Source organism: Lactiplantibacillus mudanjiangensis (assembly GCF_005405385.1).
Taxonomy (GTDB): Bacteria; Bacillota; Bacilli; order Lactobacillales; family Lactobacillaceae; genus Lactiplantibacillus; species Lactiplantibacillus mudanjiangensis.
In genome coordinates, this window is sequence record NZ_BJDY01000001.1 from 115343 (window position 1) to 166410 (window position 51068).

The window sequence follows — 51068 nt, forward strand, 5'->3', positions numbered from 1 at the left end:
AATCAACAACTTATTGAAGTATTACGTGCGTTTCCATAAAGAAGACGTTGATCATCCTGAAATGGACGACGTGGCGCGTGATTGGTTTAAGAAGTTGGAAAATGGCGATGAAGAAGCCATGCATTTGTGGAAATGGTTCCGTTCAGAATCTTTGAAAGCCTTCCAACAAATTTACAAACGTTTGGATATCGACTTTGATTCCTTTAATGGGGAAGCTTTCTACAATGATAAGATGGCCGAAGTCGTTGACATTTTGGAAAGCAAAGGCTTGTTACAAGAAAGCCAAGGCGCCGAAGTGGTTGACTTATCGAAGTATGATTTGAATCCAGCATTGATCAAGAAGTCTGATGGCGCAACGTTGTATATCACTCGGGACTTAGCTGCTGCTATTTACCGTTACCGGACTTATGATTTTGTCCAATCATTATACGTGGTTGGGAACGAACAATCGAACCATTTCAAGCAATTAAAGGCCGTTTTAAAGGAAATGGGCTTTGATTGGTCGGATCAAATTCATCATATTCCATTCGGTTTGATTACCCAAGGTGGTAAGAAATTATCAACGCGGAGTGGTCGTGTGATCTTATTAGATAAGGTCTTAGATGACGCGGTTGCGTTAGCTCATAAGCAAATTGATGAAAAGAACCCTGACTTAGCAAACAAAGATGCCGTGGCCGATGCGGTTGGGATTGGCGCGGTCGTTTTCCATGATTTGAAGAACGAACGGATGAACAACTTTGACTTTAACTTGGAAGAAGTTGTCCGTTTTGAAGGGGAAACTGGGCCTTACGTGCAATATGCACATGCCCGGGCTGAAAGTATCTTACGCAAAGCTGGCAATCCTGACTTAGCCGCAGCTGGTCAAACATTAAGTGATCCAGCTGCCTGGGATACGTTGAAGTTATTGAGCGAATTCCCAGCAACCGTTGTTCGGGCTAGCGAAGCCTACGAACCATCAGTTGTGGCGAAGTATGCCATTCATTTAGCTAAAGCCTTCAACAAGTATTATGGAAACACCAAGATCTTGGTTGAAGATGACGAATTAAACGCACGCTTAGCCCTAGTTAAGAGTGTCAGCATCGTCTTGAAGGAAGCTTTACGTCTCTTGGGCGTTAAAGCTCCTGATGAAATGTAATTAAATCGTATCAAGTGGTCGCTAGTAGAGATGCTGGCGGCTTTTTTTGATCATTTTTCTGTAAATTTGTAGCTTTATTGTAAATAAGAACATATGTTTGTGAAACTATGTTACAGTTTAGCTACTCAGTTATGTGAAGTAGGGGGTAATAATGCGGATATTGCTTAAGCGCATAAGCTTATTTTTAGGGCAATTTTGGTGGTTAATATTGGTCATACAACTACTATTAACGATAGTCATTTTATTTAGATTGTTATTGACTAATGACAATGGTTGGCAGTTGTTACGTGATGGTTTAAATATGATGGTTTCAATCGCAACGATTGGGGGTATTGTGATTGCACTGATTCAATTCCAATGGACGAATCGAAAGTTTCAATTGGAACTTGAAAATAAACGGTTTGATTATAGTAAACAAGCTTTAGATTATTATGTTGAAATGATTGTACCGTTACTAGACTATGATTTGACAGTTTTTGATGATAGAATTACATCACAACTGATCGCAATTAATCGAAATAATAACCATATCAATCAGAGTATCATTGAGTTAACCATTATTAGTGATCTGTTAATCAATGATACTAGTTCTGAGATGCTAGTTTTCAAAAGTAACCAGACTGCACTAATTACTTGTCTAAGTCGGTTTTCCGGTTATTTTTATTATAAAAAGATCAATGATAAACAAGTGTTGAGTATTGTTAGTTATCGCATACTTTGACATATTAATCACCCCGGGATTAAAACGACCCTTTATTTATTGGCAGATGTGTCAAAAATAAATAATTATGTTACGGTTTTGAACACGGCTGAAAACTATGCTGCAAAACGAAAGTAGGAATAAAAATGAAGTTTATAGATGAGATTGATGAAGAAATTGCCCCAGCGTTTGAAGATCCACAAATCATGCAGGCCACGATTCAGGCTATGTTAGAATCAGATGCGATTTCAGAAGCGACGAAGGAACTTTTAAGAACGGAGCCCATTAAAGAGGTTTGGCGACATAATATGCAACCTTTTGTTGAAGAGTATTATCGTCGTTTAGGGGCCTAAGGAGCCAGCAAAAAAGACACCTGCTAAGGGTGTCTTTTTAGTTTACTTGTCGATATTGAAGTGGGGAGACACCAACCTTTTTCCGGAAAACGCGGCTAAAATAGTGGGCGTCTTCATAGCCCACTTTATGAGCAATCTCACCAACTGAATATTGTAAGCTGGGATTTCGCAGGAGTTCTTGGGCTTTAGTCATGCGATAATCGATTAAATATTCTGAAAAAGTTTGTCCGCAGTTTTGTTTCAATTGTTTACTTAAATGGGTTTCACTAACGAATAAACGTTGTGCGGCTTGAGCTAATGATAAATTATGATCAGAGTAATGGGCTTCAATATAAGCTTGCCCGCTTTGTGCCAAATTAGTTGTGCTGGCAGTTCGTACGGTAACCGTTGGCGTTAGTTGCGTTTTAAATGTTTGCATGAGTTTTTGCAAGTCTGATCGTGGGATCGGCTTTAACAAATAATCTAAAACATTTAATTTTACGGCCCGGCGTGCGAAGTCGAAATCATCGTATCCACTAATAATGACGATTAAGGTCTGTGGAGATCGCTGATTGATGAGCTCAATTAAATCCAAGCCGTTCAGGTCACCTAGATTAATATCAATTAACGCGGCGGCAACTGAGTGATGTTCGAAGTAAGCTAATGCTTGTTGACCATTGGCGGCCATATCAATAACGTCAAAAGGGGTAGCCAGTTGACTCAAGTAGTGGGCTAACCCATTGCGTAAAGCTTGTTCATCATCAACGATTAATAAGTTTTGCATATTAGACATCCCCTTTGATTATTGGTAGATCAAGCTGAACAGTAGTTAGGGTTTCGGTGCTAGTAAAGTGAAGGGTAGCTCGTCCATCGTAAAATAAATGAAGGCGTTGCCGGAGATTATAAATGCCATAACCATTTTGACCACCTTGATAAGTGCCGGCGTTCAATGCTGCTAAAGTGGTTTCAGGGATGGGTGCGCCATCATTACTAACGGTTAGTCGTAAAGTGGTATGATTCAACACTTGTCCTTGAATAAACAGTTGTCCATGTCCATGATTAGCCGGTCGTAAGCCATGATTGATCGCATTTTCAACTAACGGTTGTAAGCTGAAATGCAGTAGCGGTTGGTTCAATAGATCAGCGGGCACGTTGTAATCCCAGCGCGCCAGTTGTGGATGACGAACGGCTTGAATATTGAGGTAGCTTTTTACATGAGTTAATTCATCAGCTAATGTGATGGTGTCTTGCCCATGATTGAGTCCTTTGCGGAAAAACAAACTCAGGTTTTCCAACATGGTGACCGCTGCATCCGGGTCATCGCCCAGAATTTGCCACTGAATGGTGTCTAATGTGTTATATAAAAAGTGCGGTTGAATTTGAGCTTGCAACACTTGAATTGCAGCATCGCGAGATTTCGTTTCATTGAGATATACTTCAGCTAGCATCTGATTAAATGTGGTGGCTAAACTTTTGATTTCGGTTGGCCCCGCTTCAACGGCGCGAACCTGGCGATTGCCGTTTTGAACTTGAGTCATGGTGGTCGTTAGGGACACCATTGGTTGAATGATCTGTCGTAATAATAAAATTAATAATAGTCCTAAAAGGCCAATGACCACTAAAGCAATGACAATTAGTAAACGTAAGAGTTGTTGGGTGTTTTCACCGAGTCGTTTTTTAGGCACGATGTAATTAACTTTCCATTGAGGTAATAGGCTTAGTGAGGCTGTTAGTAGTAATTCGGTTTTGGGATTAACTTGTGGTGAGTCATTGTCGGCGCTTAAAATGACACCCTTGCCATCATAGATCGTCAAGTTTTTCGCTAGGGCTTCGACCTTAGTTAGTGGGACTGCCGCGGCTAAATAAGTTGTGTCATCAGTTAAGGGTCGTGCTAATCGGTATAAAATAATCACGATGGATCGATGATCTTCTCGTGAGGTTAGTAAATTACTGACGGCATAGTGGCGTTTGGGATGTGCGACTAGTTCTTGGTAATATTGTCGGTTTCGAACTGAAAAATCGGGATAATCAGGTGAATGTGAAATACCATCCTTAGAAACCAACCGGATGGAGCCGTAATTATGGTGATCAAAATTTTCTACGGCGTTGGTTTCTTGGAAGAGCGCGTCCCGTGAATAAGACTGTCGGGCTGGTAAATCAGCTAGTAATCGCAGTTCAGCCAGACGTTCGCCAAACCAGCTGTTGATTTGATCGGTCCGATTATCGACCACGCGCTGCGTCACTGATGTATTCAACGGTAAAATATTGCGGCTCATTTCTAGTTTCATTGTCAGATAGATTAAGCCAATGAGACTTAATGAGGTAATGAGAAATAATCCCACAGTTTGTTTTTTGAGTGAGTGCATGTTGGTGTCCCCCCGAACGCCTTTTTGTACATTATTTCACGAATAGACCAGAAAAGTCCACCTAATCTCTAAAAAGTCCAACGAAAACGCTCAGTATTATTGATATCCTAACCTTATCAATAAATAGCGGAGGGGATTTTGAGATGAAAAAACAATTATGTGCTATTTTGACAGCGGTCACAACTGGCCTGTTACTAACGGCTTGTTCAATGGCAAGCAAAACGCAAACGGTTGAAGGCACTGGAACGGGGAAACATGGTGAGATTAAAGTTGCGGTGACGTTTAAAGGCAATAAGATTGAAAAGATCAAGGTCTTAAGTCAAAACGAAAATAAAGTCTTGGCGAAACCAGTCTATAGCCAGCTAAAGGATACGATTGTCGCTAAAAATTCAACGGATGTTGATGTGATTAGTGGGTCAACGTATACGAGCAAAGGGTATATCGCGGCGATCAATGCAGCAGTTAAAAAGGCCGGGATTACCTTAAAAACAACGAAGACAAAGTCGAAGTCAACGGAACCAAAAGTTGGCAAAACTAATCATTTTGATGTTGTGGTGGTCGGTTCCGGTGGTGGTGGCTTTAGTGCCGCAATCGAAGCTAAAAAAGCCGGTAAAAAGGTGGCTATCATTGAAAAGATGCCAACCGTTGGGGGCAATACGTTGATTTCCGGTGGTGAAATGAATGCCCCTGGTAACTGGGTCCAAAAGAAGCTCGGTATCAAAGGAGACTCCGTAAAGAGCTACTACAAAGACACCATGAAAGGTGGCGACTACCTCGGTGATCCGAAGATGGTGCACATTTTAGCCAATAATGCGCTAGGTTCAGCGAAGTGGTTGCGTAATGATATTCATGTGAAATTCATCAATGATCAACTGTTCCAATTTGGGGGACATAGCTATAAACGGGCGCTGATCCCAGTAGGACATACGGGACAAGAGTTGGTCACCAAGTTGGACAAGAAAGCTAAATCATTGAAGATTCCAATTTATACCAATATGAAGGCCAAAAGTTTAATTAAACGTAATGACCGAATTGTCGGCGTTAAAGCTCGGTATCAAGATAAAAAGAATGTGACGTTCAATGCTAAAAAGGCCGTGATTTTAACGACTGGTGGTTTTGGATCGAACGTAAAAATGCGGACCAAATATAACAAAGAATATGACAAACGCTACAAGTCAACGGATACAGCCGGTACGATGGGTGATGGAATCGTGATGGCACAAAACGTTGGGGCCAAGTTAACGAATATGAAATATATTCAAACGTACCCAATTGCTAATCCGAAGACGGGGATGATTTCCTTGTTGGCTGATACGCGTTTTGATGGCGCAATTTTAGTCAACCAAGAAGGCAATCGCTTTGTTGAAGAATTGGAACGGCGTGATGTCATTTCTAAGGCGATCTTAAAACAAACCGGTGGCTACACGTATCAAATCTGGAATGATAAGATTGATGGGATTTCTAAGACGAAAGCTGCTCATAAAGCGGAATACAACGAATTGATCAAACAAGGATTACTTTATAAAGCTGATACGATCGATGAATTGGCCAAGGACTTCAAGATTGATCCGGCCGCTTTAAAAGCCACAATCAAAAAAGTCAATCGTTACGCCAAAACGGGTAAAGATAAAGACTTCCATCATCGGGCTGGGTTAGTCTCTTTAGCTAAAGGGCCTTACTATATTGAAAAAGCGGTGCCATCTGTGCATCATACGATGGGTGGTCTGGTGATCAATGAAAAGACCGAAGTGCTCAATAAAAAGGGTAAAGCCATTCCAGGTTTATATGCCGCTGGTGAATTAACGGGTGTTATCCAGGGGTCTAACCGCTTAGGTGGTAACGCGATCGCCGATATCATCACGTTTGGTCGGATTGCGGGTAAGACAGCAGGAAAACTTTAAATTGCTAATTTCTCAAACGGCGAACCGAAACTGGGTCGCCGTTTTTTTTAAAACAAAAAACCTGTTATTCATATAACCGAGTTTTGCTCGACTATCAATAACAGGCTTGATGCTTTTAGAAAATTTGTTTCGCACGTTTTAGCAAATCTTTAACGATTTTTGGTTGAAGATGGCCAATTATTTTTCCGTGACGACCTTCAAAGTCAAAATTTGGCATTTGATAGGTCACAATGCTGCCGTGGATACCACTGGCGATATCGGCAATTGGAACATACATTGGCCCATTTCTTAGTTTTGAAGTAATTGGCATGCCAATAATCATGCCGGTATAAGCGTTATACTGAGTCTTTGAGATCACAACAAATGGTCTTCTGATATTCCCAACGGCCGGATCATGTCCGCCTTCTTCGTGACCAACATGGGGTTCAGCATCAATCATAATTAAGTCACCTTGTTTTGGACTTACCATTCGACGCCTTCCTTACCAACGGAGGATATTAAACCGTAGTTGCCATCAAGTTCTAGATTTTTTTGAAAATCAACGGTAGCATACTCACCATTAGTCCAGGGGTTATCATCTCGACTGACTGGCTGGTATTCGAGCGTACCATCAGCTTTTTTTCGTAGAATAAATTTAGTGTTATCAGTTACGCCGGCCGAAACTGGCACAGTTAACATTAATGAGTTACCGACTTTTCGAGTGGCATATTCACCGATAATACGGCTTTTTGAACTAGCTTTTTTCATTGTCAGCCCTCCTTTTGTATAAACTAGTATATACACAGGATGAGCTGATTTCAAGTGAATAAGCTTAATGAGTAGCTAAAAATAACTTATTCTGTAAACAGAAAATGACTACGGATTTTTAGATGTGTGGCAGTTGTTCCACCTTCTTTATGAGATGGCGACTTAAAAGTAGCTTACACCAACCTGGTTGCGCTAAAATAAGATGAACGAATTCGGAACCTTTAACTTGTCCAGTACCTTACTACAGGTTGTAAGCTGATTTCATCACCAAATTATTGGACGAGGAGTTGTTTAAATGTTAGCCATTTTAATTGGATTAACGATCGGAATCGGGCTACCGATTCAAACGAGTATTAATTCGCGTTTGCGTGATTCCGTGGGATCGCCATTTTTAGCGTCATTGGTGTCATTTACGATTGGGACCGTGTTTTTAGCAATTGTCACATTGACGCTAGATCATACGCTTTTATTTTCGGCGGGATTATTTGCGTCGCAACCGTGGTGGCTATGGCTCGGTGGCCTGTTTGGGGTTATTTATCTAACGGGAAATATTTTACTGTTTCCGAAATTAGGTAGCGTACAAACGGTTATCATGCCTGTTTTAGGTCAGATTTTGATGGGGTTGTTGATTGATAATTATGGCTGGTTTGACTCAAAAGTGACGGCGTTAACGGTCACACGCGGGTTAGGGGCGTTGTTGGTCTTACTCGGTGTGATTTGTACGGTTGCACTGAGCAACTACCTAGCTAATCGGCATCAAGTTGCAGAAACTAAACCGGCGCCAGGATTGTGGCTTTGGCGATTAACTGGGGTGTTAACTGGGATGCTAAGTGCTTCACAAACGGCGGTTAACGGGCATTTGGGTGTCGTTTTAGGTTCATCATTAGAGGCCGCACTTGTGTCATTTTTTGTGGGTGCTGTTGCTTTATTATTGATCGTGCTAGTGACACGGACACCTGTCCAATTGGCAACGCCAGCCTCAGCCACGCATAATCCATGGTGGATGTGGGTTGGTGGATTAATTGGTGCGCTATATGTGCTTGGCAACGTGGTCCTCGTACCAATTGTCGGCACTGGTCTAGCTGTCGTGATTGTGCTAGTTGGTCTAATGGCAGGGAGCTTACTCATTGATCAGTTCGGCTGGTTAGGTGCAAAACGACATCCAATTACGATGGTACAAGTTGTGGGACTCGTGATCATGATTGTGGGTGTGGTTTTGATTCGGTTAGTTTAAAAGGAATATAGAATTTAATTCTAGCAAAAAGGAGCCAGCGTGTGATTACGTTGGCTTCTTTTTATAACCAATCATTTTGTCATTAAAATATAATCAAAATAATCTTTATTGATAGCGTTTAACTATAATAATCTGAAAGTGAATAAAATCACAATGTGTTAGTAGAAGAACGGTGCTTATTGTCTTGCCAGGAGTAATTGCAGTTAACGGTACATTGGCAGTTACTGGTACCGCAGTGATGACTAAAGGAATAAATGACTTAGTTAATGGTGTGACAACAACTCAGTTTAATAATGGTGATCGACCGGAAAGTCGCACCTTTGCAAAAGGGATTGAGGGAAAATACAATGGAAAAAAAGTACATTATCGAGTGGATGCAGAACCACAAGGTAAAAAGCTACAAATCCAGTGTAATGAAAATAAAGTTCCTGATTTTAGATTGAAATATGAAAAAATAAATTCAATTAAAGATGCCATTGAACAAATTCCAAAAGCTGTGAAAAAAAATTTAACTCAAGGAAAATTACAGGATATGGCAAAAGCTGTATATCGAGCTGCTCAGTCATTAAAATAGAGGAGAAGTATATGATTGCATTTGTTAAAATTGAGGATAGTAGTGTTGATGTTAATATCGGTTATACAGAAATTGCAGAAAAAATTTGGGGTTTTCAGTATAGTCAGACACCGATTTTCGTCAACCATGATAGTTACGGTATTGATTCTAATAATGGTTTCTTTTTGAGCTTTTCATTATTTTTATCAGATTATACAAAAAGATGGATACCGGTAGAAGGTAGTTGGGACTCGACAAATTTAATGGTACGTCAGGTTAAAAAGAATCCAGATCAGATTGTCATTATGACTGGATTTGAACAAGAACTCTTGATTAATCAAAAAGGTTTTTATAATTTAGTCGCTTATATTGCTAAACATATTGGCGGCAAAATTATGGTTGGTGAAAATGGTGATTGGATCGATCTAGCTACTTTTTCTAATAAATATCACGAAATTATGACAACTCCATTTGCCGAAGCAGTTGATAAAAGCATTGAGTATGGTAGCCAATTTGCACCAGGTAAAGAAGAACCAGGAATGGATCGGTATTTTTATTGATCAGATTATTGACTAGTTGGACTGGAGGAAGCTAATGATTGCCTTTGTTAAGTTTGACTCTAGTGAAGCAAATGTAAGTATTGATTATATCAAGCTAGCTGAGAAAGTCTGGGGATTTGAATATAGTGAAATGCCGATATTTGTGAATCACGGTGGTATTAAGCTAGATTCACATGACGGATTTTATCTTGATTTTTCCCTATTTTTGTCAGATTATACGGAAAAGTGGGTATCGGTAAAAGTTGGCTGGGATTCGACTGAGTTAATGATTAATCTAGTTAAGAATGTTCCAAATCAGATTGCAATCATGACCGCGTTTGAACAAGAACTTTTAATTAATCAAAAGGGATTCTATAATTTAGTGGCTTATATTGCAAAGAATGTTAACGGTGAGATCATGGTTGGCGAAAACAGTGACTGGATTGATTTAACCACTTTCACTAATCAGTATCGTGAAATTATGACGGTACCATTTGCAGAAGCGGTTGATCAAAGTATCAAATTTGGTAGTCAGCATGCACCAGGTAAGAAAGATTCAGGAACTGATCGTTACCTTTATTAGATAAAAAACATTCAAATCAAGAATAACTGGGCGTCTTGTTGGGTGTGATGCGTTTGCTGTCACCACAACAAGGCGCTTTTTAAATTCGAAAAATAGCTTAATTAGATAAATTAAACGGATATTAGTTAAAAATGTATCTCGATAAACCACGATAATAACCAGTATCAACAAGTTAACGAGGTGAAGTGTGATGCGAAAATATTTAGTTTTTGATATTGGTGGTACGGATTTAAAGTACGCGATCATCAATCAAGCTGGAACCTTAATTGTGGTCGGGAAAACACCCACGATTAAAACGTCGCTTCCAGCGTTTATTCAAAGTTTGCAAACAATTATTGATCAATATGCAACCGCTATCAACGGCATTGCGGTTAGCGTACCAGGTAAGGTGCAACATCCTGAAGAAACGATTCAGTTTGGTGGGATGCTCCCATTCTTAAACGGAGTGAAACTAGCCGATTGTTTGAAGACGACCGTCCCAATTGTGGTTGAAAATGATGGCAAAGCGGCAACCTTAGCCGAATTGTGGCGCGGTGACTTGAAAGCGGTTAATAACGGGATGGTCCTTGTGCTTGGTACGGCCGTTGGTGGTGGGTTAGTCATCAATCATCAATTAGTCCGTGGCAGTCATGATCAAGCTGGTGAACTGAGCTTTATGAGTGCCGGGGCAACGTTTGCGCCGACAGATATGTATGGCGCTAAAGGTTCGGCGGTCGGCATGATTAATGCGATTGCGAGTGCTTTAGGACTACCTGATCAAAATGATGGTCCGGCCGTTTTTCAGGCACTAACGACTGGTCAGGCGACGGCCTTAGCGATTTTTAACCGTTACTGTCAACAAATCGCCGGTTTGATTCAGAATGTACAAACGGTTGTGGATGTGGATCGATTCGTCATTGGTGGCGGGATCGCCGCTCAGCCATTAGTTGCAGCAACAATCAATCGGGCATTTGATCAGCTACGAGCAGCCAGTCCGATGATCGAGAACACGTTAACGCGACCAGAGATTGTGACGAGCCGCTATCATGGCCAGGCCAACTTATTTGGGGCACTTTATCAATTATTACTGACTACGGAGGAACGACAATATGCGTAATGATTTTCTATGGGGTGGGGCAGTTGCGGCTCATCAATTAGAAGGGGCTTGGAATATTGACGGCAAAGGGCCTAGTATTGCCGACATGATGACCGCTGCCAAGCATGGCGTTGAACGCCAAATTACTGAGGGTGTTCAACCAGGCCAGTATTATCCAAATCACCATGGCATCGACTTTTATCATCAATATCCAACTGATATTAAGTTAATGGCTGAAATGGGGTTTAAAACCTTTCGGACCTCGGTTGCGTGGTCACGGATTTTTCCAAAGGGTGATGAAACCGAACCAAATGAAGCGGGCCTAGCGTTTTATGATCGACTATTTGCCGAATGCTTAAAATACGGCATTCAACCGATGATCACTTTATCGCATTTTGAAATGCCATATCATTTGATCGAGGCTTATGGTGGTTGGCGAAACCGCAAGCTGATTGACTTTTTCTTGCATTATGCCGAAACGGTGTTTAAACGGTATCAACATCAAGTCAATTATTGGATGACCTTCAATGAAATCAATAATCAAACGGATTATACGAAGGCTTTCTTTATGGCAACCAATTCAGGTTTGCTGCTGAAACCAGATGATCCTGAAGCTGAAGCATTGATGTTGCAAGCTACCCACTATGAATTGGTAGCGAGTGCCTTAGCCGTTAAACTTGGCCATCAGATCAATCCTGAATTTGAAATTGGCAATATGATCAATATGACGCCGATTTATCCGTTAACAGCCAAACCACAAGATATTCTAGCCGCGCAACAAGCGATGCAAACGCGTTACTGGTTTGCCGATGTACAGACGTTGGGTGAATATCCAAGTTATATGGAAGCTTACTTTAAACGGCACAACTATCGACCAGATATCACGACAGCGGATCGTGAAGCTTTAGCGGCCGGTACCGTGGATTACATTGGGCTGAGCTATTATAATTCATTCACGATTCAAGCTGATAAACTACCGACTCATTTTATTGGGGAAGCTGGGATGATTCCAAATCCATATCTTAAAGCTAGTGATTGGGGCTGGCCCGTTGATCCAACCGGCTTACGATACAGCTTGAACTGGTTGAATGCTCATTATCACAAACCGTTGATGATTGTTGAAAATGGATTGGGCGCCGTTGATCAAGTGACAGCAGATAACCAGATTCATGATGAGTATCGTATTGCTTATTTACGGGCCCATATTCAAGCGATGCAAGCAGCTATTGATTTGGACGGTGTCGATGTGATGGGATACACGCCATGGGGTTGCATTGACCTAATTTCAGCTGGGACTGGACAAATGTCCAAGCGCTATGGTTTCATTTACGTGGATCAAGATGACCAAGGTCACGGGAGTTTGCGTCGATTGAAGAAAGATTCCTTTTATTGGTATCAACGGGTTATTGCGACTAATGGGCAGGAGTTGTAGGTGGCCTGATGCAAAAACGATTAATTGGGTCTTTATTGGCGATTTCGTTACTACCGATGACTACTGGAATTGTGGCTAGTGCAACGCCGCAGCTAGCGATGGCGTTTCCAACAGCAAACGCGACCACGCTAAATTTAGTCGTGACGTTACCATCCTTTGCGATGATGGTCTTGGTCTTAGCGAGTCAAGTTTTGGTACAGCGCTGGGGATCAAAGCGTCTTGTGATTATCGGGCTAGGTCTAGTCGCCATTGCGGCCGGATTAGCGATGGTCGCGCCGACTATCAAGTGGCTGTTAGCGGCCCGGTTGTTATTGGGTGTCGGACTAGGATTGTACAATGCGTTAGCGGTTAGTTTGATTAGTCGGCTATTTCAAGGGGCTCAACGGCAACGCTTATTAGGCTATCAAAACGCGGTGCAAGGATTGGGCGCCTTAGTTGGGGCATTAGCGGTTGCTGGGGTGCTTTTGATTAGTTGGCGGGCAGCCTTTGGTTTTTATTTGATCAGTCTACCGATTATGTTGGCTTATCTTAAGAATGTCCCTGAGGTCTCATTCAAGACTCCAGTGCAAGCCGCGCCAACGTTAACATCATCGCAGTGGGTTAAGATTGGTGCGCAAGCAGGGTTGTTATTTGTCTTGATGACGTTTTACATGTTAGCGACCCTCAAATTACCAAGTTTGATGGTCACTAGAAAGTTGGGGACCAGTTCAGCCGGGGCCATGCTGCTAGTTGTCATGTCTTTAGGGACCGTACTAGCGGGGCTAAGCTATCAGTGGGTCAAACAGCATTGTCAAATAGCGACAAGCTTAGTGGGAACCCTAGCCATGTTGGGCGGTTATTTAGCCTTACTGGGTCCGGCTAGTCGGTGGTGGTTAGTCAGCAGTGCTTTACTCATCGGGTTGAGTTTTGGCTGGTTTGTTCCGAATGTTTTTGGGACGGTTACTCAGATTGTTTTACCGGTTCAAGCCAATCTAGTGACGACCATATTGATGACTAGTTCCAACTTAGCTAACTTTAGCGCATCATTTGTGTTGGTCTGGTTGACACCAACGGGAAATCAAACACAATTCATTTGGCACAGTTTATTTATTTTAGGCAGTTTAAGTAGTTTTCTAGTTATTCGCCAATTCATGTTTCGGCGGATAACGTCAATGAATTAAGGGGAGTTTAACTTGCCACCTACCGTTCGCCCACATTGAGCCGGAACGCTGTGGGTGGACCGGTTCAGCCAAAAAGCGGTCTGAACCGTCGTTTTGAACCACAAAAACCGTGTTTCAAAAGCGCCAGGCTCTAAGCGATAAATCGCTAAGAGCTTCCCACGGCTGGGCTCAATGTGGACTCACTCTCGGTTATAGTCAATGGACTAAAAAAACTGGACCAAGCAATGATTGCTTAGTCCAGTTTTTTACCAGAAATTTTAGCTAAATTGTTGCCAAAACGATTGATGGTAGTGCCATAAGAGGCCACCTGAAATTAAACCGACGATCACAAAGGCTAAGATGTTTAGCGCTAATGCCATGGAAGCAAACGCAGTGATGATCAAGCTGTAAGTAATCAGAATCACGGCGCTGATAATCACACTGACCATCATATTGAGGACTAGGCCGACATTTCCCGAACCGCGGTTAAAGAGCTGAGTCACGTTGGTCCAATTAGTAGAACGTAAATGATAATCACGAATAAAGTAGTGTTGTGAGAATAAGTAAGTTCCCCAAGCAACGCCTAACATTAGGGCCAGGTCTAAGGCAAATGGTAACCGTACAACTATCGCCACAATGAGCGCCAGCATGACATTAATCAGAACTTGTAACCAATATCCTAATTGGAACTTTTGATGTAAATATTGCGACATGGGAATCGGCGTGGCCTTGATAAACTCAAAGTTTAGCTTATCAAGTGAGATTAAATTAGCAACTAACGAGGCTTGATTAACAGTGAATGCAGCGACGGCCAGTCCACCAACAAATAAAACGCCTAACCAATTTAAGGAAAGGTGACTCAAATTAGTGGTTGATCCCGAAAAAAGAAACGTCATGACAAACACTAACGGCAGGAGCACCGAGTTACTAAAGAGTTGCAGGATAAGATTGGGTTCTTTTAACAGCTGAAACTGATAGGCACGTAACCCCTGATTAAGATTACGATGGTGACCGGCCCGATGAGTGGTATGGGTACTGCCTAGCGCGTTGTTGACTTGGGTTAATTGTTCGACCAAGTGAGTTAAGACTAAACGCCAAGTTAGCGTCAACAAGACTAGTAGCAACGCAATCGTACCAGCCCAAGTCATTAAGCTGACGGGACTAGTTGGGGTTGTAAACACTTTAAAAAATGGAAATAAAGGTTTAATGACGGCACGATCCATACTAGTGCCGGTATCATTGGCCGAGCTACGATTGATCAAGTATAGTCCACCAATAATCAAGGTCATGTTGAGTCCGAGCAACAGATTCATGACCATCTTTTGATGTGCTTGGAAGAATTTTAGTTTGGTTAAACCAAAGACTAGTAGTGAACACGCCGCTAAGATAATTCCTAAGAGAAACACGTACATTAGCATAGCCATCAAAATTGCCAAAAGCACGAAAACATGCGCACGAATCGCCGTGAACATAAAAATTAGAAATAACGGGGTGGTAAATGGAATACTATTGAAGACAACGACTAAAAGTTTACTGATAAAAATTTCTTGATTACGAAAAGGGAGTGGTAGATAGTCAACAAGATCATTACCAGAAAAAAAGACATTATAAATCCCAGAAATACTCTGTGACACACCAAGTAGGATGAATAATCCGAGGTAAAAGGTAAACATTCCAGGCATTTTGCTCAAATTAAACATGGCTATTGATAAGCCATAAATCCCTAGAAAAAGAATCGTATTCAAATAGAATTGGTGTGTTAGCTTTCGACTAAGTGTTTTCCCGGAAGCGCCTTTTTTTCGAAGACGATCGGTGATTTGTGGATTAACTAGGCGTAAATTAACCGCCAGTAAGGCTTTTAACTGCCGTTTATTCATGCTAATCACCTTCAATCGTTTCGACTAAGTGATCATTGGTTGGTCGACCAGCCATTTGCAAATAGATAGTTTCTAACGATTCTTGTGGATGCGCAGCCAACAAATCAGCTACTGAGCCATTATAGATGAGCTGTCCCTTTTTGAGAATGGCTAGTTGGTCACAGAGTTGTTGCGCGGTATCGAGATTGTGGGTTGAAAAGATGACCGTCTTCCCCTTGGCGGCATGGGCTTTCATTAAGTTCTTCAAATCAAAAGCGGCTTGCGGGTCTAGTCCCTGCATCGGTTCGTCCAAAATCCAAATATCAGGGTCGGGTAGTAAAGCACCAATTAAAATGGCCTTTTGACGCATCCCATGTGAAAAACTCGCCATGGGTTCATCAGCGTGCGCCGTCATTTCAAAAAGCCCGACTAACTGTTCGCGACGTTGCTGAATATCAGCCTCTGATTGATTATAAGCCGCCGCTAGTAAGTCCCAATATTCACTAGCTGAAAGTTGTAAGAAGATGTCAGGCGTGTCGGGCACATACGAAATCTTTTCTTTGACGGCCTGCCGTTGTTGGTCAAGGTTTAAGCCATCAACCACAATCGAGCCACTAGTTGGGTTGATGATACTAACCAAACTCTTTAACGTGGTCGATTTACCGGCACCGTTGTGTCCTAAAAAGCCAAAAATTTGCCCAGGTTTAATATTTAAAGTCAGGTGATCCAAAGCCGTTTTATTTCCGTAACGTTTTGTTAAATCGTGAATTTCAATCATGAGCCGTTCCCCCAAAAATGGTCATTTATTATTAATTATACTGAAGACAGTGATTGTCAAAAGTAAGTTGATCGTTGGTGGTGACGTTAAGTGTTCAACTTAATCAACAATCGGTAATTTCAATAAACTAACGATAAGTCTATTTTTTATGGATCAGTCTAAGCATAACAAAGAAGCCGATGGTGGACAACGATACATCTATTATTGTGGAAAGTGACTTACAAAATCCGTTGCTGTTGACGAAACTGTGAGGGGGTCATGCCAAGTTGTTTTTTAAAGGCGCGTGTGAGTTCACCTTGATTGGCAAAACCTAACATGTCGGCAAGTTCACCAATTGAGAGATCGGTAAAGACGAGTTGTAAGCGCGCAAATTGGATTTTTTGGGTAATAATGAATTGCATCAATGGCTGCCCAGTGGTTTTTTTGAACAAATGCATCAAATAGGAGTCACTAGTATGGACATGTTCAGCCACGGTGGCGACGGTTTTAATCGTTTGCACGTTATCATAAATATACTCTTGAGCTAGATAAACAATTGAGGGCAGATTTTGGCGTTTGATCCGAGCAACATTTTTTAAGAAGAGTTCACCAATGGTACGCGTATATTCATAGACATTCGTGATGTCAGCCTGATGTTCGGCGGTTTGAATGCATTGGTCACTAAGGGCATAGGCGCCTTCAGCAAAAAGACCACCCCGAATGGCGGCTCGTGTGAATAGGGTGGTGGCCGCAATTGTAATATTTTTCTTGCTACGTAGATCATAAGTGGCAAGTTTACCGAAATTACCAGCGGCCATGAATGGGACATAGTAGTGGTTAAATTCAGTTAAATTGCCATGTTCCACGCCTAATAACATTTGTTGTTCGGCTAGATAACCTTGATAATAAGCATGACGTTGGTCGTCGCGATCAGTTTCGCGGGGGTTACGCGTAGGGACCGCCAATGCTTGAGTCACTTGAGTGAGCTGTGCCTCAGAAAAAGTGGACCAGTGTTTTGTAAGGGTAAAGTAGAGTAAACGCAGTTGGGCTTTAAATTGATCGATACTGGTCATTGGTAATTGATCAGAGTAATTAGGACTGCCTTGAACTGAAACGTTATTATTCCAAACAATAATCCGGTGCTCGTGAATATTAAAAATGCCCATTAAACCAAGTTCAGGTGTGAAGAATAGATTCACCTGAGCGGGCAGTATTGTTGGCAACTTAGTGAGCAACTTGAGTGGGATCTCTGGTGTCACAGGATTCTTAAAGACTGTGACAAGTTGGTTTTCAGCGTTGAATACATAGGTGGGTAAGACGGTTGCTTGATGGAATTGCGTTAAGAGTTGTCGCGTTTGATCAGTCATAAAATCACCTTTTACCTGAAATTTATAAAAAATAACCGAATTAGCTAAATTAATTATCTAAAGTATAGCATAATCAATCTTGTAAGCGATTACTGAAATCGATTTCTAAAACAATAAAGGGTTTAATGAGGTGTCAAAACCATGCGAATCACACAAATTGAAATTAATCATTTACACCAACCATTAGGGTTCCAACTACCAGAATTAGTCATTACTGCCTTGGTGAGTGGGGAAAGTTATCCAAAATTACAACGGCGCCTAACCATTCAAGTTGATGACCGGATTGTTTATCAAACGGCGTGGCAGGCCGCCTCAGATTTAACTTTTCATGTAACGGACTTGACCTTAACACCACGGACGCGTTATCAAGTATTGGTCCAACTAAAGGCGCCAGATCAGCAAACATGGCAACAAACAACTTGGTTTGAAACCGGCCTGCTTGATCAACCGTTAGCTGGTCAATGGATTGGATCGAGCCGGACTGATCTACACGGAATCGAATTAAGCAAGACCATCACGGTACCTAAAGGTGTCCAAAATGGGCGACTATATATGACCGGGTTAGGCTTATATGAAGCGTACTTAGATGGTCACAAAATCGGCGATGAGTATTTAGCACCTGGTTTTACAAATTATAACTACTATGTCCAAGTCGCGACTTATGATGTCACCGCGTTGCTACAAGCTGCTGGTCAACACCAATTGACGATTCGTTTGGCCGATGGTTGGTATCGTGGCAAAATCGGTCTCAGTCAGCATGGCGGTACCGCAGCGGTCTACGGCAATACATTAATGGCCAATGCCGAACTTCACTATCAGGATGCTGGTGGTGTGGATCAACGACTGGTGACTGATACGAGTTGGCACGCACAATTATCACCTGTAACCCACGCTGGTATCTATTATGGTGAAGACTTTGATGCGACCCAACCGGCGACAACAATTCCCACGACGAGCTTTCCGCAACCAAGTAAATACGTTGTTGATCGCTTGAGTTTACCGATTACGGCACATGAACAATTACCAGTAAAACAAGTGATTACCACGCCTCGTGGCGAGACCGTGCTTGACTTTGGACAGAATTTTGCTGGCTGGGTCACGTTTAGAAATCGTTTGCCAAAGGGCGCTAAAGTGAGTCTTGAATTTGGTGAGCTCATGCAACACGGTGAATTTTATCGCGATAACTTACGCTCAGCTCGGGCTAGTTTCACTTATGTTAGTGATGGGCGTGACGGCCTAGTTCGACCACATTTTACTTACTTTGGTTTTCGGTATGTCCGCGTAACGGATTTTCCAAGCATTGATCCGGCTGACTTTACCGGAATAGCGTTGTATTCCGACATGCCGATGACTGGTCAAATTACCACGGATCGTGCCGACGTCAATCAGTTGTTTCGCAATATTCAATGGGGCCAAAAGAGTAATTTCTTAGACGTGCCAACTGACTGTCCACAACGGGATGAGCGGCTTGGTTGGACTGGGGATGCGGCGATTTTTGCAAAAACAGCAAGTTATAACATGGACACCTATCAATTCTTCACAAAGTATAGTTTTGATATGGCGGTGGAGCAAAGTTTACATCAAGGTAAATTAACGTTATATGCGCCAGCCGTTGATCAGCCAGATGGTGGTAAAGCGGTTTGGAGTGACGCGGCGACGATTATTCCGTGGACGATGTATCAACGGACTGGCGATACGACCATCTTGACGCGTCAGTTTGGGGCAATGGCCTCGTGGGTTGATTGGATTCGTCAACGGACTAAAACCCATGGTCAAGAGTTCCTCTGGCTTGATGATGAGCAACTAGGTGATTGGTTAGCGTTAGATACCGAAGATATCATGCATTTGAAAGGACGAACGCCTGATGATTTGATTGCGAGTGCCTATTACTACTATTCAGCTAGTATTGTTGCTCAGGCGGCTCAAGTCCTCCATAAGCAGCCAGAAGCGACTTATTATCAAGACTTAGCGAAGCACATCAAACAAGCTTTCTTAGCAGAATTCTTTACGGCATCTGGTCGATTAATTACGCAAACACAAACTGGATTAGCCTTGTGTTTGACCTTTGATTTAGTACCAGTCGATCAAACAGTGGCGTTGACAAAACAGCTAGCCGCGGCGGTCGCGAAGCATCGCAATCATTTAACGACTGGTTTTGTTGGCACGCCGGCATTGTTACCAGCGTTATCGGCTAATGGACAACATGACTTAGCGGTAGATGTCTTTTTAAATGAAAGTTTTCCAGGTTGGTTGTCTGAAGTGCAACACGGTGCGACGACAATTTGGGAACGTTGGGATTCGATTCAAGCTGATGGCACAATCAATGATAATGGCATGAACTCATTGAATCACTATTCAGCGGGGGCGGTCATGCAATGGGCCTATGAATATTTAGTTGGGATTCAAGCTGGTGTTGACGCACGACATGTCACGATTCGCCCAGGAATCAATGCGCAACTGCGACAAGTTAGCGGGCAAACACGGCTAGCAACGGGGACCGTCAAAGTCGCTTGGCAATTATTGAACGCGACCGGATCGCAAGTACAAGTTAAGTTGACCATTCCATACGGCGCTGCAGCCAAAGCACGGTTACCACGAGCGACAACTTGGACGATTGACGGACAAGTTTATGCCAACGGTAGTGAGTTACCCGCTGGCGACTATCGGCTCACTTATCAGCCGCAACGGTCTTTTTTAAACGAATTCAGTGTGCAAACGCAATTGGTTAAATATAACCAACAAACGGTTTTAACCAAAAAACTAAGTCAAGTCGTGCCATTCTGGGAGTTCTTGACGTTACCAGGAAATATGGCCAACTTCGAACATTATTCGTTAATGCAACTAAGCGCAGAAATGCGGGGCATTGGTTTTACCCCATTTACGGCGGCTCAAATTGATCAAATTAATCAGATTTTTACTGACTTTGCCTTAGCGCAAGCTCAAGAGGAGGAACCTAATCATGCGTAAATTAGCCATGCGATTATCAATTCTATTATTATCTATCTTTACGGTTAGTGGTGGTGCAATCGCCGCAACCATTCCAATGATGATGAAGAGTTTTCCTAATATTAGTCCGACATTAATCGAGTTATTAATGACGGTACCCTCACTTGGAATCATTATTTTCACCCCATTAAGCAACTTTTTTGCGGATCGGTTTGGAGTGAAAAATACGATTCTTACAGGGCTAGTGATTATCCTGATTGCGGGGATTACCCCAGCCTTAACGACTAGCTTTGGATTGATTTTTGCGTCACGTATTGGCATCGGAATTGGGACTGGCTTGCTTGCTTCATTTGCCCAATCATTGATTATTCAATTGTTTGATGGTGCTGAACAACAGCGCATGATGGGGTTATCCAGTGTTTTTCAAGGACTCGGGATGTTTGTGATCACCTACTTTGCTGGGGTTTTGATGAACTTTAGCTGGCAAACCGCCTATTGGGTCTATTTGGTGGCCTTACCAATCGCTTTGTTAGTTGCGTTCTTTGTTCCTAAAGGTGTGGGGCAAGTCGAAGAACCAACGACTAATGTCAGCACAAGTAACAGTAAGCATGTTGATGGTAAGGTTTGGGTTTTAGCAGGTTTTGCTTTCCTATTCAATGTGACCTTTGCGTTTATTACCATTAAATTTGCGAGTCTAGTGGTGAGTCGCCATTATGGTACCGTCATGGATGCCAGCACGTTACTTGGCATGATGTCCTTTGCCATGGCCGCTGGTGGTTTCCTATTCATGTTCATTCAAAAACATTGGCGTGCTTATTCGATGGCGATTGCGTTAGCCTTTGCTACTGCGGCATTCTTAATTTTGACCATGTCACAATCATTGCTTTTAAGTGGCTTAGGCGTCATCTTTGTTGGGATTGCGGTTTCCGTATTCATGGCCTCGATGGTTACGTCAGTCGGGTACTTAACTTCAGCACAACAGGTCCCATTCTCAACCTCGGTTGCGATTACGTGTGCCAATGTGGGGACGTTAGTGTCACCTTATATTGCACAACTATTTAGTCAAACATCTGGTAACACGACACCGGCTTTTACCTTTTTGATGGGTACATTTGTCTTTGCGATTTTATTGATTTTAGCGACATTAGCTGGGTTAAACTACGGTAAATTAGGTTATCACGCAATGATTAAAGGAGTGGCTAAAAATGCTAAGTAAGGCAGCACATCAGGCGATTGACATTGCCAAAACAATTAAGGTTCATCAAAGTGATCCACTGACCCCAGCTAATATTTTAAGCGCACGTCAGGGGGCGGATGCCGGGAATCCATTTGACATGCCAGCCGGCGTCAAATTGGAAGCGGTCACAACGCCTCAAGTTAAAGGCGAGTGGTATCGGTTAGCGAAAAAGTCAACGACAGCCTTGATGTTTTTACATGGCGGGGCCTATATGACTGGAACGGTGAAATCCCGTCGGTGGTTAGCGGTTCAACTCGCGTTAAAGAGTGGTTATGAGACGTTCTCAGTTGATTATCGGCAATATCCCGAAGCCCAACATCCGGCGGCACAAAATGATGTTGAAGCGGCGTATGCCTATATGCGGCAGCATTATTCACATGTCGTTGTGTTTGGTGAATCAGCTGGGGCCAGCTTGGCGTTAACGTTGACATTGAGTCTAAAAGATCAACACAAACCGTTGCCAGATAAGGTGAGTGTCTTTTCACCGGTTATCTCACAACTTAACTTGTTAACCTCTGAATTTACACGACAAGAACGTGATCCGATGTTACTAGGCGCTGGCGATCCGGTGCCTTACTTTAAAGATCCGACTAGCAAGTCACCACTCGTTTCACCCATTTATGGGGATTATACGAATTTTCCACCGTTGATGATTAATTGCGGGACTGAAGAAGTGAAATACGATGATTCAGTGATTTTAAACCAATTGTGTCAAAGTTCTGGCGTGCCAGTTATCTTCAAAGCATGGCAAGATTTATTCCACGTCTTTGTCTTGTTTGATATGCCTGAAACTCAGCTCGTTTTACAACAAATCGGTGATTTTTTACAGGTTGATGTTGCCTAATTAAACATTTAGAACGCTAACTGGTCTGCTATAATCAATAACGGAAATAAAATTATGAGCAGACTTGAAAAAGAGGGTTTCTAAATATGAAAATTGTACTAACGGGTTCACTCGGTCATATCAATCAAACACTAGTGCCATTGTTAGGCCAGGCCGGTCATCAAGTGACGGTGATCAGTCATGATGCACAGCGCAGTACTTTGATTAACGCATTCGGGGCTACGCCTGCCATTGGTAGTCTTGATGATGTGGCGTTTTTGACGAAAACATTTACGGGTGCCGATGTGGTTTATTTAATGCTGACAGGTATTAGATCGGCAGCTGATATCTATGCGGCCGCCCAAAGGCAGGCCGATATTTACGTGCAAGCGGTTAAGGCTGCTGGTGTGAAGCGCGTTGTTAACCTCAGTAGTATCGGGGCTGACCTTGGACCAGAAGTCGGGTCATTGTATATGTATCACTTGATTGAAGAAACATTGACGACGAACTTGCCAGACGTTGATTTGACGTTTATTCGACCTACCGGGATGTATGGCAACTTATTGAGTAACTTGGCATCGGTTAAGCAATCGCATGCAATCTATACCAATGCGGATTTGTCGACGGTCAATGCGTGGGTGGCCCCAATTGATGTCACGCGGGTGTTGATTAAAGCATTGACGGAACCGGTTGCGGGTGTAACGATGCAGTATGTGGCTAGTGATGAAAAAACATATGTTGAAGTGGCAACGGCGTTGGGCCAAGCGTTACAAATGCCAGACTTGAAAGCCGTTCAGATTACGGATGAAGTTATGACCAATAATATGATTACAGCGGGTGTTCCAGCCGAATTTGCCAAGCAATACGTGAAGACGGTTGCCTATCAACGTGATCATAATTTTGCGGCCGACTATCAGGCACATCGTCCCGAATTGGGTGATGTTAAATTAGCTGACTTTGCGCAAATTTTTGCTGAATCTTATCGGAGTGAACTACCAGGGAAACCATCATTTAAATAGTTGTCTAAAGGTTGAAAGTTAAATGTATTGGTCAAAACCTTACCAACATTGACTTAAGTTGGATTAAATTGTCACCTACGCCAGCCAGTGATTCTGCCGGCTGTGGGACCGGCTCCAGCCAAAATGCGGGCTTTCACCTCGCTTTTGAGCCAAGCTAAGACCGCTAGTCTCAAAAGTCGTCCACACCGTAAGTCCGGGAAAATCACCCGGACTAACGCTGCTTTCACGGCCGGCGCCATCACTGGCTGACTTCGGTTAGTTTCTTGTTACTAGTTAAATTCGATTATGCCACTAACATAACCGAGAGTGAGTCCACACTGAGCCCAGCCGTGGGAGTCTCTTAGCGATTTATCGCTTAGAGACTGGCGTTTTTGAAACACGGGTTTAGTGGTTCAAAACGACGGTTCAGACCGCATTTTGGCTGAACCGGTCCGCCCACAGCGTTCCGGCTCAATGTGGGCGAACGGTAGGTGGCAAGTATGACTACTTTTGATCGATGAATGCTTATTATATCAACGATTATTGCTAAAAAGTAAGTTTCAACCTTTAGTAGTTGTCATTAAAAAATGCACCCCGCTAGCAGTTGCCAGTGTGGGTGCATTTTGCTGTTTGAAATTATTTTTTATAACGGTTGAGAAGCATGCCACTGCCACCAATGAGCAATAAAGTAAGGCCTAACCAACTAAAGGTGGCTGCGAATCCAAGTCGTTCAATGACCCCACCGATTAACGGGAACATGATGATCATGACAATGCTAAAACACATGCTACTGATGCTTAGTAAAGTAGCGCGTTGGGCGCTAGGAATCAGTTCGTTGTAATAAGTTGACATTAAAGGCTCGATGACCGCCATTAATAGATTTACGAGTAAATAATCGATAACTAGCATGACAATTTGGCCGAACCCAGTCAATAGGAGGACGCCAATCAATAACCCCATTAATCCGCCTAACAAAGCGCGCGTGGACCAACGAGACTGTAAACGTGGGGTCAACTGAATGCCAATAATGTTTAGTACGGCAACGGCAATTAGGATGCCTGAAATCAAGGTGCCATGAAACCCGTGAGCGGTCATGACGGCTTGAAAATAAAAATAGTACGTTGTCCCAACTGCACTAAATAGTGCATGAAAACTCATGAGCATGGCGAGTCGAGGTTGGCATCGTAACCAAGTCGCCGCCGTTTTTAAGAGTTGCCAAATGGTTAGCTGTTGTGCACTTTTTAAGTGTTCTTTTGGTTCGTGTAGTCCATAGACAACTAACATCGCAACTAAAGCGATAATGAGGTAACTCCAATAAGTGGCGGCTAAATAGCCATGAATGAGCCAGCCGGCAACCAAGACACCTAAAGCATTAGCGCCTTCCATGATCATATTCATATGACTGGTTACTTGCGGGTAGCGCTCGGTTTGCTGACCGTCCACTAGGCTTTCATAGAGTAAGGCTTCTAAGGTTCCAGATTGAAGATTATAGGCCCAAGCTTGAAGGACGAAACCAAGCGCAAACCACCAAAAACTGTGTGCCGTCAACATAATGATGGCGTGTAAAACAGCCGCAACACGGCCACTAATGAGCATGGTACGGTAGCTAAAGCGATCGGCTAAAACGCCGGAAGGCACTTCGGATAAAAAGCTGGTTAAATGAAAAATACTTTCGCATAGGCCGATTTGAACGAGGGATAAGCCGCGTTGTTGTAGAAAAATCACCCATAAACTGGTGATGCCAAAATAGGCGAGGGCGGTATACGTATAACCCCGGTGTAAATTCCGGGTCATGGTTTTGATCATCGTGTAAAACTCCTTTATGGTTAAAAATGGCCATAAAAAAGACGCCTCAGAAGAGCCGCCTTTTTCGGTGCCATCATGAGTTAGGTTAACTTTTAACTTGGAAAAAGGGCAGACTTCACCCCTGAGGCGTTTAAAACGTTAATAATTGCCCGTTGTAGGCTTAACCAAGTTAAGAGATTGCCATGCACGATTGTTCACCACTTTCTGAATTTTAATCATAATTATAGCAGATTATCATTTTAATGCCAATATCATAACAGTTATAATGGGCAGTTTTTACAAGTGTCAAAAGTCTCCGCTCTTGCCGCCTATTGTTCGCCCACATCGAGCCGGAATCACTGGCTGATATAGGTGGTCAAATTAGGATAATTCACATTAGATGATAGAAAAGATAATCGCTTTTACATGAGGAGGGCGTTATGATGGCCGAGATTTTTAGTTTAATTGGTTCTTTATTTGCCGCTTTAGCAAGTGGGCTTTTAGCTATCGGACATAAAATAAGTGATCGAGTTAGAAAATAATGACCTAATCGAATTTGTGATTGCTTGGCGGGCACAAAAAAACGGCCCGCTTTTTTGCGTGGCCGGTTAGACTAATGTTTAAATTTCAAAGTAAGCAAGTAACCGATTAGCGTTAAAACGAGCAACCCGCTACCAATCCAAGCAAAGCTAGCGGCGAAGCCGACGCGTTCAATTAGCCAACCAATGATTGGGAAAGAAAGACTCATGATAATACTGTAAAACATACTGCTAACGCTGAGTAAGGTAGCTCGTTCGCCACTTGAAACTAGCTCGTTATAATAGCTGGACATCAAAGGCGCCATGGCTGCCATTAGCATGTTAACGATAAAGTCACCGATAACCAATACGGGTAAACGATTGACACCAGTTATTAATAGAACAGTCAGTAAAATTAGTGAAAAGGTGCGTAAAATTTTAAAGGCCGACCAGCGTTGCTGTAACTTTGGCGTGAGTTGCACGCTTAACACGTTCAGTAAGGTAATCACCACCAAAATCCCTGTAATCACTGCACTTTTAAACCCATGTGCTGTCATGACTGATTGGAAATAAGAATAATAAGCATAGCCAGTGGCGATAAAAATAGCATTAAATAGCATCAACGTGGTTAATTTAGGCGTTCGTTTTAAACCGATGAAGGCTGCTTTGACAATTTGCCAAAGCGTTAGTTGACGGGCACGTTGTTGATGTTGTTGCGGTTCGTGTAAGAAGATAGCAATGAGTAGGGCGCTGCCGGCACCAACCAAGTAAAGCTGATAAGTTAACATGGCGTGATGCTGGATGAGCCAGCCGGCGATAGTCAGCCCCACCATACCAGCGACTTTCAGGATCGTATTCATTGTGCTTGTCACTTGGGGATAGCGTTTAGTCTGGTCACCGTCAACTAAAGTTTCATAGAGCAACGCCTCTAGGGTGCCGTTTTGTAGATTAGCCGCCCATCCAAGTAAGAAGAAGCCGAATAAAAACCACCAAAAATCATGGGCGGTTAACATGATTAACCCATGTCCTACCGCGGCTAAACGGCTCAAAATAAGCATGGTACGATAACTAAAACGATCCGCTAAAATACCGGCCGGGACTTCAAAGATCCAACCGGTTAAGTGAAAGAGACTTTCACATAAGCCAATTTGAACGAGTGTGAGCCCACGTTGCTGTAAGAACATGACCCACAAGCCACCGATACCAAAATAAGCACAGACCGTGTACAAGTAACCTAGTCGGAGGTTACGGTTCATGAATGTGATCAAAGTACTACTCCTTATGGTGGTCACCGATAATCAAAAAACGACCCGTTCAGAGTCGTTTTTAATTATCGAGTTAATTTTATCGCATTATCTCCACATAACCTAAAATTAACGATGACCAATGATTTAATTTTCGTTATAACAAACCTTTATCATATTAAGCCTAAAAATTTTCGTTAATCAGCTGTGTCAAAATTTTAATGCCTTGTTCAAAGCGTTCGGTTGATTCATAGGAAAAGCTCAATCGAATGTACTGGTTGGGTTGGAAATCGTAAATACTGCCAGGATTGAAGAGAACGTTTTGGGCAGTTGCTAGATCAAATAATTTTTGTACATTAATCCGATCAGCTAGCCGGACCCACAAGTAAAAGCCGCCCGTTGGTGTTTGCCAAGTGGCGATATCATCCCAATAATGATGCAAAATAGCTTCGGCGGCCGCGGCTTTCTTAGCAAGTACGTCGCGGAAATGAGCTTGATAAGTGTCATATTCGGGATCAGCCAAGATTTCAGCTAGCACAAGTTGTGATAATGAACTTGCACCATAATCTGTTTGCATCCGCACGTCGGTTAGACGATCAATCACCGGTTGGCTTGCCACGGTCCAGCCGAGTCGTAAGCCCGGGGCCAGTGACTTAGAGATACTACCGAAGTAAATCACGTTACCAGAGTCATCGCTAGCTTTAAGTGGCTGCGGTGGTTGTTGGTCGAACCAAACGTCTTGATAAGCCGCGTCTTCCAAAATCGGAATACGGTGTTCTTGTGCATATTTTAAAACTTGTTGCCGGCGTTCGGCACTCATCACAATCCCAGTCGGATTATTAAAGGTCGGAATGGTATACATAATCGCGTGCGACTCATCGGTTGGTGGTGTGATTTGCCAATAAGCCATCCCTTGATTATCCATCGGAATGCCAGCCAAATGGGTTTGGGCGGATTGGAAAACCTGTAGCGATTTGACGTAAGTTGGGGCTTCTGTATAAATGGTCGCACCTTTAGGGAACAAAGAGACAGCAACGAGTTGTAACGCTTGGACTGAACCAGCTGTGATTAAAATATTTTCAGGCTTGGTGTGAATACCGACTTTGACCAAGTGGCGGGCAATTTGTTCACGTAACGCTAGAATACCAGCGGGTTCACTATAGTTTAAACTCGTCAAACTGCGGCCAAGATGATCGAATGCTTTTTGAAAGAGGGCCCGTGGAAATTGATCAGGCGCCGGTTCGCCAGTGCTTAATCGAATGACGGCATCGGTTTCAAATTGGTTGATCTTTTGGATAGCATGCGGGTTGGGCTTAAATTGGCCGGCTTTTACATATTGAGACCAATTGACGTGTTCCGCTAATAGACTGGACCAGTGATTACCAGAGACCGTCATTCCAGATCCCGGTGTACTAGTGATGAGCCCGACTGCGATCAGTTCATCTAGGGCGGTAATTAAGGTGCTACGATTGACACCAAATTGTTCCGCTAGTTTGCGTTGGGCAGGCAGTTTAGTTCCAACTGGCCAATCACCGCTAGCAATGGCATGTTGGAAATAATTCGTGATTTGTTGGTAAATTGGCGTACTAGCCGTTTTATCTGGCTGCCAATTAATATGTATGGTACTCATTAAGAATCCCTCCAAAAATGGTTGGTGATAAAAGTTGAAATTGGTTGGCTACAACCATGTTGATTTTTATTATAATCGTTTCATGAATTAAAGCCAGTATTGCTTACAGGAAATATCTTAGGGTGAACTGGTTGGATAGGAGTTGTGAAATTGATGCAAGTATTTTTACAAGGGTTATTATTCGGGTTTGTGTATATCGCGCCGATTGGGATGCAGAACTTATTCGTGGTGTCGACGGCGATTGAACAACCATTGAAACGGGCGATTCGGGTGGCCTTGATTGTGATTTTATTCGATACCTCATTATCATTAGCTTGCTTCTATGGCGTTGGTAAAATTTTACAAAGTACGCCATGGCTTGAATTGACGGTCTTACTGGTTGGGAGCTTATTAGTTTTTTATATTGGCTGGAGTTTGTTAAAGCAAAAAGAAGCCGCCATGGACACGATGGATACGAATTTTTCATATAAAACGGCCATTATTACGGCATTTTCAGTAGCTTGGTTGAATCCACAAGCCTTGATCGATGGTTCGGTGTTATTAGCCGCTTTCCGGGTTTCATTGCCAACTAACTTGACGCATTTCTTTATGATGGGGGTGATCATAGCCTCGATTATTTGGTTTATTGGCCTAACTGGTGTCATTAGTAAGTTTAAACATTTGATGCAACCACGCGTTTTGTTATGGATCAATCGGGTTTGTGGCGCGGTAATTATTTTGTATGGGGTTAAATTATTGGCGACGTTTGTCACTAAAATCTAATTGCACTAGAACGATATAATCGGTATGCTAATCCTATTGGACTTTTTTAGAGGAAGGAACGATTAGGACAATGAAAATTGCCGGTTTTGGCGTTGAAGCGTGGTTGAATGAATATGAGACGACGGCGACGACCGATATTAGTCAAAGCTCGATTGCAGCCCTAACAATGGCTGAAGTAACGGCTTTAGATGGCCATCATGGTCAACAGTTTTATCAACAATTAAATCAAAGTAAATTAAATTATGGTTGGATTGAAGGCTCACCAGCCTTTAAACAGTTAGTGAGTGGGTTATATACGCAAGTACCCGCGGCTAATGTGTTGCAGACGAACGGCGCTACTGGGGCCAATCACTTGGCTATTTACAGTTTAGTGGAACCTAATGATCATGTGATTGCCTTGTATCCAACGTATCAACAATTATATGATATTCCGAAATCGCTTGGCGCAACGGTTGATTATTGGCATCTCCAAGAATCTCAAGACTGGTTGCCGGATATTGCCGAACTTAAACAATTAATCCGACCCGACACTAAAATGATTTTATTGAATAATGCAGCGAACCCCACTGGCTGTTTGTTAGACGAAGCCTTTTTGAAGCAAGTCGTTGCCATCGCTAAGTCAGTCGGGGCCTACGTGTTAGTTGATGAAGTTTATGAACCGCTTGATGGCACGCCGTTCGTGTCGATTGCTGATCTTTATGACAAAGGGATTGCCACGAATAGCTTGTCAAAAACCTATTCAGCGCCTGGCGTCCGGATTGGTTGGGTGGCCACGCCATCACGTGAGTTAGCGGATATTTTCCGTAAGTATCGTGATTACACGATGATTTGTGGTGGGGTCTTTAACGACCAATTGGCGGTGTTGATTTTGCAACACCGTGATCAAATCTTGGCACGAAATCGTCAGATTGTTGCCCGTAATGCTAAGATTTATTTGGACTGGGCGGCACAAGAACCACGCGTGAGCTTGATTGCGCCACAAGGTATTTCAGTTTCTTGTCTGAAACTTGATGTGCCTGTGGATGATGAGACATTTTGTAAGCAATTGTTGGCGAAAACAGGTGTCTTGCTAGTTCCAGGTGTGCGTTTTGATATTCCTGGTCACGTACGGTTAGGCTATTGCACGCAGACGGAAACGTTAGAACGTGGCTTGAAACTGCTGAGCGGATTTTTACGGCAATATGACGAACCAACCCATTAAAGACGCATAGTTATGCAACAGTTAGCATATTTTCCGTCACAACTGACGTGAAAGTGTGCTTTTTTAGGTTGGACCGTAGTTTGAATGATGAATATTTGCTATAATGTATTCATAATTTGAGCGAGGAGGTCGCGCCGATGAAAAAATCAGAGCGTCAGGCGGCCATTGAAGAAATTATCAACCAATCCCCAATCGCCACCCAAGAAGAATTGATGGCCCAACTAAAGGCCAAAGGAATTACGGCAACCCAAGCCACCATCTCACGGGATATTCGCGACATGCAGATTGTGAAGTCACCAGATGAAACCGGTCATGCTCGATACACGATTTTTAAAGCGAATAGTAAAAATGAACAAGATCGTTTATTTGAGAGCTTACACGATGTCGTTACCGGTGTTGATCGTGTGGAATTCATGAACATTATCCATACGCTACCAAGTAATGGGAACTTGTTAGCGGCGATTATTGATGATTTGAATTTACCCGCTGTCAGTGGGACTTTAGCGGGTCATGATACGATTTTTGTGGTGAGCCCTAGTGTCGCTGTTGCCACGGAATTTCATGAGTTATTATTACAACATATTCGTACTGAAGATGATCTTTAAAGTCAAAATGAAAGTCATGCCATGATGGATGACTTTTTTGCATTCAGCCAAGTTTAACGGTATAGTTAAGGGACATAATAATTGAATGAAAAGCAGGTGACTGTGATGAAATATACGAAGAAAAAGACTGATCGTAAAAATCAAGCCAAACGTGATGCGACTTTTGAAAAATTTCGCAAGCAACAAAATGATTTGAATGCTAATCGGCGGGGCGTCCGTCGGAAATAAAGGCTTGAGACCAAATCGTCTCAGGCTTTTTTGATTGTTGCTGAACCGCAGACCGTTCGTTAAATTCGGGCCGGAACGCTGTGGCAGACAGGTTAAGCCAAAAGGCGGTCTTAACCTTCGTTTTGAACCGTAAAAACCACGTTTCAAAAGCGCTGGTCTCTAAGCGGTAAAACCGCTAAGAGACCTCCACGGCTGGGCCCAATTTGAACTCACTTTCGGGGACATTAGTTGTAATTATTTCAGATTTGTTTTAAAAAGATAATTGCTATTTCGAATGGTTATTTAGTCGAAAATCATCAGTGATAAATCTTCTGTGTAAATGGCGTAAAAACGGTCTTTAGGCTTACTCCGGTCTCCGTAGCAGGCAGAATTACTGACCGACGTAGATGACCATTTCACAACCTTCAACCTTTTGTTAAATTGTTGAAGATTTGGTCAAGCTTTGTCCCGTAACTTAAGCAACTTAGCATTTATGATACAATTATCAGAGTTTAACAAGTCATGGCTGATTAGTGGCAACTTGCACGACGGGTTAAGTGACCACGGTTTAATCAGTTCAGAACAAGGGGAAGATTATGCAGAATAACGGTTTTTGGGCCACCATTAAGGATGGTTTGCGGACCATCGGCCACTGGCTCCACCCATATTGGCAACGATTATGGGCAGTCGTGAGCTATCAATGGCACCGCCGTCAGCTGACACGCTGGCTCATCGTGGTGATTTTATCATTGATTTTAGTGGGCAGTGCCTATTTAACATTTGAAGCTAAGACCGCAAAGATCGGTAACTTGCAGGCGGAACTTGAAAAAACGACGGTCATTTATGATGCTAGCAATAAAAAAGCCGGGTCCTTGTATTCACAAAAGGGGACCTATGTTCATTTGAATAAGATCTCAAAGAACTTGCAAAATGCGGTGATTTCCACAGAAGATCGAAATTTTTATAAAGAGCATGGTTTTTCCGTTAAAGGGATTGGCCGGGCTTTCATGTTGCTCGTGATGAATAAGTTATTGGGGCGTGACTACATCAGTGGTGGTGGGAGTACGCTAACACAACAGTTAGTTAAAAATGCTTACTTAACGCAGCAACAGACATTTTCACGGAAGTTACGTGAAATTTTCTTATCCATTGAAACCGAAAATGTTTATTCCAAGCATCAAATTTTGGCAATGTATCTAAATAATGCTTACTTTGGTCATGGTGTTTGGGGCGCAGAAGATGCGGCTGAAAAATATTTTGGGGTGCATGCGTCAGAATTGTCAGTCGATCAAGCGGCCGTATTAGCTGGGATGCTTAGTTCACCGAGTGGCTATAATCCAATTGATCATCCGAAAGCGGCTGTTAAACGACGTAATGTGGTTTTGAACAATATGGTTAACAATAATAAATTAACCAAAAATCAATACACGTTATATTCACAAAAGACAATTACTTTAAATGATAATTATCACTATTATAGTGGCTACAAATATCCGTATTACTTTGATGCGGTGATTGATGAAGCGATTAATAAGTATGGGTTGAGCGAATCTGATATTATGAATCGCGGTTACAAGATTTATACGTCGCTGAACCAAAAGGATCAATCGGCGATGCAAACGTCATTCAAAAATGATAGTTTGTTCCCAGCTAATGCCAGTGATGGTACGAAGGTGCAAGGGGCCTCAATTGCGGTTGATCCCTCGACTGGTGGAGTTGTCGCAGTTGTTGGGGGTCGTGGGAAACACGTTTTCCGTGGCTTCAACCGTGCGAACCAAATTAAACGGCAACCAGGATCTACGATTAAACCGTTAGCCGTTTATACGCCTGCGCTACAAAATGGCTATACGTATGATTCGTTGTTATCCAATAAGAAGCAGACATTTGGGGCGAATAAGTACGCGCCGAAGAACTATGATAGTGTTTATAGCAAATCGGTACCGATGTATGAAGCGTTGGCACAAAGTATTAATATTCCAGCGGTTTGGTTGTTGAATAAGGTTGGCGTGAATAAAGGTTACCAATCGGTTAAAAAGTTTGGACTGCCGGTGACGAAATCTGATGACAACTTGGCGTTGGCCTTGGGAGGGTTAACCACGGGGGTCTCTCCACAACAAATGGCGAGTGCTTATACGGCTTTTGCTAATAACGGGAAGAAAACGACGGCGCATTATATCACCAAAATCGTTGATGCTAGTGGTAAGACGGTTGTCGATAATACGAAAGTTAAGACAAAGAAGATTATGTCGGCTAGTGTCGCAAAACAAATGACCAGTATGATGCTAGGCGTTTACAATAGCGGAACTGGGGCAGCCGCCAAACCATATGGCTACTCGATTGCCGGCAAGACTGGGAGTACGCAGGCCGATTACAAGACCGGTTCAGGAACGAAGGATCAGTGGATGATCGGTTATACCCCAGATATCGTCGTGACCACTTGGATTGGCTTTGACTCAACAAACAGTACGCATTATTTGAAGAGTTTGTCAGAAAATCAATTGTCAGCTTTATATAAGAATGAAATGGAAAATATTTTGCCGAATACAAAGCAGACCAGCTTTGGCACCAAGGATGCTGCGACACTGGCTAATGAAAGTTCCAGCGGTAGTAGCAGTAGTAGTTCTTCTTCGTCGTCAGTTTGGGATAGTGTCCAAAAAGGTGCGAGTGAAGTTGGTAAGTCCGTCAAAGATACGGCTAAGAGTTGGTTCTCACAGGCTAAAAAATTAATTGGTGATTAAGTTAACGGCTATTCAAGCCCTTACAAACATGCTAAAATAATGAGGAACCTACACTTGAGGAGGAACCCAACATGGCTGTCAATATTTATGATACGGCGAACCAATTAGAACAAGAATTACGCGGGACTAAAGAATTTAAAGAATTACAAGCGGCATATACGACAATGAAAGCTAACGAAAGTGCATTTAGCTTATTCAAAGAATTCCAAGAAATTCAAATGCAATTATCACAAAAGCAAATGAATGGCGAAGAATTAACGGATGAAGAAGTTCAAAAAGCGCATGACTTAGCTGACAAAGTTGGTAATGTCGATGAAATTAAGACCTTAATGGGTAAAGAACGGGGCTTAAACCAATTGATGAATGATTTAAACCAAATCATCACCAAGCCTGTTCAAGAATTATACCAAGGCTAGACTAGCCGAAATAAGGCACCAAGCGGCAATGACGAAGTTTTTCGTGATTGCCGCTTTTTTTGGAGATGGGAGTTTTGAAGTGATGAAGTTTCTACATGCGGCAGATTTACATTTGGATACGCCGTTTCAAGGATTGGATGCGTTACCGGAAATGTGGCAGCATCGGCTGACTGCCGCGCCCTTTACGGCGCTACAACGTCTGGTTGACTTAGCAATTACGGAACAAGTGGATTTTGTCTTGTTGGTTGGTGATTTATTTGATCAACAGGCGCAAAGTGTACCTGCTCAGGCGGCCTTAATGGCGGCGTTGGATCAATTAGCCGCTGAACAAATTCCCGTCATTTTATCGTTCGGGAATCATGATTTTCAACCAGATGTCACAACTTGGCATTTTCCGGCTAACGTGCATGTTTTCGATGCTCAAGTAACGACGGTAGAGTTAACGACTAAACAGCAACAACGCGTGGCGATTACCGGGTTTAGCTATGATCAACGTTGGGTGACCACGCCGAAAGTTCAAGACTTTCCGTTAAAGCGGACTGGTGTAGATTATCAAATTGGGATGTTACACGGTCAAGTGGGGACCTCTGGTGATCATTATGCGCCGTTTGCCGTCAGTGACTTGTTGGCGAAACATTATGATTATTGGGCATTGGGGCATATCCACCAGCGCCAAACGTTGAATGCCATGCCACCCGTGATGTACCCGGGAAATCTACAAGGTCGTTATCGCGATGAACTTGGCGCAAAAGGGGCCTTATTGGTGACAAGTCAAGGTGATCAATTGGTTCCCGAATTTAAGCCGTTAGCGCCATTAGTCTGGACGAATTGGACACCTGAATTGAGTGGACAACTAGATCGACCAACGTTACTGACACAGTTAAGTGCGCAATTACAAGCACGACCGGTAACAGTACCAGAACTTGTGGTGATTACGCTACCAGCAACGTTGACGTTAACGCCAACGGCTGAATTAGCCCTGACGCAAGGGGCGTTATTAGCTCAGTTGCAACAACAGGCCCCTGCAACGAGTTGGCCAGTCACGCTACAATTAGCGGCAACCGATACCACGTCGGACTTGTTTGGTATGGATACCGCTATTTGGCAGCAGGCAGGTGAGACCACTGTGACAACTGAAAAGATTGCGGCGCTGGCTGATCATTTGTTGGACGAACCTTTTTTGAATCAAACGTTGCTTGAGGCAACGACGCCTGAACAGTGGCAACAACAGGTTTTACGCTTGTTACAAGATCACTATCATTTGACTTTACAAGGCGGTGACTCCGATGCAAATTAAACGAATTGAGATTGCCGGCTTTGGTAAGTTTCAACAGCAAGTTTGGGAGTTAACCGATGGCTTACAGGTGTTTTATGGGGCTAATGAAAGTGGTAAATCAACGATCAGGGCTTTTGTGCTCGGCATGTTATTTGGGTTTCCAACGAGACGACATTTACTGGATCGTTACGAACCTAAGGCCACGAGTCAGTACGGTGGGTCCTTAGACCTAACTGTGAATGGGGTTGTTTATCGATTAACACGGCTTGGAGATCAGCCGGCTACATTGGTCAATCTAACTACGAATGCGGTTCAACCGCTCAGTTTGTTGGCTCATTGGCTAGAGCCATATGATGAAACCCGCTACAAGCAATTATTTACGTTCAATCAAGCTGAGTTAACCGCGTTAAAAACGATGAGTGCCGCAGATTTGAATACCCAATTGCAGCAACTTGGGACCTTTGATAGTCAACAATGGCGGGCAACTGCGTCCAAACTACGCGAACAAGCCGATGACCTGTATAAGCCGCGTGGGCGTAAACCGGAATTGAATCAGGCCTTGCAACGGTACCAACAGCTAAAAGCGCAAGTGGCGCAGGCCCAAGCACGTTATCCGGAATATCAAGATTTACAAGCTAATTTGGACACTTTGAAGACCCAACAACAGGCTCAACGACAGCAATTAACGCAAGTGACAGCGATGCAACAACAATTGGCCAACTTGCGTAACCAATGGCCAGTCTATCAGCAATTACAACAATTACAGGCTCAAGTTGCAGCAGCCGGTGAGCCATTATCGTCTGCGGTCCAACAACAAGTTGAGCAATTAACAACGCAGCGCACTGAATTACGACATACTTTGGCTGGGGCTCGGGCCCAATTAGCCACGCAACCCGTTGATGATCAATCCAAAACAGTCATCGGTTTTTACGTGGCTCATCAGGCGCGATTTGAGCAACTGGAAGCACAGTTACCAGCGTTACAACAAGCACTGGGTCAGTATCAAACGTTGACGGCTCAAGTTGAGGCGGCTCGCGCAACGTATCAGGCGCAGCAAACTACTTCAACGGCTGTCGCTGCTTTACTAGCACCAAGCAAACAAGCCGCAGTGGCTAATTTAAAAGCCGCGGTCTTAAGCAACACGAGTCGTCGGCAACCGACGCCTGCAACGACTAGTTTTTCAGCTGATTGGCGACTTTATGGTGGTGGGATTAGCCTAGTGTTAGGTGTGATTTTACCATTAGGGGCCTTTAAATGGTTGTTAATCTTAGCGGGATTAGGGTTACTTGGTTGGTTTGGCTGGGAAAAATTAGCCGGACCAGCAACTGCCCATCCTGATCGTACGTTAGCGCCATTGCTAACAGCGGTTGGCTGGCCAACTGATTTAGATCAGGCGACCATTTTACAACGTTTGGATGAGTTAGCGGCTTTACAACGGGCTCAACAAGCGGTGACGACTGCAGAACAGCAAGTTGCGGCGCAAGCAGCTACAGTTTGGCAGCAGTTACAGCATTATCAGTTCGCCAATGATTGGTTGAATTTAGCAGAAACTGATTTGTTAGCGAGTGGACAACGGGTGACTGGTTTTTATCAACAGGTTCATCAGGCGATGCAAAACCAAACGTTAGGCTCAGCGGATTTTGCTTATGTTCAACGGCAAGTTCAACAATTAACTGCACAGTTACAAACGACGACCGATCAATTACAAGCTTTAGCAACCCAACAGGGATTCGCCGATATCGATAGGCTAACCGCGGCTTTAGAAAACCAAGCCAATCAGGCCGCAGCGCAAACGAGCATTGACCAATTACAACAACGGTTAACTGCAACTGAACAAGCAGCTTTGGCTCAATATCCATCGATCAATGCGTTGCAAGCGGCGATTCAAGCTAATCGCGAGCAGGTTAGTCAATTGCAACAGGCGACCACGCAACAGGCCCAAGCAATTGCGGCGACGCAGACTAAATTACAAACGTTAGCTACTGATGGTCGTTATACAGTTTTGCGCCAACAACAAGCGAATGCGCAAACTGAATTGACGACGTTAGCACGACAGTGGATGACCCGACAATTAGGAGCAAACTGGATTGAGCAAGCGCTAACGCAACTAACTCAGCAACAATTGCCAACGATCTTGGCGGCAGCGACAACGAATTTCGCACAACTAACGGGCCAGCGGTATAATGACATTAAGTTAAATGAAACTGACTTGGTGGTACAAGCCACTGACGGCCCACAATTCACGGTGGGCGAGTTGTCAACAGCGACCCGTGAACAGCTGTATTTAGCCTTACGGTTAGCGTTAATTACCCAATTGGGCGATCAGGCCCAGTTGCCGTTAATGATCGATGATGGGTTTGTGAACTTTGATGAAGGCCGCCGCGCCACAGCCTGGCAACTACTGAGTCAAGTCGCACAACACCATCAATTGTTATACTTTACCAATGAGCCCGCGGCGGTAACACAATGGCCAACGGCGACCATTCATCAGCTAAGTTAAATGGGGGCAAGATAATGACTAAAAAATTATTTGATTATCAAGTAGATGAACCAGTTGAAGGCTTTTTCTTATTGAAGGATGCCGAAGTTCGAATCGCTAAAAATGGTAAGAAGTTTTTGGCGATCAATTTCCAAGATACTTCCGGTGAAATCTCAGGGAAGTTTTGGGATGCGAGTGATCAAGATGTTGAAAGTTTTCAAGCGGGTCGTGTGATTCACTTGAAAGGTAAGCGTGAGAATTATCAAGGTAATCCGCAAATTAAAATTTTCCAAATGCGGCTCACCCATGATGGTGAACCAAAAGAAGTGCAACAATTTGTGGAACATGCGCCGATGAATACTGGTGCTATGGAAGAAGAACTCAATAGTTTTGTCTTTGAAATTACAGAACCAAACTGGAATCGGATTGTCCGGCATTTATTGACTCAATATCACGATGCTTTCTTTAGTTATCCAGCCGCCAAAAAGAACCACCATGCATTTGCAGGTGGCTTGGCTTTCCATACATTGTCTATTTTACGGCTAGCCAAAGCGGTCGCCGACGAATATCCGCATGTTAATCGTGCGTTGCTGTATGCTGGGGCGATTTTGCATGATATGGGCAAAACCATTGAAATGTCTGGTCCCGTGGCGACGACATATACATTAGCGGGTAATTTAGTTGGTCATATTGTGTTAATCGATGAACAAATCGTGAAGGCGTGTCAACAATTGAAAATTGACGATCAAGCCGAAGCAGTGTTGGTCTTACGGCACATGATTTTGGCGCACCATGGTTTGTTAGAGTACGGGTCGCCGGTCCGGCCACATGTGATGGAAGCTGAGATTCTCCATGATTTAGATGAATTGGATGCTTCCATTATGATGATGCAAACATCGATTGCCCATGCGGAGCCCGGGACTTATACGGAACGGATCTTTGCCATGGATGGTCGTAATTTCTATCGTCCAGAACATGATGGCACTAAAGCGGCCGACCCAAAGGAATCGTAGGGGATTTTAGTTAGTAATTTAAAAGTTGAAAGATAACTATGACTAAATTGGTCACCTACGTCAGCCAGCGATTCTGCCGGCTGTGGGACCGGCTTCAGCCAAAATGCGGACTTCCACCTCGCTTTTGAGACTAGCCAAAAGTCGTCCACATCGTAAGCCCGGAAAAATCACCCGGACTAACGATGTTTTCACGGCCGGCACCATCACTGGCTGACTTCGTAATCAATCTAGTGATTACTAATATAACCGAGAGTGAGTTCACATTGAGCTCAGCCGTGGGCCTCTCTTAGCGATTTATCGCTTAGAGCTCGGCGCTTTTGAAACGCGGGTTTGGCGGTTCAAAACGACGGTTCAGACCGTTTTTTGGCTGAGCCGGTCCGCCCACAGCGTTCCGGCTCAAGGTGGGCGAACGGCAGGTGGCAAGTTGATCTACTTTTAATTAGTAAATAACGTAATAGTGTGAAGCACAAAAAAGGACCACCTGAACGAATTCAGGTGGTCCTTTTAACTAGGCTAAACGCTTAGTTTGAGCTTGATGATGAAGAAGATGAAGATGACAAGTATGAAGATAAGATGTTCTTCAAGTCGTTATCCTTGATCTTAACATTCCCACTCTTAAGCACTTTGGCAACTACGTTATGCAAGACAGTTGAGTCGCTCATATCGTTGTCCCAAATTTGTTTTTTCAAATCAGCGGTGTGATCAGACATCTTACCCTTACCAGGGTTCTTGATCATCCGGATGATTTCGTAACCGTTAGAAGTCTTAACAGCTGAAGTGGTGTATTCGCCGTTCTTCAAAGCAAAAGCAGCCTTCAAGAATTTAGATGAATAAGTGGTGTTGGTGTTATCAAAGGCTGATAACTTACCGCCAGCACTCTTAGTCGTTGAATCAGTTGAATACTTCTTAGCTAACTTAGTGAAGTTTGATTCGCTAGAATCTTTCTTCAAAGCTTTTAAAACAGTGTCAGCAGTCGCGCTCTTAGCAACTAAGATATGTTGAACAGTGACTTTAGGTTCGTATGATTTCCATTGCTTCTTTAAGTCAGCGTTAGAAATCTTAGCCTTGTCTTTAACAGCTTCTTTTAACAATAAGTTTGAACGAATTTGTTCCTTGAATGTTGAAGTCGTCAACCCATTTTGTGACAATACAGTTGAGAATGAACTCCCATATTGTGACTTGTAGGTGTTATATTGTGTCGTAACGGCTTTCTTAGAAACCTTTGAACCGTAGTCTTTTTCAAGCACTTTATTCAAGATCATTTGTTGTAAGACTTGCTTACCTGAAGAAGTGCCCTTCATACTACTGTAATATTGACTTTCGGTAATTTTACCACCGTTAGTCGATGCCACTGTCTTGCTACCACAGCCAGCAAGGGTAAAGGTTAACAATACACCGGCGAGTGCAATAAGCCATTTTTTCATTCCTAATAACACATCCTATTCCTAAAATAGTTCTGCTCTAGCAGACTTACCAGACTACTATACCATAAGTTGAGGGGGTTCTGCATGGTGACGGTAATCTTTACAAAATTTTCAGATAATTCACACGGTCTTCACAAAGTATAACGTGACCCTAAACTTATCTTAATTTAAACGTGTTGGTTTATTAACTGACTAAAGGTTGAAAGATAATTATGCTAAATTAGCCACCTACGCCAGCCAGTGATTCTGCCGGCTGTGGGGACCGGTTCCAGCCAAAATGCAGGCTTCCACCTCGCTTTTAAGCCTAGCAAAAATCGCTAGTTTTAAAAGTCGTCCACATCGTAAAGTCCGGCAAGACCATCCGGACTAACGATGTTCTCACGGCCGGCGCCATCACTAGTTGACTCCGGTTAACATTGCAAACATTAATTGATTTAGTCACCACAATCATAGCCGAGAGTGAGCTCACAATGAGCCCAGCCGTGGGGTTCTCTTAGCGATTTATCGCTTAGAGACTGGCGCTTTTGAAACACGGTCTTGGTGGTTCAAAACGACGGTTCAGACCGCTTCTTGGCTGGACCGGTCCACCCACAGCGTTCCGGCTCATTGTGGGCGAACGGTAGGCGGCAAGTAAGCCTGGTTTTGATCAGTAACCAACTAAAAAATCGTTAGATCCGATTTGGGTCTAACGATTAACCGATCATTCCTTAGGTGCTAAATGATCCAAGGTTTCTTGTAAATGGTTTTGATGTTTTTGCATGATCGCTAAATGTGGCTCTAACTTAAATTGAAACTTATCAACTTCAGTTTGAATCTCATCAACCACGGCAGCGGCTTTTGTTAATTGCACTTGCAAATTGCTTTGGGCATCGCTGAATTCTTCTCGTGCCGATTGCAAATCGTCAGCGGCGTCTAAAACGTCTTGCACGTAACTTTTAGCGTCGAGGACGATGTCTTTTGGTGTTTTGCGGTTGATGATCATATAGGCCGCGGCACTCAAGCCAAGACCAATCATGGTATTGCGAATGAACTTTGCCATTAAATCGGCCTCCTAATCAGTTAATTGTGCTTTAATCGCATTTTGTAACTTCGTATAGGCGGTTTCGTCGTAGTTTTTGGTATTGTCTTTGAAGATCATCCGGAAATCATCCTTGTCACTGTAACGTGGAATTAAGTGGAAGTGTGAATGGAAGACCGATTGATAGGCGACGGCGCCATTATTGTTAACCACGTTCATCCCAATGATATTTTCATCAGAAGCTTTGATGGCTTGGGCAATTTTAGGAATCCGTGAGAAGACCAAACCAGCTAGGTCAGCGTCATAGGCAAATAAATCAGGCACGTGTGTCTTAGGAATGACTAACGTGTGACCAGGAGTGCCTTGCGAAATATCTAAGAATGCTTTGACCATGTCATCTTCGTAGACGGTGTAACTTGGAATATCACCTTTGATAATCTTACAAAAAATGCAATCATCGTCGAATTTTGGTTCAAAAGCTGTCATAGGATAACCTTCTTTTCTAAAATTTAGTTCTATTATACACTACCCAATTTAAAAATGAGGGCGCTTTACCAACTTGGCAACGGAAGGAACGCGGCGGCTATGCTATAATAATGGCATTCAGTTTAAAAAAGAAAGAGGTCAGATTTATGGCATTAGCAGTTAGCCATTTAGTAGGTGGCTATTCCCAAATCCCCGTCTTAAAAGATATTAGTTTTCAAGTCGAACCCGGTGAGTTAGTCGGGTTGATTGGGCTAAACGGGGCCGGTAAATCAACCACAATTAATCACATTATTGGGCTGTTAACCCCAATGAAGGGGGCGATCACCTTAAATGGGGTGACGTTGGCCAGTGATGCGCAACAATACAAACAACAATTGGCATATATTCCAGAAACACCGATCTTATATGAAGAATTAACGTTAAAAGAACATTTAGAAATGACGATGTTAGCATATGGTTTGGACCAAACCAAGGCTTGGGAACGAGCTAATAAATTATTGAAGACGTTCCGATTGGACAACAAATTAGATTGGTTTCCAGCAAACTTTTCTAAAGGGATGAAACAAAAGGTCATGATTGTTTGTGCTTTTTTGACCGATGCTAAGCTGTTCATTATTGATGAACCATTCTTGGGCCTTGATCCGTTGGCCGTCCATGATTTATTACACTTGATTGGTGAAGTCAAAGCTAACGGGGCATCAGTCTTGATGTCGACGCACGTGTTGGATACGGCTGAAAAATTCTGTGATCGCTTTGTCTTATTACATGATGGAACGATTCAAACGCAAGGTACTTTTGATGAAATTAAAGCGGCTTATCCAGATGCTGGGGAGTCGCTTAATGATATTTACTTGTCTTTGACTGGGGTGACCCGCGATGAATGAGTTGTACCAACAACGTTTACAACGTCATTTGCGGCAAATGTTGCATTATTTGCGACTGGTCTTTAATGATCATTTTGTCATTGCGCTGATGTTTTTTGTCGGTGGCTTAGGCTTGGCCTATTCTAGCTGGCTGAAAACGGTCACGACCCATGACACGTGGATTATCGTCGTGGTTGGGGTGGCATTGTGGCTTGGCTTGCGTGTGAGTCGAATTGCAACGTTGTTAGAGTCGGCGGATACAGTCTTTTTATTACCGCGTGAACATGATCTGCACACCTATTTCCAGCGGGCTTGGCGTTACAGTTGGTTATTGGCGATACCGGTTCAGATAATTTGGGTCGGCTTAGTGTCACCGCTGTTAATGTTAGTCGATCAATTCAGCGGGCTGAGTTTATTGGCATTGTTGATCACACAACTGGCGTTAAAAGATAGTGACTTAACGTTACGAGTGACAAAATTATATCGGTTATCACCGCAACAACACCGGACGGCCGCTAGCGTGAATTTAATTGGTGCCGCCGTAATCATGGCTTTAGCTTTAGCAGTTAATCCATGGTTAGGCGCCGTGTTGGCGTTGGCCTTAGCTGGTGGGCAACGTTGGTGGCATGGCCAAATTTGGACACATACCGTCGTTGCTTGGAAAGCCAATGTGGCGAGTGAAGCCAATCGAATGCTGGGGATTTATCGTTTCTTTAATCTATTTACCGATGTGCCATTGGTGCAAGGCAATGTTAAACGGCGGAAATATCTCGATGGCTTGTTACGATTGATGCCAGCTGATCGCGCACATGCTTTTGGTTATTTATTTACCCGCGGAATGTTGCGCGGCACTGAATTCAGTGGCTTGGTAGCACGATTAACGATTATTGGTGCTGTTTTACTGTATTTTGTCGGTCATGGTTGGTTAGCAATTGCCTTAGATGTCATTTTTATCTACTTAATCGGGTTCCAACTGTTGCCGTTTTATAAGCGATACGATAATATAGTTTTTACGCACATTTATCCGTTGGCCGCACCGCTCAAGTTGAAGAACTTTCAGCGGCTGTTAACGTTGATTTTGGGAACGACCGGCGTGATCTTTTTGATTGCTTTCTGGTTAACTAACGCTTCGTTAGCCCAAGTCGGGTTATTACTGGTTATTAACGTGATTGAAATCTATCTCTTAGTTGCTTGGTACGCTAAGCTTCGACTGGGATAAAACCTATGTGGCCCAACGGTTAAAAAGGACTTGACGGGATCGCTTTTGGTCTTTAAAATGTGATTGTTAAGTCAATTAAAGTTAGTAAAAGTTAAGCCAATAACATGATTAATTTTGAGAGGAGTGGGGCTGATGGATTTCGAACTTGATGACGGCTGGCACGTCTATCCGATTACGGGTAATACTGATAAAGCTTTCATGGGCAAAAAAAATCAACAGCGCTTGTTTTTAAAACGAAACGCCTCGCCGTTCCTAGCGGCGCTCTCGATGGAAGAAATTACCCCGCGGCTGATCTGGACAAAACGAATATCGAGCGGTGATACCTTAACTGCTCAAGAATGGCTAAATGGTCAAACTTTAACGAAGCAACAAATGCGCTCGCCTGAGGTCGCGCATTTATTGGCACGTGTGCACAATTCCAAGTTGCTTCATCGAATGTTAACTAAGGTCGGCGGTCAAACTGTCCGGCCCCATGAATTTATTCGTCAATATCTCAGTGAACTACCGGATGATTTGCGACACCATCCGTTAATGGCGCGGGTTTTAACTGAATTACAAGGCACGATGCCAACATTACCAACAACCGACTATCGCGTTTGTCATGGTGATTTAAACCATAAAAACTGGTTGTTATCCGACCATCAACAATTGTATTTGGTGGATTGGGATTCGGCGCGATTTGCTGATCCAGCGTCTGATATTAGCATGTTGCTATGCGAGTATGTGCCATTAAATGACTGGCAAGCTTGGTTTAGCGAATATGGTGAAACGATGACGGCTGACATGCAACAACGGGTTGTCTGGTATGCCAAAGTGAATTTATTACTGAATATCAAAGATAACTATTACCGTAGTCAATATCATAATATGAATCATGAAATTATTTTCTTGGAAGAGTTGAGTCAGTATCAGCTCTAAGAAAAGAGTGGTACAAAAAGCGGGTTGCTGTTGAGCATAGCCTAAAGAATTGAATGATTGGGTCTTTCAATCGTTTAGTTCTTGTAGCTAAGCGGAGACAGTAGCTTTTTGTACCACGTTTCGACAATAAAAATAGATGATGATGCAGGCAGCGTCTAGGAGAATGATCCTGGACGCTGTTTGCTTGAAGAAACGTTTTAAACGAAGAGGAGTTAATCAAACTTATGCGTGTACGAAACAAACCATGGGCACCTAAGCTCATCAATGAACATCCAGAGCTCATTACAGAAACTCCCGCGGATTATCGCGGTAAGTGGCAGAGTCGCTTTGAAAAGGCCCAACCACTTCAGATTGAAGTCGGAAGTGGTAAGGGGCAATTCATTATTGAAATGGCCAAGCGTCATCCTGAAATCAACTATATCGCCATTGAAATTCAAACATCTGTCATCGCCGTGATTTTACGGAAATTAGTTGAAGAACCCTTACCAAACTTGCAATTAGCACACGCTGATGGTGAAGCGGTGACGGCGTTCTTTGAACCTAACGAAATTGATCGACTTTACTTAAACTTCTCTGATCCATGGCCTAAGAGTCGCCATGAAAAGCGTCGTTTGACGTATAAGTCATTCTTGGCTGGTTATGAAGAAGTCTTAAAGTCAAACGGCCAAATCGAATTTAAGACCGATAATCGGGGCTTATTCGAATTTTCATTAACGAGTATGAATAACTACGGCATGACCTTTGAACAAGTCTGGTTGGACTTACACGCGGTTGTAACGCCAGAAGAGAACGTTGAGACTGAATACGAACAAAAATTCAGCCAATTTGGGCCTATTTATAAAATTATTGCTACGTTTAAAACTAAAGAGTAGCTTATTGAATGACTGATTGGGTTTTAACCCAGTTGGTCATTTTTTTGTAAATGACTAAAGGTTGAAAGTTAAGTATGACGGTAAAAGCTTTACTATAATTGACTTAGGTTATGCTAAATTGATCACCTACGCCAGCCAGCGATTCTGCCAGCTGTGAGGACCGGCTCCAGCCACAGTGCGAGCTTCCACCTCGCTTTTAAGCTTAGTCCAAACCGCTAGTCTCAAAAGTCGTCCACAGCGTAAGCCCGGGAAAGTCACCCGGACTAACGCTGTTTTCACGGCCGGCGCCATCACTGACTGGCTCCGGTTAGATTACGGATATTAATTAGCTAGTAATCACTATTCTAGCCGAGAGTGAGCTCACATTGAGCCCAGCCGTGGGAGACTCTTAGCGATTTATCGCTTAGAGCCTGGCGCTTTTGAAACGCGGTTTTGGCGGTTCAAAACGACGGTTCAGACCGCTTTTTGGCTGAGCCGGTCCGCCCACAGCGTTCCGGCTCAATGTGGGCGAACGGTAGGTGGCAAGTATAACTAGTTTTGATCGATGAATGCTTATCATATCAATGATTATTGCTAAAAAATAGCTTTCAATCTTTTGTAAATGATGAAAAAACGGATGAATTTGATGAAAGCCCCACAAGGTGATGTTTTTCCGGTATGCTGTAAGTAAATCGAAGGGGTGATCACATGTTGTTTGTCTTATTTCAAGTTGTCCTAGTAGTGAAAAACATTAAAATTTGTTGGCCACAATTTCGGTTTGCCCATTGGTGGACGGAGTGGGGTGCGATTATCATCTTAACGGTGATCCAACAATGGGTGGCGCCACTGTGCGGACATTGGATGTGGTTACCAGCGATGCTAAGTTTGATTGTCGTGGTTACGTGGGTGACGCGCGCTTGGCGGACGGCTGTGGTGATGTCGATTGAGAGTATGTTGTTGTTATGTATTGTGTTGGAGCTAACCATGTTGGTGTCTCCACATTGGTCGTATATGATGGCAATTCCGGTAACATTTTTTGGGTTTGGCCTAGTTGGCTTGGGACTAGTTTACGTGATTAATCGCTGGTTGCCGACATCGACAATGGCGCCTAATAACTTGGTTGTGGGCCTAGTGAGCTTGGCTTACGTCATTGTCGTTGCCTATCTCCAGTTAATCAATGAAACGCCAAAAGCAACGGAAGTTTGGCTAGCATTGGGTTTAACTGTCTTATTGATCGTGGCACTATTGGGATTGCAAAAGACCCGTGAACACCTGCTGAATCAAACGATGCGAGTTCAGCAACAGCGAGCCCTACTAACCAGTAATTTACGCTATACTCAAGCCGTAGAACATCATTACGATGAGTTACGTCGGTTTCGACATGATTATCAAAATGTGATGTTGTCACTTGATGGCTATATCAAAACCGATGATTTTGTGGGTTTGAAGCAGTATTATCAAACGGCATTAATGCCAAAACAAGCCCAATTAACGGCCACTAAATATCAATTAGAGGATTTGGCCCGGATTGAGTCTAAAGCCATTAAAAGTATTTTATTCAATAAATTAAATGATGCTCAGCAACAAGACATACAAGTGCAATTAGAAGTTGCTACACCAATTACCAGGTTTGTCATGCCAACTGTTGATTTGGTGATTGCTTTAGGTATTCTGTTGGATAATGCAATTGAAGCGACACAAACGCAGTCAGCGGGCTGGGTACATGTCGCCGTTATTGAGTCGCCAACGAGCCAAGTTATTTTAGTGAAGAATAGCCTTGAAACTGAGTTGCCGCCGTTATGGCAATTAGAACAGGCGGGTTACTCGACTAAAGGAACCGATCGTGGCTTAGGATTAACGAACTTAAAAACAATAGTTGATCAATATGCGACTGTCAGCTTGACCACTGATGTGACGGCAGCAACGTTTAGTCAACAACTGATTTTGAAATGGGATGAGTCACATGATTGATATTTATTTATGCGAAGACGAGCCACAACAATTGGCGAATTTGAATCAGATGATTACTAATTACGTGATGATTGAGCAGTTAGACATGCAAGTTGTCAAAGCATCGACGACACCGGAACCTTTGTTGCAACTACCAGCTGATCATCATTATCGATTGTATTTTTTAGATATTGAGCTGCGTGCAACCATGACCGGAATTGAATTGGCGCAACATATTCGGCAAGCCGATGCTGACTGTAAGATCGTGTTTGTCACCACGCATGCAGAACTGGCGCTAGAAACGTTACGTTATCAGGTTGAACCGTTGGCATTTATTTTGAAAGATGGTGCCGATTCAATCCAAACGCAAGTTATTGCTGCATTAAAACTGGCTCAACAACGTTGGCAACAAGCACAGCCGAGTCATGATGATTATTTGACGTTTAAAACGGGCGATCAAGTGCGATTCGTCCGAGTAACTGAAATTCTGTATTTTGAAACTGCCGTGGCGTCACACAAATTAGTGGTTCATTTGGCTAACAGTCATTTTGAAATTTATCAAACGATTAAACAGGCTATGAGTCAGTCGACCACTTTTTATCGTTGCCATCAATCAATCGTGGTTAATTGGCAACAAGTCCGTGCCGTTGATCAGCGGCAACAGTTAGTGACACTAGCGACTGGTGAGCAGGTGCCATGTTCATTAATGGGTGGTCGTGGTTTAGTCAAAAAATTACAGCAAGCCGCAAAAAAACGAGCCGACTTTTAAAAAGTCAGCTCGTTTTTAAATTAAAGGCGATAAATATCTAAAATACTACCGGTATTCGCATCGGCCAAGAACTCGTATTGAACGAGTTGACCATCTTCATAGCGGGTGATCCCGCCATAGTAAACATCGGTACGTAATGCAAATTTTTGTAAGGGGGCTTTTTTCATTTCAATCCAAGAACCTTCGATCGGGGCTTCCTTTAAAAAGGCCCGTTTAACTTGATTTAAGATTTGGTTGGGAGTTGGTCGGCGCAACCGCTTTAGTAGGCCGCCAATGGAAAAACCACCTGCGACGCCAGCCATGCCAACTGCCAATAAACCGCCATATTGAATTTGTCTGTGCATATTGCGGACTCCTTTCGACCAACGCAAGTGTCATTTTTTATTTAAATTTAGTATACCAATGATTGACGAGATAGCAAAGAAAAGTCATAATTAATCAGGTCGATTCACTTGAAATAAGTTATAATGAAATATTGAATGCATAAGTATCAGTAAAGGGGATTCCAATGTTAATTACAAGCTATAATCCAACCCAATTAGGTGACACCTTAATCGCCATCTTACGGCCCGATGTTGCCGATCAAACCGTTGAAAGCCATGCTAACGTGACCCGGATCAGCGATGCTGAAACCGGTAAGACGTTAGGCTACAACTTCTTTGAAGTTTCCAAAACTTTAGGTCAATTAGACGTTAACGGTCAAGTTCATTTAACGGCTGACCAAGTTGACCAATTAAATACGTTATTAAAAGCCAATGATTTTGAACCAGATTTAGAGTTTGATGCCACACCAAAATTTGTCGTGGGTCATGTGGATTCAGCTGAAGCTCATCCCAAGTCTGATCATCTTCAAATTACCAAAACCGATGTTGGCGAAGACCAACCCTTACAAATCGTGAGTGGCTCACCTAACATGCAAGCTGACATTTTAGTGGTTGTCGCTAAAGTCGGCGCGATGATGCCTGATGGGTTAATTATTTGGCCAGGCGAACTTCGCGGCGTTGAAAGTGATGGCATGATTGTTTCTGGTCGTGAATTACAGTTACCAAATGCGCCACAAAAACCAGGCGCGTTAATTTTGCCAGCTGATTATCAACCAGTCGGCGAACCGTTTGATTTTGAACGGGCCCAAACGTTATTTACTGCGTAAGACGCGTTAACACTATAACTAGGATGATTGAAAATGAACCATTATGATGGCCCGGCTTTTTTCCGGAAATATACACGACCAATAAAAAAGAATCCTGCGTCAGCGGCCAGTCAATCAGCTAGTGCGACCGCACGACCAGCTAGTCAAGTACACCAAAGTGCTGTTTCGGCAGCGCCGTCAATCAAACGGTCGGCACCAGTCAGTTCGGCGCCGATTAAGAAACCTTTTGATGGGGTGACCCATGGCGTGTTTCGCCCGTCACAAGTACCGTCACAGTTATCGAGTGCGCGGCAAGGGTTTCAAGCGACATTAGAGACGGATCACACGGATTATTTAACGATTTCGACGTTATTGCATAAACCAACTGACAGTTATCACTTGTTGGCAACCTCACGGGATGCTGATTTGCCATTAGTTGATTTACAAATGTTATCGACTAAAACAATCTCGGCAGTTCCAACAAGTACAGTAGCGGCTTCCCAAGTGGCAACCTCAGTTGTCTCTGAGGCGCCGAGTGTTGCTTCGGCTGCCGCTGACTCAATGGCTACTAGTGCGGTTGACTCAGTACCCGTGGCTAGTTTGGCAGTCGCTGAACCGGCACCAACCGTGGTATTTGAACCAACGGATACGACGTTAGCTGCTTCGGCTGCGGCACATTTGGCGGCAATTGCTGAAACTGAGCCGGCTACTGAATCAATGACTGAACCGGAATCATTGCCTACTGACGAACCAGAACTGACCGACGATCGCAGGTCTCCTGCCGAATCGGCGGCCAGTGAAGCCAGTGAAGCCAGTGAAGCCAGTGAAGCCAGTGAAGCCAGTGAAG

Annotated in this window: 45 protein-coding genes and 1 pseudogene (1 of these 46 cut by a window edge); 32 read left to right on the forward strand and 14 right to left on the reverse strand. The window is 43.2% G+C overall.

What is annotated here, in order from left to right:
- The 3 genes from argS to FFM84_RS00605 all read left to right on the forward strand — a co-directional run.
- Positions 1–1135 carry the 3' portion of an arginine--tRNA ligase gene (gene argS, locus FFM84_RS00595; RefSeq protein ID WP_130846027.1) on the forward strand. Its footprint begins 554 nt before the window's first position, so 1135 of the gene's 1689 nt are visible here — the last part of the coding sequence; its start codon lies beyond the left edge, outside the window; its stop codon occupies positions 1133–1135.
- A 208-nt stretch (positions 1136–1343) separates the two neighbouring features.
- Positions 1344–1856: a hypothetical protein gene (locus FFM84_RS00600; protein ID WP_130846784.1), complete on the forward strand. Its 513-nt coding sequence runs from the start codon at positions 1344–1346 to the stop codon at positions 1854–1856.
- Positions 1857–1981: 125 nt separating this feature from the next.
- On the forward strand, positions 1982–2188 hold the full coding sequence (locus FFM84_RS00605) for a hypothetical protein (protein ID WP_130846025.1): 207 nt from the start codon (positions 1982–1984) through the stop codon (positions 2186–2188).
- A 37-nt stretch (positions 2189–2225) separates the two neighbouring features.
- On the opposite strand, the gene FFM84_RS00610 is transcribed toward FFM84_RS00605, so the two are convergent.
- Entirely contained in the window at positions 2226–2951 is a 726-nt protein-coding gene (locus tag FFM84_RS00610; RefSeq protein WP_165444303.1) for a response regulator transcription factor, read from the reverse strand.
- A gap of 1 nt (position 2952) precedes the next feature.
- Entirely contained in the window at positions 2953–4533 is a 1581-nt protein-coding gene (locus FFM84_RS00615; protein WP_130846023.1) for a cache domain-containing sensor histidine kinase, read from the reverse strand.
- Between the two features lie 143 nt (positions 4534–4676).
- Here FFM84_RS00615 and FFM84_RS00620 point away from each other — a divergent pair, with 143 nt between their 5' ends.
- Positions 4677–6434: a flavocytochrome c gene (locus tag FFM84_RS00620; protein WP_130846022.1), complete on the forward strand. Its 1758-nt coding sequence runs from the start codon at positions 4677–4679 to the stop codon at positions 6432–6434.
- A 115-nt stretch (positions 6435–6549) separates the two neighbouring features.
- Here the strand turns inward: FFM84_RS00620 and FFM84_RS00625 are convergent, their stop codons facing one another.
- Positions 6550–6903, reverse strand: a complete 354-nt coding sequence (locus FFM84_RS00625) for a type II toxin-antitoxin system PemK/MazF family toxin (protein ID WP_130846021.1) — start codon at positions 6901–6903, stop codon at positions 6550–6552.
- Positions 6897–7181: a hypothetical protein gene (locus FFM84_RS00630; protein WP_130846020.1), complete on the reverse strand. Its 285-nt coding sequence runs from the start codon at positions 7179–7181 to the stop codon at positions 6897–6899. Before FFM84_RS00630 ends, FFM84_RS00625 begins: the two co-directional genes overlap by 7 nt.
- 295 nt (positions 7182–7476) lie before the next feature.
- On the opposite strand from FFM84_RS00630, the gene FFM84_RS00635 reads away from it, so the two are divergent.
- The 7 genes from FFM84_RS00635 (at position 7477) to FFM84_RS00665 (ending at position 13757) form a co-directional block, all read left to right on the forward strand.
- Positions 7477–8415 carry a DMT family transporter gene (locus FFM84_RS00635; RefSeq protein WP_130846019.1) on the forward strand — a complete coding sequence of 313 codons (939 nt, stop codon included), beginning with the start codon at positions 7477–7479 and terminating at the stop codon, positions 8413–8415.
- A 184-nt stretch (positions 8416–8599) separates the two neighbouring features.
- Positions 8600–8989, forward strand: coding sequence for a hypothetical protein (locus FFM84_RS00640; RefSeq protein WP_130846018.1), 390 nt, complete (start codon positions 8600–8602; stop codon positions 8987–8989).
- Positions 8990–9000: 11 nt separating this feature from the next.
- Positions 9001–9528: a hypothetical protein gene (locus FFM84_RS00645; protein WP_130846017.1), complete on the forward strand. Its 528-nt coding sequence runs from the start codon at positions 9001–9003 to the stop codon at positions 9526–9528.
- Positions 9529–9562: 34 nt separating this feature from the next.
- Positions 9563–10090: a hypothetical protein gene (locus tag FFM84_RS00650; RefSeq protein WP_130846016.1), complete on the forward strand. Its 528-nt coding sequence runs from the start codon at positions 9563–9565 to the stop codon at positions 10088–10090.
- 190 nt (positions 10091–10280) lie between these two features.
- On the forward strand, positions 10281–11186 hold the full coding sequence (locus tag FFM84_RS00655) for an ROK family protein (RefSeq protein ID WP_225425327.1): 906 nt from the start codon (positions 10281–10283) through the stop codon (positions 11184–11186).
- Positions 11179–12597, forward strand: a complete 1419-nt coding sequence (locus FFM84_RS00660) for a 6-phospho-beta-glucosidase (RefSeq protein ID WP_130846014.1) — start codon at positions 11179–11181, stop codon at positions 12595–12597. The genes FFM84_RS00655 and FFM84_RS00660 overlap by 8 nt, the downstream gene beginning before the upstream one ends.
- A gap of 8 nt (positions 12598–12605) precedes the next feature.
- Positions 12606–13757 carry an MFS transporter gene (locus tag FFM84_RS00665; protein ID WP_130846013.1) on the forward strand — a complete coding sequence of 384 codons (1152 nt, stop codon included), beginning with the start codon at positions 12606–12608 and terminating at the stop codon, positions 13755–13757.
- Between the two features lie 257 nt (positions 13758–14014).
- On the opposite strand, the gene FFM84_RS00670 is transcribed toward FFM84_RS00665, so the two are convergent.
- The 3 genes from FFM84_RS00670 to FFM84_RS00680 form a co-directional block, all read right to left on the reverse strand.
- Positions 14015–15613: an ABC transporter permease gene (locus FFM84_RS00670; protein ID WP_130846012.1), complete on the reverse strand. Its 1599-nt coding sequence runs from the start codon at positions 15611–15613 to the stop codon at positions 14015–14017.
- Between the two features lies 1 nt (position 15614).
- A complete protein-coding gene (locus tag FFM84_RS00675) occupies positions 15615–16370 on the reverse strand; it encodes an ABC transporter ATP-binding protein (RefSeq protein WP_130846011.1) in 756 nt (251 codons plus the stop codon).
- A gap of 218 nt (positions 16371–16588) precedes the next feature.
- On the reverse strand, positions 16589–17716 hold the full coding sequence (locus tag FFM84_RS00680) for a helix-turn-helix domain-containing protein (RefSeq protein WP_130846010.1): 1128 nt from the start codon (positions 17714–17716) through the stop codon (positions 16589–16591).
- Between the two features lie 141 nt (positions 17717–17857).
- On the opposite strand from FFM84_RS00680, the gene FFM84_RS00685 reads away from it, so the two are divergent.
- From FFM84_RS00685 to FFM84_RS00700, 4 genes are all read left to right on the forward strand, one after another.
- The gene (locus tag FFM84_RS00685) at positions 17858–20683 is read left to right on the forward strand and encodes a family 78 glycoside hydrolase catalytic domain (RefSeq protein ID WP_130846009.1); all 2826 of its coding nucleotides are present in this window, start codon (positions 17858–17860) and stop codon (positions 20681–20683) included.
- A complete protein-coding gene (locus FFM84_RS00690; protein ID WP_130846008.1) occupies positions 20676–21878 on the forward strand; it encodes an MFS transporter in 1203 nt (400 codons plus the stop codon). The genes FFM84_RS00685 and FFM84_RS00690 overlap by 8 nt, the downstream gene beginning before the upstream one ends.
- Positions 21868–22743 carry an alpha/beta hydrolase gene (locus FFM84_RS00695; RefSeq protein ID WP_130846007.1) on the forward strand — a complete coding sequence of 292 codons (876 nt, stop codon included), beginning with the start codon at positions 21868–21870 and terminating at the stop codon, positions 22741–22743. Before FFM84_RS00690 ends, FFM84_RS00695 begins: the two co-directional genes overlap by 11 nt.
- Before the next feature lie 86 nt (positions 22744–22829).
- Positions 22830–23741: an SDR family oxidoreductase gene (locus FFM84_RS00700; RefSeq protein ID WP_130846006.1), complete on the forward strand. Its 912-nt coding sequence runs from the start codon at positions 22830–22832 to the stop codon at positions 23739–23741.
- A gap of 615 nt (positions 23742–24356) precedes the next feature.
- Here FFM84_RS00700 and FFM84_RS00705 read toward each other — a convergent pair.
- From FFM84_RS00705 to FFM84_RS00715, 3 genes are all read right to left on the reverse strand, one after another.
- Entirely contained in the window at positions 24357–25526 is a 1170-nt protein-coding gene (locus FFM84_RS00705) for an MFS transporter (RefSeq protein WP_130846005.1), read from the reverse strand.
- A gap of 592 nt (positions 25527–26118) precedes the next feature.
- On the reverse strand, positions 26119–27291 hold the full coding sequence (locus tag FFM84_RS00710) for an MFS transporter (protein WP_130846771.1): 1173 nt from the start codon (positions 27289–27291) through the stop codon (positions 26119–26121).
- 160 nt (positions 27292–27451) lie between these two features.
- Complete coding sequence (locus FFM84_RS00715; protein ID WP_130846003.1) at positions 27452–28897, reverse strand: aminotransferase-like domain-containing protein; 1446 nt, start codon at positions 28895–28897, stop codon at positions 27452–27454.
- Positions 28898–29050: 153 nt separating this feature from the next.
- On the opposite strand from FFM84_RS00715, the gene FFM84_RS00720 reads away from it, so the two are divergent.
- The 9 genes from FFM84_RS00720 (at position 29051) to FFM84_RS00760 (ending at position 39594) form a co-directional block, all read left to right on the forward strand.
- A complete protein-coding gene (locus FFM84_RS00720) occupies positions 29051–29659 on the forward strand; it encodes a LysE/ArgO family amino acid transporter (RefSeq protein WP_130846002.1) in 609 nt (202 codons plus the stop codon).
- A 70-nt stretch (positions 29660–29729) separates the two neighbouring features.
- A complete protein-coding gene (locus FFM84_RS00725; RefSeq protein WP_130846001.1) occupies positions 29730–30860 on the forward strand; it encodes an aminotransferase in 1131 nt (376 codons plus the stop codon).
- 137 nt (positions 30861–30997) lie between these two features.
- Complete coding sequence (locus FFM84_RS00730) at positions 30998–31465, forward strand: arginine repressor (RefSeq protein WP_130846000.1); 468 nt, start codon at positions 30998–31000, stop codon at positions 31463–31465.
- Between the two features lie 105 nt (positions 31466–31570).
- Positions 31571–31693, forward strand: coding sequence for a hypothetical protein (locus tag FFM84_RS16380; protein WP_130845999.1), 123 nt, complete (start codon positions 31571–31573; stop codon positions 31691–31693).
- A gap of 575 nt (positions 31694–32268) precedes the next feature.
- The gene (locus tag FFM84_RS00740) at positions 32269–34410 is read left to right on the forward strand and encodes a PBP1A family penicillin-binding protein (RefSeq protein WP_130845998.1); all 2142 of its coding nucleotides are present in this window, start codon (positions 32269–32271) and stop codon (positions 34408–34410) included.
- A 71-nt stretch (positions 34411–34481) separates the two neighbouring features.
- Complete coding sequence (locus FFM84_RS00745) at positions 34482–34826, forward strand: YlbF/YmcA family competence regulator (RefSeq protein ID WP_130845997.1); 345 nt, start codon at positions 34482–34484, stop codon at positions 34824–34826.
- An 82-nt stretch (positions 34827–34908) separates the two neighbouring features.
- Positions 34909–36123 carry a metallophosphoesterase family protein gene (locus FFM84_RS00750; RefSeq protein WP_130846131.1) on the forward strand — a complete coding sequence of 405 codons (1215 nt, stop codon included), beginning with the start codon at positions 34909–34911 and terminating at the stop codon, positions 36121–36123.
- Positions 36113–38602, forward strand: coding sequence for an ATP-binding protein (locus FFM84_RS00755; RefSeq protein WP_130845996.1), 2490 nt, complete (start codon positions 36113–36115; stop codon positions 38600–38602). The genes FFM84_RS00750 and FFM84_RS00755 overlap by 11 nt, the downstream gene beginning before the upstream one ends.
- Positions 38603–38616: 14 nt before the next feature.
- On the forward strand, positions 38617–39594 hold the full coding sequence (locus FFM84_RS00760; RefSeq protein WP_130845995.1) for a 3'-5' exoribonuclease YhaM family protein: 978 nt from the start codon (positions 38617–38619) through the stop codon (positions 39592–39594).
- Between the two features lie 521 nt (positions 39595–40115).
- On the opposite strand, the gene FFM84_RS00765 is transcribed toward FFM84_RS00760, so the two are convergent.
- The 3 genes from FFM84_RS00765 to FFM84_RS00775 form a co-directional block, all read right to left on the reverse strand.
- Complete coding sequence (locus FFM84_RS00765; protein WP_130845994.1) at positions 40116–41018, reverse strand: peptidylprolyl isomerase PrsA; 903 nt, start codon at positions 41016–41018, stop codon at positions 40116–40118.
- 700 nt (positions 41019–41718) lie between these two features.
- Positions 41719–42057 carry a hypothetical protein gene (locus FFM84_RS00770; RefSeq protein WP_130845993.1) on the reverse strand — a complete coding sequence of 113 codons (339 nt, stop codon included), beginning with the start codon at positions 42055–42057 and terminating at the stop codon, positions 41719–41721.
- Positions 42058–42069: 12 nt separating this feature from the next.
- On the reverse strand, positions 42070–42522 hold the full coding sequence (locus tag FFM84_RS00775) for an HIT family protein (protein WP_130845992.1): 453 nt from the start codon (positions 42520–42522) through the stop codon (positions 42070–42072).
- Between the two features lie 146 nt (positions 42523–42668).
- Here FFM84_RS00775 and FFM84_RS00780 point away from each other — a divergent pair, with 146 nt between their 5' ends.
- The 6 genes from FFM84_RS00780 to FFM84_RS00805 all read left to right on the forward strand — a co-directional run bounded on the left by FFM84_RS00780 (position 42669) and on the right by FFM84_RS00805 (position 49092).
- Entirely contained in the window at positions 42669–43406 is a 738-nt protein-coding gene (locus FFM84_RS00780; RefSeq protein WP_130845991.1) for an ABC transporter ATP-binding protein, read from the forward strand.
- A complete protein-coding gene (locus tag FFM84_RS00785; protein ID WP_130845990.1) occupies positions 43399–44604 on the forward strand; it encodes an ABC transporter permease in 1206 nt (401 codons plus the stop codon). The genes FFM84_RS00780 and FFM84_RS00785 overlap by 8 nt, the downstream gene beginning before the upstream one ends.
- A 132-nt stretch (positions 44605–44736) precedes the next feature.
- Complete coding sequence (locus FFM84_RS00790) at positions 44737–45522, forward strand: phosphotransferase family protein (protein WP_130845989.1); 786 nt, start codon at positions 44737–44739, stop codon at positions 45520–45522.
- A gap of 224 nt (positions 45523–45746) precedes the next feature.
- Positions 45747–46394 (forward strand): tRNA (guanosine(46)-N7)-methyltransferase TrmB, encoded by a 648-nt coding sequence (gene trmB, locus FFM84_RS00795; RefSeq protein WP_130845988.1) that lies wholly within the window; start codon positions 45747–45749, stop codon positions 46392–46394.
- Positions 46395–47081: 687 nt separating this feature from the next.
- A complete protein-coding gene (locus FFM84_RS00800; protein ID WP_130845987.1) occupies positions 47082–48344 on the forward strand; it encodes a sensor histidine kinase in 1263 nt (420 codons plus the stop codon).
- On the forward strand, positions 48337–49092 hold the full coding sequence (locus FFM84_RS00805) for a LytR/AlgR family response regulator transcription factor (protein WP_165450333.1): 756 nt from the start codon (positions 48337–48339) through the stop codon (positions 49090–49092). Before FFM84_RS00800 ends, FFM84_RS00805 begins: the two co-directional genes overlap by 8 nt.
- A gap of 20 nt (positions 49093–49112) precedes the next feature.
- Here the strand turns inward: FFM84_RS00805 and FFM84_RS00810 are convergent, their stop codons facing one another.
- Positions 49113–49436, reverse strand: coding sequence for a PepSY domain-containing protein (locus tag FFM84_RS00810; protein ID WP_130845985.1), 324 nt, complete (start codon positions 49434–49436; stop codon positions 49113–49115).
- 164 nt (positions 49437–49600) lie between these two features.
- Between FFM84_RS00810 and ytpR the strand changes: the two genes are divergently transcribed.
- Both ytpR and FFM84_RS00820 read left to right on the forward strand, forming a co-directional pair.
- Positions 49601–50242 (forward strand): YtpR family tRNA-binding protein, encoded by a 642-nt coding sequence (ytpR, locus tag FFM84_RS00815; protein WP_130845984.1) that lies wholly within the window; start codon positions 49601–49603, stop codon positions 50240–50242.
- 33 nt (positions 50243–50275) lie between these two features.
- Positions 50276–51068 (forward strand): annotated as a pseudogene (locus FFM84_RS00820) (hypothetical protein); the annotation flags it as partial.

What these genes read in the sequence shown, in the direction of transcription:
- FFM84_RS00615 (WP_130846023.1), bottom strand. Translation starts at nt 4,533, where the DNA reads ATGCACTCACTCAAAAAACAAACTGTGGGATTATTTCTCATTACCTCA.
- ytpR (WP_130845984.1), top strand. Translation starts at nt 49,601, where the DNA reads ATGTTAATTACAAGCTATAATCCAACCCAATTAGGTGACACCTTAATC.
- FFM84_RS00810 (WP_130845985.1), bottom strand. Translation starts at nt 49,436, where the DNA reads ATGCACAGACAAATTCAATATGGCGGTTTATTGGCAGTTGGCATGGCT.
- FFM84_RS00690 (WP_130846008.1), top strand. Translation starts at nt 20,676, where the DNA reads ATGCGTAAATTAGCCATGCGATTATCAATTCTATTATTATCTATCTTT.
- FFM84_RS00665 (WP_130846013.1), top strand. Translation starts at nt 12,606, where the DNA reads ATGCAAAAACGATTAATTGGGTCTTTATTGGCGATTTCGTTACTACCG.
- FFM84_RS00660 (WP_130846014.1), top strand. Translation starts at nt 11,179, where the DNA reads ATGCGTAATGATTTTCTATGGGGTGGGGCAGTTGCGGCTCATCAATTA.
- FFM84_RS00625 (WP_130846021.1), bottom strand. Translation starts at nt 6,903, where the DNA reads ATGGTAAGTCCAAAACAAGGTGACTTAATTATGATTGATGCTGAACCC.
- FFM84_RS00800 (WP_130845987.1), top strand. Translation starts at nt 47,082, where the DNA reads ATGTTGTTTGTCTTATTTCAAGTTGTCCTAGTAGTGAAAAACATTAAA.
- FFM84_RS00770 (WP_130845993.1), bottom strand. Translation starts at nt 42,057, where the DNA reads ATGGCAAAGTTCATTCGCAATACCATGATTGGTCTTGGCTTGAGTGCC.
- FFM84_RS00745 (WP_130845997.1), top strand. Translation starts at nt 34,482, where the DNA reads ATGGCTGTCAATATTTATGATACGGCGAACCAATTAGAACAAGAATTA.
- FFM84_RS00605 (WP_130846025.1), top strand. Translation starts at nt 1,982, where the DNA reads ATGAAGTTTATAGATGAGATTGATGAAGAAATTGCCCCAGCGTTTGAA.
- FFM84_RS00635 (WP_130846019.1), top strand. Translation starts at nt 7,477, where the DNA reads ATGTTAGCCATTTTAATTGGATTAACGATCGGAATCGGGCTACCGATT.
- FFM84_RS00730 (WP_130846000.1), top strand. Translation starts at nt 30,998, where the DNA reads ATGAAAAAATCAGAGCGTCAGGCGGCCATTGAAGAAATTATCAACCAA.
- FFM84_RS00790 (WP_130845989.1), top strand. Translation starts at nt 44,737, where the DNA reads ATGGATTTCGAACTTGATGACGGCTGGCACGTCTATCCGATTACGGGT.
- FFM84_RS00675 (WP_130846011.1), bottom strand. Translation starts at nt 16,370, where the DNA reads ATGATTGAAATTCACGATTTAACAAAACGTTACGGAAATAAAACGGCT.
- FFM84_RS00775 (WP_130845992.1), bottom strand. Translation starts at nt 42,522, where the DNA reads ATGACAGCTTTTGAACCAAAATTCGACGATGATTGCATTTTTTGTAAG.
- FFM84_RS00805 (WP_165450333.1), top strand. Translation starts at nt 48,337, where the DNA reads ATGATTGATATTTATTTATGCGAAGACGAGCCACAACAATTGGCGAAT.
- FFM84_RS00750 (WP_130846131.1), top strand. Translation starts at nt 34,909, where the DNA reads ATGAAGTTTCTACATGCGGCAGATTTACATTTGGATACGCCGTTTCAA.
- FFM84_RS00685 (WP_130846009.1), top strand. Translation starts at nt 17,858, where the DNA reads ATGCGAATCACACAAATTGAAATTAATCATTTACACCAACCATTAGGG.
- FFM84_RS00725 (WP_130846001.1), top strand. Translation starts at nt 29,730, where the DNA reads ATGAAAATTGCCGGTTTTGGCGTTGAAGCGTGGTTGAATGAATATGAG.
- FFM84_RS00655 (WP_225425327.1), top strand. Translation starts at nt 10,281, where the DNA reads ATGCGAAAATATTTAGTTTTTGATATTGGTGGTACGGATTTAAAGTAC.
- trmB (WP_130845988.1), top strand. Translation starts at nt 45,747, where the DNA reads ATGCGTGTACGAAACAAACCATGGGCACCTAAGCTCATCAATGAACAT.
- FFM84_RS00620 (WP_130846022.1), top strand. Translation starts at nt 4,677, where the DNA reads ATGAAAAAACAATTATGTGCTATTTTGACAGCGGTCACAACTGGCCTG.
- FFM84_RS00695 (WP_130846007.1), top strand. Translation starts at nt 21,868, where the DNA reads ATGCTAAGTAAGGCAGCACATCAGGCGATTGACATTGCCAAAACAATT.
- FFM84_RS00700 (WP_130846006.1), top strand. Translation starts at nt 22,830, where the DNA reads ATGAAAATTGTACTAACGGGTTCACTCGGTCATATCAATCAAACACTA.
- FFM84_RS00760 (WP_130845995.1), top strand. Translation starts at nt 38,617, where the DNA reads ATGACTAAAAAATTATTTGATTATCAAGTAGATGAACCAGTTGAAGGC.
- FFM84_RS16380 (WP_130845999.1), top strand. Translation starts at nt 31,571, where the DNA reads ATGAAATATACGAAGAAAAAGACTGATCGTAAAAATCAAGCCAAACGT.
- FFM84_RS00765 (WP_130845994.1), bottom strand. Translation starts at nt 41,018, where the DNA reads ATGAAAAAATGGCTTATTGCACTCGCCGGTGTATTGTTAACCTTTACC.
- FFM84_RS00670 (WP_130846012.1), bottom strand. Translation starts at nt 15,613, where the DNA reads ATGAATAAACGGCAGTTAAAAGCCTTACTGGCGGTTAATTTACGCCTA.
- FFM84_RS00740 (WP_130845998.1), top strand. Translation starts at nt 32,269, where the DNA reads ATGCAGAATAACGGTTTTTGGGCCACCATTAAGGATGGTTTGCGGACC.
- FFM84_RS00680 (WP_130846010.1), bottom strand. Translation starts at nt 17,716, where the DNA reads ATGACTGATCAAACGCGACAACTCTTAACGCAATTCCATCAAGCAACC.
- FFM84_RS00645 (WP_130846017.1), top strand. Translation starts at nt 9,001, where the DNA reads ATGATTGCATTTGTTAAAATTGAGGATAGTAGTGTTGATGTTAATATC.
- FFM84_RS00650 (WP_130846016.1), top strand. Translation starts at nt 9,563, where the DNA reads ATGATTGCCTTTGTTAAGTTTGACTCTAGTGAAGCAAATGTAAGTATT.
- FFM84_RS00780 (WP_130845991.1), top strand. Translation starts at nt 42,669, where the DNA reads ATGGCATTAGCAGTTAGCCATTTAGTAGGTGGCTATTCCCAAATCCCC.
- FFM84_RS00755 (WP_130845996.1), top strand. Translation starts at nt 36,113, where the DNA reads ATGCAAATTAAACGAATTGAGATTGCCGGCTTTGGTAAGTTTCAACAG.
- FFM84_RS00610 (WP_165444303.1), bottom strand. Translation starts at nt 2,951, where the DNA reads ATGCAAAACTTATTAATCGTTGATGATGAACAAGCTTTACGCAATGGG.
- FFM84_RS00785 (WP_130845990.1), top strand. Translation starts at nt 43,399, where the DNA reads ATGAATGAGTTGTACCAACAACGTTTACAACGTCATTTGCGGCAAATG.
- FFM84_RS00705 (WP_130846005.1), bottom strand. Translation starts at nt 25,526, where the DNA reads ATGATCAAAACCATGACCCGGAATTTACACCGGGGTTATACGTATACC.
- FFM84_RS00720 (WP_130846002.1), top strand. Translation starts at nt 29,051, where the DNA reads ATGCAAGTATTTTTACAAGGGTTATTATTCGGGTTTGTGTATATCGCG.
- FFM84_RS00715 (WP_130846003.1), bottom strand. Translation starts at nt 28,897, where the DNA reads ATGAGTACCATACATATTAATTGGCAGCCAGATAAAACGGCTAGTACG.
- FFM84_RS00630 (WP_130846020.1), bottom strand. Translation starts at nt 7,181, where the DNA reads ATGAAAAAAGCTAGTTCAAAAAGCCGTATTATCGGTGAATATGCCACT.